The 55,822-nt window shown below is 70.5% G+C and carries 51 protein-coding genes and 1 tRNA gene (2 of these 52 cut by a window edge); 29 read left to right on the top strand and 23 right to left on the bottom strand.

Annotation, left to right across the window (positions count from 1 at the left end; all coding sequences use genetic code 11):
• Together NOSIN_RS12730 and NOSIN_RS12725 are read left to right on the top strand one after the other, a co-directional pair.
• Positions 1 to 174: the final stretch of a peroxiredoxin gene (locus NOSIN_RS12730; protein WP_077690945.1), read on the top strand. 285 nt of this gene lie to the left of the window's left edge; the window shows 174 of its 459 coding nt (coding positions 286–459); its start codon lies off the left edge, out of view; its stop codon occupies positions 172 to 174.
• 50 nt (positions 175 to 224) lie between these two features.
• Positions 225 to 298: transfer RNA gene (locus tag NOSIN_RS12725), tRNA-Val, on the top strand.
• 379 nt (positions 299 to 677) lie between these two features.
• On the opposite strand, the gene NOSIN_RS12720 is transcribed toward NOSIN_RS12725, so the two are convergent.
• Genes NOSIN_RS12720 through NOSIN_RS12710 form a run of 3 tightly spaced genes read right to left on the bottom strand, consistent with a single transcriptional unit; the run spans position 678 to position 1,917 of the window.
• On the bottom strand, positions 678 to 1,280 hold the full coding sequence (locus NOSIN_RS12720) for an ATP-binding protein (RefSeq protein WP_170293718.1): 603 nt from the start codon (positions 1,278 to 1,280) through the stop codon (positions 678 to 680).
• Positions 1,281 to 1,321: 41 nt separating this feature from the next.
• Positions 1,322 to 1,597 carry a hypothetical protein gene (locus NOSIN_RS12715; RefSeq protein ID WP_077690943.1) on the bottom strand — a complete coding sequence of 92 codons (276 nt, stop codon included), beginning with the start codon at positions 1,595 to 1,597 and terminating at the stop codon, positions 1,322 to 1,324.
• A complete protein-coding gene (locus NOSIN_RS12710; RefSeq protein WP_077690942.1) occupies positions 1,594 to 1,917 on the bottom strand; it encodes a hypothetical protein in 324 nt (107 codons plus the stop codon). Before NOSIN_RS12710 ends, NOSIN_RS12715 begins: the two co-directional genes overlap by 4 nt.
• 220 nt (positions 1,918 to 2,137) lie before the next feature.
• Here NOSIN_RS12710 and NOSIN_RS12705 point away from each other — a divergent pair, with 220 nt between their 5' ends.
• Positions 2,138 to 3,304, top strand: a complete 1,167-nt coding sequence (locus tag NOSIN_RS12705) for a helix-turn-helix domain-containing protein (RefSeq protein ID WP_077690941.1) — start codon at positions 2,138 to 2,140, stop codon at positions 3,302 to 3,304.
• Positions 3,305 to 3,324: 20 nt separating this feature from the next.
• Positions 3,325 to 4,062 (top strand): 5-formyltetrahydrofolate cyclo-ligase, encoded by a 738-nt coding sequence (locus NOSIN_RS12700; RefSeq protein WP_077690940.1) that lies wholly within the window; start codon positions 3,325 to 3,327, stop codon positions 4,060 to 4,062.
• Positions 4,063 to 4,100: 38 nt separating this feature from the next.
• On the opposite strand, the gene NOSIN_RS26770 is transcribed toward NOSIN_RS12700, so the two are convergent.
• The gene (locus tag NOSIN_RS26770) at positions 4,101 to 6,530 is read right to left on the bottom strand and encodes a hypothetical protein (protein ID WP_143832930.1); all 2,430 of its coding nucleotides are present in this window, start codon (positions 6,528 to 6,530) and stop codon (positions 4,101 to 4,103) included.
• Positions 6,531 to 6,916: 386 nt separating this feature from the next.
• Here NOSIN_RS26770 and NOSIN_RS28195 point away from each other — a divergent pair, with 386 nt between their 5' ends.
• On the top strand, positions 6,917 to 7,090 hold the full coding sequence (locus NOSIN_RS28195) for a P-loop NTPase fold protein (RefSeq protein ID WP_143832929.1): 174 nt from the start codon (positions 6,917 to 6,919) through the stop codon (positions 7,088 to 7,090).
• A gap of 474 nt (positions 7,091 to 7,564) precedes the next feature.
• On the opposite strand, the gene NOSIN_RS12695 is transcribed toward NOSIN_RS28195, so the two are convergent.
• Positions 7,565 to 7,843 (bottom strand): hypothetical protein, encoded by a 279-nt coding sequence (locus tag NOSIN_RS12695; RefSeq protein WP_077690939.1) that lies wholly within the window; start codon positions 7,841 to 7,843, stop codon positions 7,565 to 7,567.
• A gap of 182 nt (positions 7,844 to 8,025) precedes the next feature.
• Entirely contained in the window at positions 8,026 to 8,622 is a 597-nt protein-coding gene (locus NOSIN_RS12690; protein ID WP_077690938.1) for a helix-turn-helix domain-containing protein, read from the bottom strand.
• Between the two features lie 86 nt (positions 8,623 to 8,708).
• Between NOSIN_RS12690 and NOSIN_RS12685 the strand changes: the two genes are divergently transcribed.
• From NOSIN_RS12685 to NOSIN_RS12665, 5 genes are all read left to right on the top strand, one after another.
• Complete coding sequence (locus NOSIN_RS12685; protein ID WP_077690937.1) at positions 8,709 to 9,335, top strand: class I SAM-dependent methyltransferase; 627 nt, start codon at positions 8,709 to 8,711, stop codon at positions 9,333 to 9,335.
• Positions 9,336 to 9,373: 38 nt separating this feature from the next.
• Positions 9,374 to 9,880 carry a DinB family protein gene (locus NOSIN_RS12680; RefSeq protein ID WP_077690936.1) on the top strand — a complete coding sequence of 169 codons (507 nt, stop codon included), beginning with the start codon at positions 9,374 to 9,376 and terminating at the stop codon, positions 9,878 to 9,880.
• 634 nt (positions 9,881 to 10,514) lie between these two features.
• Positions 10,515 to 12,092 carry a pectate lyase family protein gene (locus tag NOSIN_RS12675; RefSeq protein ID WP_077690935.1) on the top strand — a complete coding sequence of 526 codons (1,578 nt, stop codon included), beginning with the start codon at positions 10,515 to 10,517 and terminating at the stop codon, positions 12,090 to 12,092.
• A gap of 360 nt (positions 12,093 to 12,452) precedes the next feature.
• A complete protein-coding gene (locus tag NOSIN_RS12670; protein ID WP_077690934.1) occupies positions 12,453 to 14,087 on the top strand; it encodes a right-handed parallel beta-helix repeat-containing protein in 1,635 nt (544 codons plus the stop codon).
• 184 nt (positions 14,088 to 14,271) lie between these two features.
• Complete coding sequence (locus tag NOSIN_RS12665; protein ID WP_330359718.1) at positions 14,272 to 14,874, top strand: GNAT family N-acetyltransferase; 603 nt, start codon at positions 14,272 to 14,274, stop codon at positions 14,872 to 14,874.
• A 153-nt stretch (positions 14,875 to 15,027) separates the two neighbouring features.
• Here the strand turns inward: NOSIN_RS12665 and NOSIN_RS12660 are convergent, their stop codons facing one another.
• On the bottom strand, positions 15,028 to 17,124 hold the full coding sequence (locus NOSIN_RS12660) for an acyltransferase family protein (RefSeq protein ID WP_077690932.1): 2,097 nt from the start codon (positions 17,122 to 17,124) through the stop codon (positions 15,028 to 15,030).
• Positions 17,125 to 17,167: 43 nt separating this feature from the next.
• Here NOSIN_RS12660 and NOSIN_RS12655 point away from each other — a divergent pair, with 43 nt between their 5' ends.
• Positions 17,168 to 17,491: a hypothetical protein gene (locus NOSIN_RS12655; RefSeq protein WP_227015319.1), complete on the top strand. Its 324-nt coding sequence runs from the start codon at positions 17,168 to 17,170 to the stop codon at positions 17,489 to 17,491.
• 72 nt (positions 17,492 to 17,563) lie between these two features.
• On the opposite strand, the gene NOSIN_RS12650 is transcribed toward NOSIN_RS12655, so the two are convergent.
• Positions 17,564 to 21,508 carry an MMPL family transporter gene (locus NOSIN_RS12650; RefSeq protein ID WP_236743360.1) on the bottom strand — a complete coding sequence of 1,315 codons (3,945 nt, stop codon included), beginning with the start codon at positions 21,506 to 21,508 and terminating at the stop codon, positions 17,564 to 17,566.
• Positions 21,509 to 21,542: 34 nt separating this feature from the next.
• Positions 21,543 to 22,253: a response regulator transcription factor gene (locus NOSIN_RS12645; protein ID WP_077690931.1), complete on the bottom strand. Its 711-nt coding sequence runs from the start codon at positions 22,251 to 22,253 to the stop codon at positions 21,543 to 21,545.
• A 237-nt stretch (positions 22,254 to 22,490) separates the two neighbouring features.
• Here NOSIN_RS12645 and NOSIN_RS12640 point away from each other — a divergent pair, with 237 nt between their 5' ends.
• Entirely contained in the window at positions 22,491 to 23,582 is a 1,092-nt protein-coding gene (locus NOSIN_RS12640; RefSeq protein WP_077690930.1) for a TetR/AcrR family transcriptional regulator, read from the top strand.
• 37 nt (positions 23,583 to 23,619) lie between these two features.
• On the opposite strand, the gene NOSIN_RS12635 is transcribed toward NOSIN_RS12640, so the two are convergent.
• Complete coding sequence (locus tag NOSIN_RS12635; RefSeq protein ID WP_143832927.1) at positions 23,620 to 24,384, bottom strand: hypothetical protein; 765 nt, start codon at positions 24,382 to 24,384, stop codon at positions 23,620 to 23,622.
• Positions 24,385 to 24,647: 263 nt separating this feature from the next.
• Here NOSIN_RS12635 and clpX point away from each other — a divergent pair, with 263 nt between their 5' ends.
• On the top strand, positions 24,648 to 25,943 hold the full coding sequence (gene clpX, locus NOSIN_RS12630; protein ID WP_077690929.1) for an ATP-dependent Clp protease ATP-binding subunit ClpX: 1,296 nt from the start codon (positions 24,648 to 24,650) through the stop codon (positions 25,941 to 25,943).
• A gap of 94 nt (positions 25,944 to 26,037) precedes the next feature.
• Complete coding sequence (locus NOSIN_RS12625; RefSeq protein WP_077690928.1) at positions 26,038 to 27,246, top strand: PP2C family protein-serine/threonine phosphatase; 1,209 nt, start codon at positions 26,038 to 26,040, stop codon at positions 27,244 to 27,246.
• A 58-nt stretch (positions 27,247 to 27,304) separates the two neighbouring features.
• On the opposite strand, the gene NOSIN_RS12620 is transcribed toward NOSIN_RS12625, so the two are convergent.
• Entirely contained in the window at positions 27,305 to 28,111 is an 807-nt protein-coding gene (locus NOSIN_RS12620) for a cyclase family protein (RefSeq protein WP_077690927.1), read from the bottom strand.
• Positions 28,112 to 28,289: 178 nt separating this feature from the next.
• Between NOSIN_RS12620 and NOSIN_RS12615 the strand changes: the two genes are divergently transcribed.
• Positions 28,290 to 29,969, top strand: coding sequence for a glycoside hydrolase family 13 protein (locus NOSIN_RS12615; protein ID WP_077690926.1), 1,680 nt, complete (start codon positions 28,290 to 28,292; stop codon positions 29,967 to 29,969).
• Positions 29,970 to 30,079: 110 nt separating this feature from the next.
• Here the strand turns inward: NOSIN_RS12615 and NOSIN_RS12610 are convergent, their stop codons facing one another.
• Positions 30,080 to 30,301, bottom strand: a complete 222-nt coding sequence (locus NOSIN_RS12610) for a hypothetical protein (RefSeq protein WP_077690925.1) — start codon at positions 30,299 to 30,301, stop codon at positions 30,080 to 30,082.
• Positions 30,302 to 30,594: 293 nt separating this feature from the next.
• On the opposite strand from NOSIN_RS12610, the gene NOSIN_RS12605 reads away from it, so the two are divergent.
• The 4 genes from NOSIN_RS12605 (at position 30,595) to NOSIN_RS12590 (ending at position 34,557) form a co-directional block, all read left to right on the top strand.
• Positions 30,595 to 31,626, top strand: a complete 1,032-nt coding sequence (locus NOSIN_RS12605) for an iron-siderophore ABC transporter substrate-binding protein (RefSeq protein WP_077690924.1) — start codon at positions 30,595 to 30,597, stop codon at positions 31,624 to 31,626.
• Between the two features lie 8 nt (positions 31,627 to 31,634).
• Positions 31,635 to 32,660: a FecCD family ABC transporter permease gene (locus NOSIN_RS12600; protein WP_077690923.1), complete on the top strand. Its 1,026-nt coding sequence runs from the start codon at positions 31,635 to 31,637 to the stop codon at positions 32,658 to 32,660.
• An 86-nt stretch (positions 32,661 to 32,746) separates the two neighbouring features.
• Positions 32,747 to 33,763, top strand: a complete 1,017-nt coding sequence (locus NOSIN_RS12595; protein WP_309232777.1) for a FecCD family ABC transporter permease — start codon at positions 32,747 to 32,749, stop codon at positions 33,761 to 33,763.
• Positions 33,760 to 34,557 (top strand): ABC transporter ATP-binding protein, encoded by a 798-nt coding sequence (locus NOSIN_RS12590; RefSeq protein WP_077690921.1) that lies wholly within the window; start codon positions 33,760 to 33,762, stop codon positions 34,555 to 34,557. Before NOSIN_RS12595 ends, NOSIN_RS12590 begins: the two co-directional genes overlap by 4 nt.
• 102 nt (positions 34,558 to 34,659) lie before the next feature.
• Here the strand turns inward: NOSIN_RS12590 and NOSIN_RS12585 are convergent, their stop codons facing one another.
• Together NOSIN_RS12585 and NOSIN_RS12580 are read right to left on the bottom strand one after the other, a co-directional pair.
• Entirely contained in the window at positions 34,660 to 35,160 is a 501-nt protein-coding gene (locus NOSIN_RS12585) for a GbsR/MarR family transcriptional regulator (RefSeq protein ID WP_077690920.1), read from the bottom strand.
• A 55-nt stretch (positions 35,161 to 35,215) separates the two neighbouring features.
• Positions 35,216 to 35,806 carry a TetR/AcrR family transcriptional regulator gene (locus NOSIN_RS12580; RefSeq protein ID WP_077690919.1) on the bottom strand — a complete coding sequence of 197 codons (591 nt, stop codon included), beginning with the start codon at positions 35,804 to 35,806 and terminating at the stop codon, positions 35,216 to 35,218.
• Between the two features lie 80 nt (positions 35,807 to 35,886).
• Here NOSIN_RS12580 and NOSIN_RS12575 point away from each other — a divergent pair, with 80 nt between their 5' ends.
• The 3 genes from NOSIN_RS12575 (at position 35,887) to NOSIN_RS12565 (ending at position 37,850) form a co-directional block, all read left to right on the top strand.
• Positions 35,887 to 36,303 carry a VOC family protein gene (locus NOSIN_RS12575; RefSeq protein WP_077690918.1) on the top strand — a complete coding sequence of 139 codons (417 nt, stop codon included), beginning with the start codon at positions 35,887 to 35,889 and terminating at the stop codon, positions 36,301 to 36,303.
• A gap of 72 nt (positions 36,304 to 36,375) precedes the next feature.
• Entirely contained in the window at positions 36,376 to 37,131 is a 756-nt protein-coding gene (locus NOSIN_RS28190; RefSeq protein ID WP_077693562.1) for an HD domain-containing protein, read from the top strand.
• A gap of 104 nt (positions 37,132 to 37,235) precedes the next feature.
• Entirely contained in the window at positions 37,236 to 37,850 is a 615-nt protein-coding gene (locus tag NOSIN_RS12565) for a TetR/AcrR family transcriptional regulator (protein ID WP_077693561.1), read from the top strand.
• 198 nt (positions 37,851 to 38,048) lie between these two features.
• Here NOSIN_RS12565 and NOSIN_RS12560 read toward each other — a convergent pair whose 3' ends face one another.
• From NOSIN_RS12560 to NOSIN_RS12545, 4 genes are read right to left on the bottom strand one after another with little or no spacing between them, the layout of a single operon-like run.
• Positions 38,049 to 39,260: an acyl-CoA dehydrogenase family protein gene (locus NOSIN_RS12560; protein ID WP_077690917.1), complete on the bottom strand. Its 1,212-nt coding sequence runs from the start codon at positions 39,258 to 39,260 to the stop codon at positions 38,049 to 38,051.
• Positions 39,261 to 40,289, bottom strand: coding sequence for a phosphotransferase family protein (locus NOSIN_RS12555; RefSeq protein ID WP_077690916.1), 1,029 nt, complete (start codon positions 40,287 to 40,289; stop codon positions 39,261 to 39,263).
• Positions 40,286 to 41,062, bottom strand: coding sequence for an SDR family oxidoreductase (locus NOSIN_RS12550; RefSeq protein ID WP_077690915.1), 777 nt, complete (start codon positions 41,060 to 41,062; stop codon positions 40,286 to 40,288). The genes NOSIN_RS12555 and NOSIN_RS12550 overlap by 4 nt, the downstream gene beginning before the upstream one ends.
• A 1-nt stretch (position 41,063) precedes the next feature.
• Positions 41,064 to 41,819: an SDR family oxidoreductase gene (locus NOSIN_RS12545; protein WP_077690914.1), complete on the bottom strand. Its 756-nt coding sequence runs from the start codon at positions 41,817 to 41,819 to the stop codon at positions 41,064 to 41,066.
• 149 nt (positions 41,820 to 41,968) lie between these two features.
• On the opposite strand from NOSIN_RS12545, the gene NOSIN_RS12540 reads away from it, so the two are divergent.
• Positions 41,969 to 42,262: a GNAT family N-acetyltransferase gene (locus tag NOSIN_RS12540; protein ID WP_077693560.1), complete on the top strand. Its 294-nt coding sequence runs from the start codon at positions 41,969 to 41,971 to the stop codon at positions 42,260 to 42,262.
• 48 nt (positions 42,263 to 42,310) lie between these two features.
• Positions 42,311 to 43,207 (top strand): LLM class flavin-dependent oxidoreductase, encoded by an 897-nt coding sequence (locus NOSIN_RS12535; RefSeq protein WP_077690913.1) that lies wholly within the window; start codon positions 42,311 to 42,313, stop codon positions 43,205 to 43,207.
• A 62-nt stretch (positions 43,208 to 43,269) separates the two neighbouring features.
• On the opposite strand, the gene NOSIN_RS12530 is transcribed toward NOSIN_RS12535, so the two are convergent.
• Positions 43,270 to 44,226 (bottom strand): quinone oxidoreductase family protein, encoded by a 957-nt coding sequence (locus NOSIN_RS12530; protein ID WP_077690912.1) that lies wholly within the window; start codon positions 44,224 to 44,226, stop codon positions 43,270 to 43,272.
• Positions 44,227 to 44,443: 217 nt separating this feature from the next.
• Between NOSIN_RS12530 and NOSIN_RS12525 the strand changes: the two genes are divergently transcribed.
• The gene (locus tag NOSIN_RS12525; protein ID WP_077690911.1) at positions 44,444 to 45,949 is read left to right on the top strand and encodes a carboxylesterase/lipase family protein; all 1,506 of its coding nucleotides are present in this window, start codon (positions 44,444 to 44,446) and stop codon (positions 45,947 to 45,949) included.
• Between the two features lie 46 nt (positions 45,950 to 45,995).
• Here NOSIN_RS12525 and NOSIN_RS12520 read toward each other — a convergent pair whose 3' ends face one another.
• On the bottom strand, positions 45,996 to 46,370 hold the full coding sequence (locus NOSIN_RS12520) for a cupin domain-containing protein (RefSeq protein ID WP_077690910.1): 375 nt from the start codon (positions 46,368 to 46,370) through the stop codon (positions 45,996 to 45,998).
• A 72-nt stretch (positions 46,371 to 46,442) separates the two neighbouring features.
• Between NOSIN_RS12520 and NOSIN_RS12515 the strand changes: the two genes are divergently transcribed.
• The 3 genes from NOSIN_RS12515 to NOSIN_RS12505 all read left to right on the top strand — a co-directional run bounded on the left by NOSIN_RS12515 (position 46,443) and on the right by NOSIN_RS12505 (position 50,449).
• Positions 46,443 to 46,910, top strand: coding sequence for a MarR family winged helix-turn-helix transcriptional regulator (locus tag NOSIN_RS12515; RefSeq protein WP_077693559.1), 468 nt, complete (start codon positions 46,443 to 46,445; stop codon positions 46,908 to 46,910).
• A gap of 199 nt (positions 46,911 to 47,109) precedes the next feature.
• Complete coding sequence (locus NOSIN_RS12510) at positions 47,110 to 48,393, top strand: ATP-grasp domain-containing protein (RefSeq protein ID WP_077690909.1); 1,284 nt, start codon at positions 47,110 to 47,112, stop codon at positions 48,391 to 48,393.
• A 22-nt stretch (positions 48,394 to 48,415) separates the two neighbouring features.
• Entirely contained in the window at positions 48,416 to 50,449 is a 2,034-nt protein-coding gene (locus NOSIN_RS12505; protein WP_077690908.1) for a CocE/NonD family hydrolase, read from the top strand.
• Positions 50,450 to 50,662: 213 nt separating this feature from the next.
• Here NOSIN_RS12505 and NOSIN_RS12500 read toward each other — a convergent pair whose 3' ends face one another.
• Entirely contained in the window at positions 50,663 to 53,056 is a 2,394-nt protein-coding gene (locus NOSIN_RS12500; protein ID WP_077690907.1) for a Tex family protein, read from the bottom strand.
• Between the two features lie 365 nt (positions 53,057 to 53,421).
• The gene (locus tag NOSIN_RS12495) at positions 53,422 to 53,772 is read right to left on the bottom strand and encodes a hypothetical protein (RefSeq protein ID WP_077690906.1); all 351 of its coding nucleotides are present in this window, start codon (positions 53,770 to 53,772) and stop codon (positions 53,422 to 53,424) included.
• A 229-nt stretch (positions 53,773 to 54,001) separates the two neighbouring features.
• Here NOSIN_RS12495 and NOSIN_RS12490 point away from each other — a divergent pair, with 229 nt between their 5' ends.
• Positions 54,002 to 55,303, top strand: a complete 1,302-nt coding sequence (locus NOSIN_RS12490; RefSeq protein ID WP_077690905.1) for an MFS transporter — start codon at positions 54,002 to 54,004, stop codon at positions 55,301 to 55,303.
• 146 nt (positions 55,304 to 55,449) lie between these two features.
• On the opposite strand, the gene NOSIN_RS12485 is transcribed toward NOSIN_RS12490, so the two are convergent.
• Positions 55,450 to 55,822 carry the end of an MFS transporter gene (locus NOSIN_RS12485; protein WP_236743359.1) on the bottom strand. It continues 833 nt past the right edge of the window, so 373 of the gene's 1,206 nt are visible here — the last part of the coding sequence; its start codon lies beyond the right edge, outside the window — the gene reads right to left on this strand; the stop codon is at positions 55,450 to 55,452.

Below are 55,822 nucleotides of genomic sequence, written 5' to 3'. Positions count from 1 at the left end.
CCGCACGGCCGCGTGGCCGACGCCTACGGGGTGTTCGACCACGAACGGGGCACGGCACGGCGGGGCACCTTCCTGGTCGACGCCGGGGGCGTCGTGCGCTGGTCGGTCCTCACCGCGGCCTCCCAGCCGCGCGACGTGGGCGAGTACCTCGACAGGCTGCGCGGGCTCGACTGAAACCCGGGCGCGAGGATCCTCGCAAAGCGGTATGATCTCGTGCGAAGCACGGGCGCGTAGCTCAGTTGGTTAGAGCAATTGCCTTACAAGCAATAGGCCAGGGGTTCGAGTCCCTTCGCGCCCACCCTGGACGGCTTACTAGAACCCTTACCCAATGCAAGGGAGTCGAGAAGCTCGTCCACCGAGGACAGCACCTGGAAGCCCTCTCCGCTGCCGGAGGGGGCTTCGTTGCTGTTCAGGGGTGTTCTCCGGTGCCCTCGCCTGTGCCGACGCGTGTACGGCCATCCTGGAGGGCGTGCAGCCCGTCGAAGGACGACCCCAGCTCGTCCTCGGCACCTTCAGTTATGGCAGATCCCGCCTTGCAGCGAAACCGTGTGCTCGCTCGGACCTTCAGCCGAAGGGCTGACTCGAACACACGGCCTCGTACCGCTGTGGCGCCGGGTCGTACGGGAGAGACGGCCACACGAAACTTCTTGCGCATCGTTGGTCGTGGTGCGCCTGGGCTAAAGCCGTGCCAGCCCTTCGAGTACTAGCACCATGCCCTCCGGCGAGAGTGGCGGCGTGTAGGTGCTTCGCCCTCCTCCTGGCGGCTGTTTGCGCTGGCGCTGCGGCAGCATGGCTCGTGGTTGTGGCGGCTTCAACGCCACCCGTTCCTCCGTCACCGCGGTGGTCGCCGGTGCGGCAGGGCTGGTGGCAATCGTGCACCACACGACCTTGCCGCCGCCGGGTTGCGGGGTGAACCCCCATTGCGTGGCGAGCGTGGCGATCAGCAGCAGGCCGCGGCCGTGCTCCTCGAGTTGGGCCAGGGTGGCCTCCGGGCGGGTGGCCTCGGCCGCGGAAGCGTTGCTCCTGAACCTTGGGAGGCCGGGCAGCCGATCCTCGACCAGGATGTCCACCCCTTTCTCGTGCAGCCGCATCGTCAGGTCGATGCGGTGGCCACTGGTGACCTCCCACGGGTAAGGACCGTCTTTCAGCCCGGCAGCGATGGCGGCGTCGACGGCGTTGGTGACCAGCTCGCTCACGACCAGTTCGACCGTGTCGGCGATCTGCTCACAGCCCCACCCGCACGCCGTGAACACCGCCATATGCCGGGCGAAGCGCACCACATTGCTCCCCGCTACGAGCGGAAGATGTTGCCATTGATCAGTCATGCCGCACTGCCAGGGCGAGGGGTTTCGTACGCGGCCACGAGCCGTGCCGCGTCATCGATACGTCCGAGCACCAGGAGGATGCAGCGCTTCGTCTCGCCGTCACCATCCACATGTTCGATACGGAAGCGCGTGCCCTGGACAGAGACGCTGACCCTGTCGGTGTGGAGGAAAACCAGTAGCGCGCCATCGTGATCGGTGCGGGCGGAAATGCCGTCCTGCCGCAGCAGCGTGTCCAGCCGCTCGAGCGCTCGCGAAGTCGTGAACTGGTTCATCGCTGCTGCCCCTGAACCACCCAGATGCGGGCACCGGTCTCGTGCTCGATGTGCTTGCGCATGGCCTCCTGGAGCCCCGGCAGCCGGGCGAAGTGCCACAGCGACGGCACGATGACGTCCTTGACGCCGTGCCGCTTCAAGGCGTCGAGCATGGTGTAGAACGCCGACTCCGAGCGGGTCATCCCCTCGGTGAACACCTCACCCAACGAGAAGCCTTCGCGAGCGGCGTGCTGCGCCAGTTCCTGCTTGACGTGCTGGACCTCTTCATCCAACGCATTGCCACAGACAATGCGCATATAGCCGTAAATCGCTGGCTGCATTCGTTTTCACCTCCAGATCATGGAGGCCGGGCCAGTGGCGGCCCCGATTTGGCGCCACCAGCCCGACCAGTAGCCAGCCAACCGGCCTGACCTGCAAAAACCCACAGCACAAGTGAGGCGGTGCTGACGCATAAATGGCGCAGGGGTGGCCTTGGAATGGGCAAATGCGCCCCGACGTGGCTAGGGTGAGGTCGCCCCTTATACCCCCGGAGGAACAGCTATGGCGGCCAAACGGATACGGCTGGCCCAGCAGCGGAAATCTGCGGGACTGAGCCAGGAGAAGTTAGCGGGGCTCCTCGGTGTCGAACGTTCCACGGTGGTGCGCTGGGAGACCGCCGAAACCGAGCCGCAGCCGTGGGTCCGCCCGAAGCTCGCCCGCGCGTTGCAGGTGACATCGGAGGAGCTCCAAGCCCTGCTCGATGACGTCACGATCATCCAAACCCAGCCGAGTGAGCGGATGAACTACCTCCTCGAGCACCCGTCGCAAGTTGACCTCGTGGCCGTCGCCTCCCTGCACGAGCGCATCCGCCAGTTGGATGAGCAGTACGACAAGGCGCCCTCGACGGCGCTGCTCGGCTCCGCCGGCCAAGTCCACGGCCAGGTGAAGTTCCTTCGCCAAAACGCCACCAACCCGCGGGCACGCAAGGCGCTGCTCGAAGTCGAGGCCGAGTCCGCCACCTTCATGAGTCAACTGGTGTGGGACGTCAGCCAACGGCGCGATCACGTTGCCCCGCGGGCCTACCTGGACGAAGCCATTGACGCCGCCCGCCAAGCCCGCGAGCCCACTACCGAGGCGTACGCCGCGCTGCGCAAGAGCTTCCTCGCCCTGTACGGCGAGAAGAACGCCCAGGAGGGGGCTGCGCTCGCTAGGGGAGCCGCCGAGATCGCGAAGCCGGTCAGCCCGGCGCTGACGGGCTTGTCCCTGCTCCACGTTGCCGAGGGGCACGCCATGATGGGCAGCCTCAAGGCCTGCGAGGACGCCTTGGCCAAGGCCGAAGCCCAGTTCGATCGCACGCACCCCGACGACGTCGCCGCCGAGCACTACACCGTCAACGAGTACAACCGCTTGGCTGGCTCCTGCTACCTTTTCCTCGGCCTGCCCGAACGCGCCGAGCCCATCCTGCGCATGACTACTCGCTCCCTGGCTGAGAAGAAGAAAAGCCAGGCCATCGCCTACGCCAACCTCGCCCTGGCCCTCATCCGGCAACAGAAGCTCGACGAGGCCGGGGCGATCATGCACCGCACAATTGACGCAGTTGAGCTGACACGTGGCGGTGGCGGGCTTAACCTGGCATTCACCGCAGGGCAGGAGCTCCGGCAGTGGCGACACGAGCCGTGGGCGCAGGACATCCAAGACCGCCTCCTCGCCCTGATGGCAGCTATCTAGCGGGGAACGGCAGGGCGCGCGTGAGTGACATCGACCAGGCCAAGGAAGCTGTCCGTGACCGCGTCTGGCGGCTGCTCGAACGCGAGGGCGCCGTCCCTGAAGGTTCCTACGGCAAGATCCCCGGCTTCTATGGCAATGAGGCGACCGCTGAGCGCCTGGCCGAGCTAGACGTCTGGAAGCGCGCGAGCACCGTCAAGGCCAACCCCGACTGGGCGCAGCTCCCCATCCGCACCCGCGCCCTCCAGGACGGCAAGCTCCTCTACATGGCCGTCCCGCGCATGGCCAGCCTCAAACCCTTCTACCTGCTCGACCCCGCCTTGCTGAGCCTGCTGCCGGAGGAGGCCGCGGAGAAGAAGGGCGCCGAGCAGATCGCCCGCCGCGTCGGCGTGGATGGCATGCGCCCGGTAGACGTCGTCATCTGTGGCAGCGTGGCCGTCAACCGTTCCGGAGCGCGGATCGGCAAGGGGGCCGGCTACTCCGACCTAGAAGTCGCGCTCCTCATAGAGGCCGGGTTGGTGACCGAGGAGACCACCATCGTGGCGCCCGTGCACCAGCTCCAGGTCATAGACGAGGAGATCCCCGAAACGGAACACGACTTCAGCGTCGACCTGATCGTCACGCCGAACGAAGTCATCCAGTGCGAGCGACGCCAGCACCCGAACGGCATCGTGTGGGAGGACTTGACGGCGGAGAAGGTGGAGGCGATTCCGGTGTTGGGGAAGCTGGCCAGAGCGCAACTTCCTAGAAACTTGATCTGAGAGGTTTCACCTGCCGGGCGCTAAAACAGACTCTTGGCTTACCCTATAGGGAATTCATCAAGCTCGACTATTTTTGTATTGGGGATTTGTGCGATCCTGCCCCTAAGGCGGTCTGGTATCTCACATGTGCTTACGAACAGAATCTCATCTGGGAGCTTCTTGATGCTCTTTGTTAGTAGCTCAAACCTTGCGACGTCTTTTTTTGTCATGGTTTGTGTCTTGCATTCGCCCACTATAATCTTTCCGTCTGCAATGCAAGCAATATCAAGCTCTTTTTTCTCTCCGGGCGAAGGAAAGCCTATTAGCTCGATCTCGGGTGAGTAGTGAAAAGTCTGAGACTTCTGTTTGAAATCGTATAGAACGCGCGCAGGAAGATCAGAGTTATGCTGGTAGAACTGGTAAACGGTTTCAGCGAGCTTATAGTACCAGCGGGGCTCGACAGGGTGCTTCCAGTGCTGGCTAGTGAACTTCTGCTGGAAGGAGCAGCGGCTACATGTGAACTCTGCCGTTAGCGCATCTAGGCTATACCAAGAACTTAGACTACAGCGCTCACATCCAAAGATGTAGCCGCGTTCGATAATGCCCTTGCCCATGAAGTCATCGATGAGATTCGCGGCCTGCCTTTCATTTCCCAGGCTGGCCGTGAGGGCGCCAAGGCTCAGGTATGCTCGTTGGTCGTTATCAAGATAGATCACCCCTTCGGATTTTTCATTCTTCTTGGCGAGGAACTTATCGAGAATGCTGATGCCGGAAGAAGATGTTACGAACTTGCCAAGCGCGTTCAGATCACCGAATCGGCGAACAGTGTCCTGAAAGTATTTTCCCTTATCTGAAAGTTGAATTGAGGTACAGATCCCCTCAAAGTACTCTTGCAGAAGTTCCATTGTGTTAGGAATGTAGATTCTTGGCCGCACAGTGTTGACGTCCACATCACCTCCAAAATGCATAGGGCTCGGACAGTTATAAACGATTCCGTCGGTTGCTACTCGGGCTTCTGTTGTTAGCAAAGTTCCGCCTTTAAGAATCTTTGGCCCGAGCTTCGGAAGTGATGGAGGTCCGTAGTCTTCAATCTGAAGCGATGTCAACCAGTAGTGGTCAGGAAGTTTGATCTCGCTGAAGTTTTTTGGTTTGGGGGTGGGGAACGGACTAACGGTCTTGTTGTCAACAAAAACCACGGAGTAGTTGTTGTAATAATTGTTCTCTTCAAAGGTGCGTGCCACGCATTCAGTTGACGAGTGTTCGTTGGTGACGCAGTCGGTGATCGACATGAACCGCTCAACGTCTGTGTAAATGCACCGAGCCATCTGGCTGCGGTACGAAATCAGTTGATGTCGGTTGAGGCTCATGCTGCGGAGCTGAATCCGGTTATCCTCATGCCCGTAACGGACGCGCTCAAAGCATAGGTTAACCAGGGTGCGTGTTATCTCCTGCTTGTCGTTCAATGAGGAGAGTTCTTCGCCTTGTTGCTGAGCCTTTTTTCTTTTGTTGAGCGCACTGTAGCAGTCACGTAGATCTGCGAGCGGCAGCCACAAAACCCCATCATGCAAACGCGACAATGAGTAGTATAGGCAGAAATCGTCCACTGTATCTCCGAGGATGACAACGAAAGGTTCCTCGTGCGGATTATGGCAGTCGTTTCTATAGTACTGAGCCAGGTGGAGCATTGAGATGCCGAAAGGAGTAATTGCCATATAGTCATCGGGCAAATTCCATTGGCTCGACTTTTTTATATGCGAGTATAGACGATCTCCGAAGGTGTTCCTCAGGAGATTGCGGGTATCGTATGCCTCCGGTACCTCCTCGATGCTTACTCCTTGTTGGGTTACCCTTTTCTGGTACTCGAAACTCCCTAGGCCAGTTTGCGAATGGAGGAGAAGATTTAGCGTGCAGTCCTCCAGTTCCTTGGGTATGACTATGTGTTCAACCTTTCTTTTGGCGTAGGGAAGAATCTCTGTAATGCGAGTGAAGGGGTAAGAGAATCCTGATAGGCGTGAAATTTGCTTGCTGACGATTTGGTTTTTATGGTGAAAGGGTGAGAGTCTGCATAGTAGATCTTCTTGGAGCTTGTCGCTGATTTTACGGTTTTCTAGTGGTTTCGTTTCTACGTTCCGAGTAAGCCATTCATCGAAGTCCTGCTGGTAACCTCCCTCTTGGAACTGTTTTTTGAGGCTATCCTTGATATCCTGATGCTTCTTTGGATCGGCCTCTTTGAGGTCGGCTACTGTTATTCCGTAGCCGACTACATGGTCTGGACTGTAAGCTTCGAGAAGTTCCCAAAACTTCTCTTCGATCGTTTCACCATCTGTCGGAATGATTAGGAAATTCTTGCCTCCCCATACTCCAGAGGCTTGCATGATCGAGCCGCTGACAGCGGCTCTCCAGTACTCGCTTTGCTTATTAATCAGGATGGCGCAACGAGGTGGTCGAACTATGGCATTTATGTTCTTGTAGGTTGGCTGTGGTGTCAACGGGTTCCTCCTTCTCGCCCTTGTTTTTCTATTCTAGCAGGAAATGATGATTTTTAGGTCCTAGTGCTAGACTATTAAGAGCGACCTTTCGGGGGAGTCCGGCACTTGGGGCCGGTCAGCTCGTGGCCCTAGTCCTGGAGGTCGTGGTTGGTCACGGTCACGGTGGTTGTTGCCTGCCCTTGCCCTGCTTGTGTCGCTTAGCGAAAGTTATCCCTGCATGTCACACTTGAGCCTGACATAGAGGGGCTTGGCGAGGCTTCTTGGGTGGGCAGAGGCGTCTCCAGGTCGGGTAACTTGCACTACAACGTCTCAAGAGCGATGGCGTGAGCTGGCAAGTATTGTCAGAATGGATCGAAGATGAGAAAATAAATGCATAGGAATGCAAAATGAGTAGCGCGGAGAAGCCGCCAATTGACAACCCGATCAAGTCCTCCTCTGAGGGCGCGCTTGGGCGCACCGGGGTTGCGCAGGACTTTGCTAAGAGCCTCCGTCAACTCGATCTCTCTGAGGGCGCTGTCGTAGGCGTTATGGGTCCGTGGGGTTCAGGGAAGAGCTGTTGAAGCTTCGATCATTCTCAACATAACTGTATATGATCCAGTCTGTCGGCTATCAAGAGGGCTTTGGCCACAAGCTCGTGAGTGAACAGTTCGCCAAGCAAATCGAAGGCGAGTTCATTGAGCGAGTCTCAGACGCTCACTCGCCCGTCCCCACTGAGGAGTGGGATCTTCTGCGCGTTCAGTGGACACTTCGTGATCGACAAGGAGACGAGTTTTCGCCAGTGGTGTTCACCGATCCGGACGAGATTCGTTCACTGTTTAGGTCGGCAAAGAGCGTGGCACAGTCACAGCCATTGGGCTCGCGCAACCTCCACTAAGAGGAACATTTGATGTGGGATCCCCTAGTTCAAGCGTTCGGGGAAGAAGAAGCGCTCCGGACTGCTCGCGACACCTTGCAATCCGTTGACGGTGACATTCCACTTACTCAACTCATTGATAAGTACCTCGGCGGTTGGCGTCCGAAGCGCGACTAAAGTTCTAGTACTTGACAAAATGGATTCTGGTAATCCTAGGATTTTTTAAGGATTTCTGGCTGGAAATGAAGTGTTCGCCGAGCTTGTAGACGTTCGTGCCTGCCTGGTAGGCGGTGATCAGCTCGTTGACCTCATGCAGCATGAGGCGCTTCGCGGTGCCCGGCTTCTTCGCTGGCTTCCTGCGCTCGGGGAGCGGTGCCGTCGGTGCGGGAAGCTCGCGGAGGAGGGCTTCGAACTTGGCGGCGAGCTGGGCCGGGTTGTAGTTGGTTTGCCCAGGGCCCACTCGACTCCGAGACGACCTTGCTCGGCGGCCTTCGGCCGCCTCGCCCGGTCGTCTCGTCGCTTCCTCTGGGGGACGGCCCCCGGACCCTCGATGCGAGGCTGTGCCCCGCGGGTTGTGGTCGGCTCGCCCAGGTCCACGCACCTCGGGGCGGCCCCCGCCGTTCCGGGGGCGGCCGTGACGGGTCAGCCAGGCGAGGATCCGGACCCCGGACCGGTGCGCACGTGCGCACGCACTCCCTGTAGGCCGAACAGGATGAGGAGCTCGACAGCGCCGCCGTCGGCGCTGCCCAGCCAGTGCGGCAGGGACGTGTCGAACTCGGCCGCCTCCCCGGGCGGCAGCGTCAGGTCGCGTTCTCCGAGCACCAGCCGCAGGCGACCGTTGAGCACGTACAGCCATTCGAAGCCCTCGTGCGTCTTCGGGGACGGTTCGAGCGGTTCCGGTCGAGCCGGAATGATCATCTTGAACGCCTGCGTACCGCCCGGCCGCCTGGACAGCGGAACGAACACCATCCCGAACCGCCGGATCGGTTTCAGGTGGATCCGGGGGTCGCCCGTGCGCGGGGCGCCGACGAGGTCGTCCAACGGGACGTCGTAGGTACGGGACAGCGGCAGCAGCAACTCCAGGGTCGCTCGGCGCTGACCGCTCTCCAGCCGTGACAGGGTGCTCTCCGACACCCCGGTCGTCGCCGCCAGGTCCGCGAGGGTGATGCCGCGGGCGCGGCGCAGGGCGCGCAGGCGCGGGCCCACCACGTCGAGTACGTCCTCCGTTTCGCGATCCACGCGACCAGCTTGCCATAACCGCAAGATTTCGTGCCAGGGGCAGCGCAGACGACGAGACTGGGCGCATCCCGACACGAGGAGTTCCGATGAGCACCACCGATGCGGCCACGTTCTGGGGCGACTTCCACGCGGCCCGGCCGGCGACCGCCGACCCGCGGCCGAACCTCCGACTCACCGAGACGGTCACGGGACTGCCGCCCGGCCGTGCGCTGGACCTCGGCTGCGGCACCGGCGGCGACGCGCTGTGGCTCGCCCGCCGAGGGTGGCGTGTCACCGCTGTCGACGTCTCGGCCGTGGCGGTCGAGCGAGTCGCCGGACTCGCCCTCTCCCACGGCCTGGACGACCTGGTCGTCGCCGAGCGGCACGATCTGCAGGTGTCCTTCCCGCGGGGCCGGTTCGACCTGGTCTGCGCCCACTACCTCCACACCCCCGTGGACCTGGACCGGGCGAGCGTCCTGCGCACGGCCGCGCAGGCGGTGCGCCCGGACGGGCGGTTGCTGGTGGTCGACCACGGCTCGACCGCGCCGTGGTCGTGGAACCAGGATCCCGACGTCCGCTACCCGACTCCGCGCGAGGTCGCCGCGGGGATCGGCCTGGATCCGGCGGAGTGGACGGTCGAGCGGGCCGAGGAGCTCCGCCGTGTCGCGACCGGTCCGGACGGGCACACCGCCGAGGTCACCGACCACGTCCTGCTCGTCCACCGCACCGCCTGACCCGGAGCAGGATCCGTGTCCCACGAAGGAGGCCGACCATGCCCACCGCCCCGCGCCGCGACCGCCGCGGCGACACACCGCCGCCCCGGACCGGAGGCAGCGAAGCCGACGTTCTGCGTGGCTTCCTCGACTACCTCCGGACATCGATCGCCGCGAAGGTCGAGGACGCGCCCGAACCACAGGTCCGCACAGCCGGAGTTCCGTCGGGCACGAACCTGCTCGGCCTGCTCGAACACCTGACCTTCGTTGAGCGGTCGGTGTTCCTCGGGGACGTCGTCACCGACTGGTCGGCGACCTTCCGGGCCGCGCCCGCGGACAGTGTGGCCGACGTCGTCGCCCGCTACCGGAGGGCGGTCGCCTGCGCGAACGACGTTCTCGACGGGTGCACCGACCCGGACGCACCGGTTCCCCGGCCCCGGGCGCTGCCGGGGCGCCCCGCTCCCAGCACCCGTTGGGCGATCGTCCACATGATCGAAGAGACCGGCCGCCACGCGGGCCACGCCGACATCCTCCGCGAACTGATCGACGGCGCCACCGGACGCTGACTCCACCCCTGTTCCGGGACGGGAGCACAGGACTTCGGTACCGGGTCCCAGAGGTCGGCTTTCGACCAGCGGCAGACGGCTCCCCGAGCGTTCGAACTCGAACCGCTGTCGCTCGCGTCCGCCTCGGGGGAGAGGCGTCCGTCCCGCTGGAACCGCCGCGGGGCGGCGGCCGTGGCAAGGCCCACGACCGCGCGTCGGCCATCGCCGCTCCGTTGTTCCACGGGATCCCGTCCGGTCTCTCCGACCGGGCGGGACCCCGTCGTTTCCGTGCTCGTCGGAGGGTCCGGGCGCCGGCCCGGGAAGGACCGCTGCCCCCGGTGCGCGCCACCCGCCGAGAGCGCCTTCCCCGACCGCCCGACCGCCTTCCGCCGTGACGTTCCCGGCCGCCTCCGGGCGCCTGCGCCGGCCCGCCGCGTCGCCGAGGAGGCGGCCCAACCGGTTGCACCCTTGGAGGCACCCGGTTCCGAAGTCGAAGCCGGATGCCGACGAAGCCGCAGGCCACAGGCACAGGAGACAATCAGGGCGCTCAACCCTCCTGCAAACGGTTGCATTAACCCCCCTTGACACGGAAAGCGCTTTCTCTACTCTCGGAAAGAGCACGTCAATGCTCATGCTCTACTACGAAGGGTAAGCAGTGAGACGATCAATCACGCGTCGGCTCGTGTCGACGCTGGCCGTCGCGGCCGCCGCGGCCACGGTGACGGCCGGTCTGACCCTGCCGATGTCCACGGCATCGGCGCAGACCGGTGAGGCCACGGGTTACGCGACCCAGAACGGCGGGACCACCGGCGGCGCGGGCGGACAGACGGTACGGGCCACGACCGGAACCGAGATCCACCAGGCCCTGTGCAACCGGGCCAGCACCAGCACCCCGGTCATCATCGAGGTGGAAGGAACCATCGACCACGGCAACACCTCCAAGGTGTCGGGCGACAGCTGCGACACCGCCGACGACGTGATCGAGCTCAAGAGGATCAGCAACGTCACGATCGTCGGCACCGGCGGCGGAGCCGTGTTCGACCAGCTGGGCATCCACATCCGGGAGTCCAGCAACATCGTCATCCAGAACGTGACCGTCCGGAACGTCAAGAAGTCCGGCTCGCCCACGTCCAACGGCGGTGACGCCATCGGGATGGAGAGCGGTGTCCGCAACGTCTGGGTCGACCACGTCACCCTGGAGGCGTCGGGCGGGGAGTCGGAGGGCTACGACGGCCTCTTCGACATGAAGAACAACACCCAGTACGTCACCCTCTCCCACAGCATCCTGCGCAACTCCGGCCGTGGCGGCCTGGTCGGGTCCAGCGAGAGCGACCGCTCGAACGGCTACGTCACGTACCACCACAACCAGTTCGAAAACCTCGACTCGCGTGCGCCCCTGCTGCGCGGCGGCGTCGGGCACATGTACAACAACCACTACGCGGGGATCGAGAAGTCCGGCATCAACTCCCGTGCCGGGGCCCGCGCGAAGGTGGAGAACAACTACTTCCAGGACTCCAAGGACGTCCTCGGCACCTTCTACACCGACGAGAGGGGCACCTGGGAGGTCGGCGGCAACATCTTCGACAACGTGACCTGGTCCAGCGAGGACGAGGAGAACTACCCCGCCGGACCCGACCCGCGGTCCACCACGTCGGTGAGCATTCCGTACTCCTACGAGCTCGACGACGCCGGTTGCGTGCCGGGGGTGCTGGACCAGATCGCGGGCGCGGGCAAGGGAAACCGGGTCTCGGACGGCAACTGCGAGGCAGAGGAGCCGACCGATCCGGAGCCGACCGACCCCGACCCGACCGACCCGGACCCGACCGACCCGGACCCGACTGACCCGGACCCGACCGATCCTCCCGACGGAACCAACCTCAGCCTCGGGGCCGGCGCCGACGGCTCCGGCAAGGCCAGCGGGACCAGCTACGGGAACGTCGTCGACGGCGACATGGGCACCTACTGGTCGCCGGACGGCTCGACCGGCCGCGTCTCGGTCAAGTGGGACTCCAACGCCACGGTGTCCGCGATCAACATCCGCGAGGCGGCCGGAGCCGAGGGCAACATCGGCTCCTGGCGGGTCGTCGACCACGACACCGGCGCCGTCCTGGCCACCGGCAGCGGGGCGGGTGCCATCACCTTCGACCCGACGACGCTTCGGAAGATCGACTTCGTGATCACCGGTTCGAACGGCACGCCGCGCGTCGCCGAGTTCGAGACCTACGCGCCGTAGGACGGCGGAGGCCGACACCTTGCAGCCTCCGGACGACGAGTCCCCACGGCCTCTCCGAGACGGTTCGCCCCGGGTCGGGGAACGACGGTCCGCCGGGCGACCGCGGCGAGCTGCTCGCCCACCCCCGCCGAGCTCCTCAGCCCCGAGCGAGGACTCGTCCGACAGGGGACCCGCCACCGGCGGCGGTGAGGTCGACCTGTAACCGGTCCGGCCGACAGCAGCCGGAGCCGACCGGACGCCGACCGGTCCGCCCGAACGAACCGGGCGGGCCGGCCGTTCCGGGGCGGCGCCGTCGCCGGGCCGCGGGCGAACACCTCGGCCGCGGCTCACTTCTCCGGTCATATCGAGGAAGGTTCCATCATGCGGTTCAGCAGTCCTCGAACCCGCGGAAGACCGCTGGGAGCGCTGCGCCTAGCCTTGGCGGCGGCGGTGCTCGTCCCGTTCGCGGCGGTCGCGCCGGCGCAGCCCGCCGCCGCCCAGGCCCGTACGCTCACCGTCGCGACAGACGGCAGCGACTCCGGCCCCGGCACCGTCGCGGCCCCCCTGCGCACCATCCAACGCGCCGTCGACCTGGCCGGGCCCGGCACCGTGATCCGGATACGCGGCGGCACCTACGACCCGGACGTCAACATCCGGATCGAGAAGAGCGGCACCCCCTCGCAGCCGATCACCATGCGCGCCTACGACGGCGAGCACGTTGCCATCGACGGCGAGAACATGCCCAACACCCCCGCCCCGTCGGGCGAGTCCTATCCGCGCGTCGAGCGCGGCGCGATCCACGTCAGCGGTGACTGGTGGCGCTTCGAGGGACTGGAGATCGTCAACGGCCCCTACGGGATCTTCGCCATCGAGTCCAGCAACAACGTCTACAAGGACCTGGTCACCCGCGACAACTACGAGACCGGGCTGCACCTCGTGCTCGATTCCAGCGACAACCGGGTCATCAACCTCGACAGCCACGGCAACCGCGACCCGCGCAAGAACGGCGAGAGCGCCGACGGCCTGGCCATCAAGCAGGGAGCCGGCTCGGGCAACGTCGTGACCGGCGCGAGGCTGTGGAACAACGCCGACGACGGTTTCGACTCCTGGGACTTCCTCACCCCGATCCGCGTCGAGGACTCCGTCGCCTGGGGCAACGGCTTCGACCGCTGGGGTTTCCCCGGCTGGGAGGGCGACGGCAACGGCTTCAAGCTCGGACGCGGCACGGCGGACCACGTCGTGAACAACAGCATCGCCTTCGACAACGCCGTGGGCGGGTTCATCGACAACGGCAATCCCGGCTCGCTGCGTCTGGAGAACAACACCGCCTGGGCCAACGGCGGCAGCGGGTTCGTCTTCGACCGGTCGGCCTCGACGCTGAACCGGAACCTGTCGGTCGCCGACGGGGCAGGCGTCGACCTCGGCTCCTCGGGCGGCAGCGGCAACTCGTGGGACCTCAGGGACGGCTGGAGCAACGCCGACCTGGTCAGCACCTCGGCCTCGGACATCAAGGGCCCGCGCGCCGCGGACGGTTCGATCCCGGCCACGGACTTCCTGCGCCCCCGTGGCCACGCCGGCCTCGGCGCCGACCTCGGCGAAGACGACGGCGGGGGCGGACCGGCTCCCGTACGCCACGAGGCGGAGCACGCGCCGGCCACCTGCGACGGCGCCATCGACGCCGACCACCCCGGGTACTCCGGCAGCGGATTCTGCAACACCGACAACGCCACCGGCGTGGCGGCGCGGTTCACGGTGGACGCCGACAGCCCGGTAACGGCTGCTCTGGTGATCGGGTACGCCAACGGCGGTTCGGGCGGCCGGCCGGCGGAGGCGGTGGTGAACGGCTCCACCACGGGGCCGATCCCGTTCGCGGCCACGGGCGCGTGGGAGGTCTGGGCGACAACGACGATCACGGTGCGGCTGGACCCCGGCGGCAACACCGTCCGGCTCGTGGCCACCGGCTCCGACGGCCTGCCCAACATCGACTACCTGGAGCTCTCACCCGGCGAGGCCTGACCGGCCGGGGTCGGGTCGGGGACTCCGGGAAGAGCCCTGGCGGGCCGGGCCGCCCCGTGCTGTCCCGGGCCCCGCCGGGCCCACGCCATCGTCGAAGGGCCGCTCCTCCCCGCACGCCTTCGCCTTTCGGGCGGTCCCCGTCCCCCGGCGCTGGTGACCGCTTCGCGCCGCCCGCACGTTGCCCGTGCGGCGTGGCGGCGTCGATACTGGGTCCGTGATCCCCTCGACGCCTCCGCCATGGCCGGTGACACCGCCGGCGCACGGCCGTGTCGTGCTCCGTCGGCCGAGTGGGGCGGACGTCCCGATGGTCCGCGAGCTGTCGACCGACCCGTACGTCCCGACGATCGGATCCCTGACCCCGAACGCCTCTCCCGCCGAGGCGCTGGCCTGGGTCCACCGGCAGCACGACCGGTACACGGCGGGGGCGGGCTTCTCGTTCACGGTCGCCGACGCCCGCACGGACGCCGCGCTCGGCGCCTGCGGCCTGTGGCTGCACAGCCTCGCCGTGGGCCGGGCCACGGTCGGGTACTCGGTGGCCCCCTCCGCCCGGGGTCGCGGGGTCGCGGCCGACGCCCTGTCCGCGCTGACGGCCTTCGGCTGGGAGGTGCCGGGGCTGTTCCGGATCGAGGCCTACATCGAGCCGTGGAACGCCGCGTCCGCGCGGACGGCCGAGCGGGTCGGCTACGTCCGTGAGGGGCTGCTGCGCAGCCACCAGCCGATCGGCGGCCGGCGGCGCGACATGCTGCTCTACGCGACCGTGCGCACGGTGCACGGCGACCCGCCGTGACGACGCGTGCGTGGGAACACGGAGGAGGGGCGCCGGCCCGGCGAAAGGCCACCGGGGCGACCACGTGCGCCGGGGCCGCTCACGCTGAGGTCCGACGGCGGGGGCCGGGACCGGTCTCCTCGACGGGTGCGTCCCGGGCCTCCATCGCGGGACTCACCAGCCCTCGGCCCGCGCCCACCGCCGTTCCAGCTCCGGCGCCAGGGTGCGCATGAACGTCGCGCCGACGTGGCCGCTGTCCCAGTACACGAGGACGTTGCCGATCACGGGGCGGCACACGCCGGACCCGCAGAACCGGTCGGTCAGGTCCAGCACCGTCACGTTCGCGGGCAGGTCGAGCCCCTCCAGCGGTGAGACCGGCGCCATCGACTCCTCCGGTGCCGAGACGCACTCGTCCGGACCCGCCTCGGCCAGACAGGTCGGCACGTCGAAACGGAACCTCGGGGTGTCGCGCACGGCGACCACGCCGATCCCCATGTCCTCCAACTCGCGCCACCGGTCCACGTAGCCGTCCACGACCTGCTCCTCGCCGTAGCCGGCCGAGGCGTCCAGACTGGTCGTGGTGCCCGTGGTGAAGACCGTGTCGGGCCGCAGCCGTCCGAGCTCGGCCATCACCCCGCGGTTCCACTCCGTGCACGACGTGTACGGCTCACCCTTGTAGGTCTGCGGGGCGTCGGTGAACAGGCAGGCGCCCTTGACGATGTTGAGCAGCCGCCAGCCGCGTGCCAGGGCGATGTCCTCCAGGGCGGGGAACCAGTGCGCCGCGTGCGAGCCGCCCACCAGCGCCACCGTGCGCACCGGGTCGTCGGAGCCGTAGACGCACGTGATCACCTCGGCGTCGAAGGTCGTCTGGTTGCAGCCGTCGTCGTAGGTCACGGGGGCCTCGTCGACCGCCAGGGCCAGTGGCGGGTAGACCGGCATGTCCGGTATCCCGGCCCCGCCGGCCGCGGCCGCCCCCGGGTAGCTGCGGCCGTCGGCGAGCAGCCCCTCCCACCGGGCGCGTTCGGCGGACTGGTGTCCGGCCCAGGTCCCGGCCGTGAGCAGTACCGGTAGCAGGCAGGCCAGGGCCGCCGCCGTTCCGCGCAGCACCGCCCGGCGCCCGCCTCCGCGTCCCAGCACGGCCAGCCTGTCGGCCACCGGGGTGGTCGCCGCCGCCAGCAGCACCGACACCGCCAGGACGGCCGCACCGCCCACCGGGGTCGCCAGGCCGCGTCCGGTGACGGACAGGTAGAACACCAGCAGCGGCCAGTGCCACAGGTACAGCGCGTAGGAGATGGAGCCCAGGTAGCGCAGCGGCCGCAGGGTGAGCAGCCGGTCGGCTCCGAGTGCCGAACCGGAGGTGCCGGCCACGACGACGGCCGCGGCGGCCAGGGTGGGCCACAGCGCCGCGTACCCGGGGAAGACGGACGACACCCGCAGCAGCGCGCCGCACAGCACCAGAGACGCCAGACCGATCCAGCCCAGTGCCACCCGCGGTGCCCTCGGCAACTTCGCTCCCGGCAGCAGCAGGGCCAGGAGCCCGCCGAGCGCGAACTCCCACAGCCGGGTGCCGGTGTCGAAGTAGGCCCACGGCTGGTCGGCCCGGGTCATCAGCACCGAGTAGGCCAGGGAGAGCGCGAGGACCGCGGACAGGGCGACGAGGAGCGGGGTGCGCGGGTCGCGCCCACCGCGCCGGGCCGTCCACACGGCGACCGCGATCAGCACGGGCCACACCAGGTAGAACTGCCCCTGCACCGACAGCGACCAGAAGTGCTGGAAGGGGTCGAGGCCGCCCTCGCGCGCCAGGTAGTCCACGGAGTCCAGTGCCAGGTGCCAGTTCGTGTGGTACAGCAGGGCCGCCACCGCGTCCCCCGGCGCGTCGCTCCACCGCGTCTCGGGCAGGAGCAGCCACGTCGCGGCCAACGTCGCCAGGACGACGACGGCGGCGGTCGGCACCAGGCGTGCGGCCAGCCGGGCCAGGAAGGCGCCGTAGCGGATCGTCCCGCCGGTGGCCGCGCGCACCAGGGAGGTGGTGATGAGGAAGCCCGTCAGCATCAGGAAGACGTCGACACCGCCGGAGACCCGGCCCAGCCAGACGTGGTAGGCGGCCACCAGGAGCACGGCCACGGCCCTCAGGCCGTCGATCTCGGGTCGGTGCCCGCCGGCGCCGACGACGGCGCGCTGTGCGCGCCCGGTCCCGGTGGGGGAGGTGGGGAGGGACACGGACGGGCACTCGCTTTCACGCGGTCGGGGTCGTGCGGGGAGGGCGGTCATTGTGCCCTCCCCGGATGACCGCGGAGGGGACGGCGGCTGAACTGTGCGCCACCGCTTTCCGTGCCGTTCCACGGATCGCCGACACGCGTCCCTCCCGTACGCCGCACCAGTTCTCCGCGCACCATGCCCAGAAGGGAAGGACCACTGTCTGCTGCTACCGCCGCTGCTGCTGCCCGTCGGAGGGGACGAGCTGTTCCTGGACCACACGCGGCGCTTCGCCGCGGCCGCTGCGGGGACCGCAGCCGACGTCGACCTGTACGGGGGCACGCCGCACGCCTTCCACGCCACCGTGCTCGTCGAGGACCCGCCGCCGACCGGCCGCACCTTCCTCGCCCGTCTGGGTGAGCGGACGGACCGCCTCGGCTGACCAGGGGTCCCGCCCGTGACACGGACGCGCCCCCGCCCGGGATCCGGGCGGGGGCGACGGGAACGCGCAGGGTCAGCGCCGGGTTCCGGTCCCGGCGGTCTCCGGGGCCGGGTCGAAGGCGCGGGCGAGCTTCTCGCCCTCGATGTCGACCGGGGGCAGCAGCCGGCCCAGCCACCGGGGCAGCCACCAGGCGGCGCGGCCGAACAGCGACATCAGTGCCGGAACCAGCGTCATCCGCACCAGGAAGGCGTCCACCAGGACGCCCACGGCCAGCGCGAAGGCGATCGGCTTGATCATCTCGTCGTGGCCGAAGACGAACGACCCGAACACCGAGACCATGATCACCGCGGCCACCGTGACCACGCGCGCCCCCTGCCGGAAGCCCGTGACCACCGCCTCGCGGGCCTCGGCCCCGTGGGTGAACTCCTCGCGCATCCGCGAGACCAGGAAGACCTCGTAGTCGATGGCCAGGCCGAAGAGCACCCCCAGCAGCAGGATGGGCAGGAAGGCCAGCAGCGTCGGGGAGCTCTCCACGTTGAGCAGTTCCGCGCCGTGCCCCTGCTGGAAGACGGCCACGGTCAGGCCCAGCGCCGCGCCCGCGCTGAGGACGAACCCCAGGGCGGCCTTCAGCGGTACCAGCACCGAGCGGAACACCAGCATCATCAGGATCAGAGCCAGTCCCACGACGATGCCCAGGAACAGAGGCAGCGCCTCGTTGAGCCGTTCGGAGATGTCGATCCCCGCCGCGGTCGCCCCGGTGACCGAGACGGCCGCTCCGGTGTCGGCCTCCATCGCGCCGCGCTCGTCACGGATGTCGTGCAGCAGGTCCTCGGTGGCCGTGCTCGACGGCCCCTCCTCGGGCACCACCGTGATGATCGCCGTGTCCCCGGAGCCGTTGTAGGCGGGAGGGTAGACGTCCTCAACGCCGTCGAGCCCCTCCGCGCGCTCGGCGATCTCCTCGGCCGCGGCCTCACGGTCGGAGGCATCGCGCAGGTCGGCCACCAGCAGCAGCGGTGAGGCGTACCCGGGCCCGAACTCCTCGCTGACGATCTCGTAGGCCCGGCGCTGGGTGGTGTCCTCCGCGGCCGTGGAGTCGTTGGGCAGACCCAGGCGCAGGTCCGCCGCCGGAAGCGCGGCCGCACCCAGGGCCAGCACCACCGCGACCACGGGCAGCACCGGGTGGCGCACCAGCAACCGGGCCCACCTGCCGCTGAGCGTCTCCCCCGCGGTCAGCGAGGCCTCCGACCGGCGTCCCAGGACCGGCAGCCGCAGCGCGCCGATCCTGGTACCCAGGAATCCGAGGAGCGCGGGGAGCAGGGTGACCGCCCCCAGCACGGCGGTGAACACCGTCACCGAGGCGACCACGCCCATGACGCCGAGGAAGGGCACGCCCACCACGTTCAGGCCCACCAGGGCGATCATCACCGTGATCCCGGCGAACACCACGGCGCTGCCCGCGGTGCCGATCGCCCGCGCGGCCGACTCGTGCGGGTCCATGCCCTCGGCGAGCTGCTGGCGGTGGCGGGACAGGACGAACAGCGAGTAGTCGATGCCCACGGCGATGCCGATCATCACCGCCAGGATGGGCGCCGTGCTGGTCAGCTCCAGCACGGAGGCCAGGGAGAAGACGGAGGCCATGCCCAGGCCCACGCCGGCCAGGGCGATGAGGATCGGCATGCCGGCCAGGACCAGGGCCCCGAAGTTCAGGATCAGCACGATCAGGGCCACGACCACGCCCAGGGCCTCCCCGGCGCCCATGACCGGGGCTCCCATGGACAGCGACTGACCGCTGTGCTCCACCGTCAGCCCGGCGTCGCGTGCGGCGCCTCCGCTGTCCAGGACCGCCTCGACCGTGTCCTGGTCGACGTCGCCGTCGGGCTCCTTCAACTGCACCTGGAGCAGCAGCGCCCGCTGGCTGTCGGAGAACAGCGGGATCCGGCCGAGGGCCTCCTCCTCGTCGAAGGCTGGACTCTCCTCGGCGACCCTGCTCGCGGCCTCCTCTTCGGCCCGGGCGATGACGTCCTCCCGGCCGGGGGTCCCCTCGGGCACCTGCGCCCCGGCCTCCTGGCGGGCCAGGTCGCGCGCCTCCCGCTCGGCCTCGGCCAGGGCGTCGCCGTAGGCCTCGCGCGCGTCGGAGAGCAGGCCGAACGGGTTGGTGACGCCCTCCACGCCCTCGATGCCCCGGAGCTCCTCGGCGGTGGCGCCGACGGCCTCCCGGTACTCCTCCGAGTCCGTCAGGTCCTCGCCCTCCGGCGCCCGCACGACGACGGTGACCGTACCGCCGCCGCGCTCGGGGAAGCGTTCGGCGAGCATGTCCGCGGCTTCCTGGGACTCCGTGCCCGGGATCTCGAAGGTGTCGCTCATCGGTGTGCGGAAGGTCAGCGCCGCCGTGGCGGCGACCGCGATGAGCGCCAGCCACGCTCCGAGCACCCACCACCGCCTCCGGTAGGAGAAGGATCCGATTCGGTACAGCAGTGTCGCCATGCTCCGCCTCTCTCGTGTCGTGTTCCGGCCTCCGGCTCGGCGGACCGCGGGCCACGGATCCAGGCCACCGTGTCCGGATGAGGAGGACCTGCGAGGAGGATGAGAATCGGCTGAGAACCCGTCCGGCGGGGTGAGGTGTGCGTCACCGCCACCCTCCGGGTCCGCGCCGCGCGGGGGGAAGACGAGGGTCACGGTCGTGCCCTCCTCGACCGTGGAGCGCAGCCGGGCGTCGCCCCCGTGGGAGGCCATGACCGCCCTGACGATGGACAGCCCCAGCCCGCTGCCCTCGCGCTCGTGCGCGGACGGATCGCGGTAGAAGCGCTCGAACGCGAGGGCCGAGGACTCGGGGCCGATGCCCGGGCCGGAGTCGGAGACCTCCAGCACGGCCCGCCCGCCGACCCGTTCGAGGCGCACCACCGCGTCACTGTCGGAGGGCGTGTGGGTGAGCACGTTGGCCAGGACGTTGGCGAGGGCCTGGTGCAGGGAGTCCCGGTCCCCGGTGACCAGGCACTCGTCCCGCACGTCGGTGCGGACGAGGCGTTCGGGGGCCGCGGCGTGCGCGTCGGACACGCAGTCGCGCACCAGTTCCGCCAGCGACACCGCCGACGGCCGCGCGGAGGGCGCGGACCCGGCCCGCTCGTCGAGCCGCGACAGGTACAGGAGGTTCTCCACCAGGCGCGACATGCGCTCGGCCTCCGCCTGGGCCCGGGGCACCACGTCCGGGCGGTCGCGCATGGTGACCACGCCCTCGGCGAGCATCTGGAGGTAGCCGCGCACCACCGTGAGGGGTGTGCGCAGTTCGTGGGAGGCGTCCGCGGCGAAGCGGCGCATGCGCTCCTCCGACTCCGTCCTCGACCGGATCGCCGCTTGCAGGTGCGCGAGCATGCGGTTGATCGACACGGTCAGGCGCCCGGTCTCGGTGCGGATCCGGCTGGGGTCCACCGGGACCCGGCGGTCCGTGTCGCCGTCGGCGATCGCCTCGGCCGTGTCCACGACGTCGTCCAGCGGGCGCAGCCCCCAGCGCAGCACGGAGGAGGCGATGGATCCGAACACGGCCAGCAGCAGCACGGAGGTCACCGCGCCGGTCAGCACCAGGCGCCTGACGGCCGCCTCCACCGGCTCCAGGGACAGGGCCACCACCAGGCGCGCCTCGTGGCGGGGCAGCTCCATGTACATGACCCGGTAGGAGGAGCCCTCGTGCCCGACGGTCCGCGGGGCGCCCTCGTCCACCCGCCCGGTGACCGCGTCCAGCAGGGACGAGTCGAAGGTGGGGTCCCGGTGGACGACCGCGTCGGACTCGATCTCGACGAGGAGTTCCCGGGGCGCGCTCACGTCGCCGATCAGCGCCTCGGGGTCGTTGGCCAGGATCTCGTCCTGACGGGCGCGGACGAACTCGGCGATGATCTCCAGCTGCCCGTCCAGCCGGTCGGTCAGGTAGGCGCGCAGGGTGAGCACGCCGACGGAGACCACGATGGCCAGCGCCAGGGTGGTGACCGCCATGAGCAGGGCGATCAGCCTGGCGCGCAGGGTCACGGGGCCTCCACGGGGCCGGCCCGGCGCGGCGTGCTCACGCCTGCTCCCCGCGGTCGCGCATCGTGTAGCCGAAGCCCCGGTGCGTGTGGATGACGTTGGGCCCCAGCGCGTTGAGCTTGCGCCGCAGGTAGCCGATGTAGGTGTCGACGATGTTGGAGCTGCCGCCGTAGTCCGCGCTCCACACGTGGTCGATGATCTGCTCCCTGGAGAGCACCCGGCCCGCGTTGTCCATGAGGTGGAGGAGCAGTTCGTACTCGGTGCGGGAGAGGCGGACCGGCTCACCGGCGCGGCGGGCCTCGAACAGGTCCTGGTCCAGTTCGACGTCGTCCACGCGAAGGACGCGGCGCGCGGGAGGCCCGTGTTCCTCGGTGCTGGGCCGCAGACGGCGCAGGACGGCGCGGACACGGGCGACCAGCTCGTCCATCTCGAACGGTTTGGTGATGTAGTCGTCGCCCCCGTAGGTGAGCCCGGCGATGCGGTCGCCCGGGGCGTCGCGCGCGGTCAGGAAGACGATGCCGGTGTCGGGCCTGGCCGCGCGGACCTCCTGGCACAGCGTGTAGCCGTCCCCGTCGGGCAGCATGACGTCGACCACCAGCAGGTCGGGGTCGTGTTCGGCCAGCGCGCGGCGCGCCCGCCCCAGGGACGTGGCCGTCACCACGTGGAAGCCGTGGAAGCCCAGGACCGTGGCGACGAGGTCGACGATGTTGGGCGCGTCGTCCACCACGAGGATGGTGTTCTTGCTCATCGGCCCCCATCGAACCAGGGCAACATGAGAGATCCCTGAGAAACACACCGTTCGAGCCGCGGACCTTCCCGGGGCGCGGTCGGCCGGCGCGGGGTCCGAGCGTGTGACCGCTGCCCTGGAGTGCGCCCGTGCTGGTCGGCGCGTTCCCGGATGATGCCGGTATCGGGATTCTCCGTGTATCCGGGTGGCCGGGGCATCTCGCCGTAGGATGGGCGGACGCCGAAGCGAGGGAGGACGATGGCCCGGCTCACGAGGGCGCAGCGGCAGGCCCGCAACCGGACGCGCGTACTGGCCGCGGCCGGGGAGGAGTTCGCCGAACACGGCTTCCGCGACGCCAAGATCGACCGCATCGCCGAGCGCGTCGAACTCACCCGGGGCGCGGTCTACTCCAACTTCCCCGGCAAGCGGGCCCTGTACTTCTCGGTCCTGGCCGAGGCGGCCGAACGCACGGCCGAGACCGCCCGTCCCGACCCCGGGCACACCGCCCGCACCGCGCTGGGCGCCCTCGCCCGCGCCTGGGTCTCCCGGCTCCCCGTCACCGACGCGGCCCTGCGGATCGGCGCCGGGCTCACCCCCGAGATCCTGGCCGACGAGTCCACCCGTCAGGCCTTCTCCCAGCTCATGCGGTTGGACGCCGTCCTGCTCGCGCTGTCCCTGGAGGCACTGGAGGAACCTCCCGGGACCGGTGGCCGCCGGGTACGGGTGGCCGAGGCCGTGCTCACCACCCTGTACGGAACCAGTCAGATGGTCGGTGTCGCGCCGGGGTTCGTCGACCCCTTCACCGTGGTCCGCGCCTGCGAGCGGCTGGCCGACCTGGACGTGGCCGACGCCTGGCCGCCGCCGCACGTCGCGCACACCGCCCCGGCCCTGCCCGCCGACGAGGACTGGTCACCGCCGGAGGCCTTCGACGCGATCCGGCGCCGGGCCGTGTCCCTCGCCGAGGACGGGACCGTCGTGGTGCTGGGCACACACCGCCTGGAGGCCGTGGAGGAGGCGGTGCGCTCCGCTCCCGCCGGGACGGCCGTGACCGCCGTGGTGGTCACCGACGACCCGGCCGTGCGGATTCCGCTGGCCCGGACGGCGGTGGCCGACCTGTGCGGCTGTCTGCGCCAGGCCTTCCCGGAGAGGGCCTGGCCGGAGCTGCGCCTGGTGTACGACGCGTCCGGTGAGATCGCCGCCGCGGTGGGCGTGCGGCGGGTCGGCGACACCACCGAGTCCGCCGTCCGCGTCCGTGCCGGGCGGATCGTGGCCCGTTCCGACGCCCGCGGCGCCGGCCACGCCGCCGCCTCCTTCGCGCCGGCCCCCGGCGCGGAGGCGGGCTGCCGGTAGACGGGCGCGGGCGCCGGAAGGCGCCGTTCCCCGCCCGTCACCGGGAGGAGCCCCCCTCCGGGGGCCGACCGCCCGGAGCGCGCGGCGACCGCGTCCCCCGCGGGCCCGTGCCCGAGACGCGGGCCCGCGCCGCCTCGGCGGAGCCGAACCCCGCCAGCGCCCAGGCCGCGACCTCGCCGCGGGGCACACCCGCGTCCCACCACTCGCACATGAGCGACAGGGCGTCGCGGCCCTCACCGGCCAGCGACGCGCCCTCCCCCGGGGAGAACCCGACCGCCCGGTACACCCGGGCCTGCGCGGGGTCCACCCCGGCACGGGCCCACGGCACGGCGTCGGCGCCGTGCCACCCCGTGTCCAGGTAGGCGCGCGCGGTGGCCGCGGTCACCCCCGCCGACAGCAGGGCGGTCATGGTCTCGGCCTGTTCCTCGCTCAGGTCCAGGCCGGGGACCCGCCGGACGGGCAGCAGGGCCCGCAGCCGCCGCCGGGGCCGGGGGCGCTCGCCGGCCAGGTGCCGTTCGGCCGCCTCGGCGGGGGAGTAGCCCAGTTCGTGCCAGCGCACGGCGTCCCGCGGGGTCATCCCCGCGCGGAGCATGGGCCGGACCGTGTACGGGGTCGTTCCGGCGGCGCGCCACTCCATGGCGGGGCCGGGCCGGTACACGCCGCTGCCCCGCCAGCGCTCGGCGTCGCCCAGCGCGAATCCGGCGTCGATCCAGCGGCGGGCGTCCGCGACGGTGAAACCGCGTGCGGTCCACAGGCGTAGGTCCTCGGGTTCGGGCTCGTGGTCGTCGAACGCGACGGTCATGGTCTCCTCCGGGCGTCGTCCCTGGTGGGGGAGTGGTCCCTCCCCTGGTTGTCAACCTAGGTTGACGCCACGGAAAAGTCAATCGAGGTTGACTGCCGGCGGTGCGGGCGGATCCGGCCCGGCCGGCGAGGGGGCGACGGCGCTGCTTTGCGGCCCGCCCCGGCAGGGGATACCTTGAGATTTCGGATGTTGAGATCATCTGGCCTCGGGGGGCGACCCCGCCGATCCACCCGGGCGAGGCCCGCGTGAGGAGAACGTTTCTAGTGACACGCACCGGTGCCAGCGGGCCCCTGCTCAAGTGCTCGTTCTGCGGCAAGGACCAGAGCGAGGTCCGCAGACTCATCGCCGGCCCGGGCCACATCTGTATCTGCGACGAGTGCGTCGGCCTGTGCAACGAGATCATGGAGGAGGACGAGCACGTCCTCCCGTCCGGGGACGAAGGGGACGCGCTTCCCAAGCCGCGGGAGATCTATGAGTTCCTGGATTCGTATGTGATCGGTCAGGATCAGGCGAAGAAGGCGTTGTCGGTGGCGGTGTACAACCACTACAAGCGTGTGCGTTCTGAGGGTGACCGGTCCGGGGACGAGGGTGTGGAGATCGCCAAGTCCAACATCTTGTTGTTGGGTCCCACGGGTTCGGGGAAGACGTTGTTGGCGCAGACGTTGGCTCGGATTCTGAATGTGCCGTTCGCGATCGCCGATGCCACGGCGCTGACCGAGGCGGGGTATGTGGGGGAGGATGTGGAGAACATCCTGCTCAAGTTGATCCAGGCGGCGGACTATGACGTGAAGAAGGCCGAGACGGGGATCATCTACATCGATGAGGTCGACAAGGTCGCGCGTAAGAGTGAGAATCCCTCGATCACGCGTGATGTGTCGGGTGAGGGTGTGCAGCAGGCGTTGTTGAAGATCCTGGAGGGGACGACGGCGAGTGTGCCGCCTCAGGGTGGGCGCAAGCATCCGCATCAGGAGTTCATTCAGATCGATACGACGAATGTGTTGTTCATCTGTGGTGGTGCGTTCGCGGGGTTGGAGAAGTTGATCGAGTCGCGGACGGGTCAGCAGGGGATGGGGTTCAACGCGGTGTTGCGGCCTCAGGGTGAGGCTGGTGGGTCGGCGTTGTTCGGTGAGGTGATGCCGGAGGATCTGTTGAAGTTCGGGATGATTCCGGAGTTCGTGGGTCGGTTGCCGGTGATCACGAGTGTGCATGATCTGGATCGTGAGGCGTTGATCCGGATTTTGACGGAGCCGCGGAACGCGTTGGTGAAGCAGTATCAGCGGTTGTTCGAGTTGGATGGTGTGGAGTTGGAGTTCACGCCGGATGCTTTGGACGCGATTGCTGAGCAGGGGATTATTCGGGGGACGGGTGCGCGTGGGTTGCGGGCGATCATCGAGGAGGTGTTGTTGTCGGTGATGTATGAGGTGCCTTCTCGTGAGGATGTGGGGCGGGTGATCATCACGCGGGAGTCGGTGCAGGAGCATGTGAATCCCACGATCGTGCCGAGGGCCAAGACACGCCGCACCCGCCGCGACCAGGAGCGCCGCGACCGGTCGGCCTGACCCGCGCGGGAGTCGGGCCGGCGCGCCGGACACGCGCGCCCGGCACCTTCGCCGCCCGTGCTCACGGTGTGAGACTGCTGGGGGAGGCGGGCACATGGACGGTATGATCCCGGTCAGCGAGAACGAGGTGCTGTTCGAGGACCTGGTCAGGTCCGTGCACGACTGCGCCCCGATCGAGGTCCTGGAACTGGCGAACCGCTACGGCGAGCGGATCGGGCTCAGCGGCATCACCCTGTACCTGACCGATCTGCAACAGCGCCTCCTCATCCCCCTGACCGGGGGTCCGGCCCTGGGCGTCGACGCCACCATGGCCGGGGAGGCCTACCGGTCCGAGACGCTGCGGTTGGGCGAGGACGACGGGGAGCTGAGCCTGTGGCTGCCCCTGCGCGACGGCGCCGACCGCATGGGCGTACTGAACGTCAGGACGCCGCTGCTGGACGAGCCCACCCTGCGCCGCTGCCAGGCGCTCGCCTCGCTGCTGGCCCTGACCGTCACCTCCAAGCGCGCTTACAGCGACACCTACGTCCTTCGCACCCGCACCCGGCCGGTGGAGCTGCGCACCGAGATGCTGCGGGCCTTCCTGCCCCCGCGCACCCTCGGCACCTCGCGCGGGGTGTCCACCGCCGTGCTCGAACCCGCCTACGAACTGGGCGGCGACGCCTTCGACCACTCGATCACCCAGGACGTCCTGCACGCCACCATCCTCGACGCGATGGGCCACGACCTGGCCTCCGGACTGACCGCCTCGGTGGCCATGGCCGGGGCCCGCGGCGCCCGGCGCAACGGCGCCGACCTCGCCGAACTGACCGCCAGCGTCGAGAAGGCGCTCACCGACTGGCTGCCCGAGCGGTTCTGCACGGCGGTCTTCACCACCCTGAACCTGTCCACCGGCGAGTTCGCCTGGGTCAACTGCGCCCACCCCGCGCCCCTGCTCCTGCGGCACGGCCGCCTGCTGGAGGACGCACTGGAGCGGGCCCCGGAGGTTCCGCTCGGCCTCGGCGAGGTCCTGGCCGCCGAGCCGCGCACCGTGCACCGGATCCAGCTCGAACCCGGCGACCGGGTCCTGCTCCACACCGACGGGGTGACCGAGGCGCACGACAGCGAGGGGCGGATGTTCGGCCCCGAGCGGTTCGCCGACTTCGTCATCCGGGCCACCGCCGCCGACGAGCCGGCCCCCGAGACGCTGCGGCGCCTGATCCACGCCATCCACGACCACCAGCACGGCAGCTTCACCGACGACGCCACCATGATGCTGCTGGAGTGGCACCCCGACGACGGTGTGCCCCGCCCCCGGACCGGCTGAGCACGCCTCTCGCCCGCGCCGGAGCCAGGTGGCGCACCGGAGCCGGACCGGTACCGGGTCAGTACATGGCCAGCACCCTGCTCGGCCCGCCGGAGGCGTCCAGGCCCGGCATGACCCCGATGCTGAGCAGCGCCCCGCTCGGCGGCAGCCGTTCCAGACCGGTCAGGGCCTCCAGCCCCCACCGGTCGGCGCGTCCCACCGCCTCGTGCGCGGGAAAGTCGGTGGAGACACCCGGATCGGTGCTCAGGGTGTCCACGCCCACCCCGGCGACACCGCGCTGGGAGACCAGGAACTCACAGGCCTCGGGACCGAACCCGGGAAAGTGCCAGGAGCCGTCCTCGGCCACACCGCGCACCGCCTCGTCGCCCCGGGCCCAGCGGGCGCTCCACCCCGAGTGCATCAGCACGGCCGCCCCCTCGGGCACCCGTCCGTGTACCCGCTCGAAGGCCAGGACGTCCTCCACCTCCACCGTGGTGTCGGGGTCCTCGGCGGCGCGGGCGCGGATGTCGATCACCGCGGCCGGGGCGACCAGTTCGTGCGGCTGGATGTCCGGGACCAGACGCCCGCCGCCGATCACGTGCCCCGGCGCGTCCAGGTGCGTGCCCGAGTGCTCGGTGAGGGTCCACCGCTGCAGGTAGAAGCCGAACTCCCCCTTAGGCACGGGATCGCCGAGGCTCTCCCGCCGGGGCTTCTCCTCGTCCCAGGAGGGCATCGACGGCGAGAGCACGTGGCTGAGGTCGACCACCCTTCGAAAGCCCGTCGGCCACGGGCGGGGCTCGGTCGGCGCGCCGGGTGGTCCGGCGGGGGGCGACGTGGTGCGGCCGCTCCGCGAGCGGACGGTCTCGCCGGTTCCGTGCAGGCACATGGGGACCCCTTCATCTCGTGTGTCCCCTTTCGTATGCCCCGCCGCGGCGGCCCGGCAACCCGGGCCCCGACCGCCGGTGTCGGCCGACACCGTGCCGGGTACGTGCCGCTACGGGGTCCGCCGACGGCTCCGGTTCCCGGCGGGCCCGCCCCTCGCCGATCCCTACCGGAGGACGTCCATGGCTCCGAAGCGCGGTACCGACTGGTGGAAGTCCAGCGTCGTCTACCAGGTCTATCCGAGCAGCTTCAACGACAGCGACGGCGACGGCGTGGGCGACCTGCCCGGTGTCATCGAACGGCTCGACTACCTGGAACTGCTCGGCGTGGACGTGGTGTGGCTGTCACCGGTCTATCCCTCCCCCTGGGACGACAACGGCTACGACATCAGCGACTACCTGGACATCCACCCCATGTTCGGCACCCTGGCCGACTGGGACCGGCTGCGCGACGGGCTGCACGAGCGCGGCATGCGTTTGATGATGGACCTGGTGGTCAACCACACCAGCGACGAGCATCCCTGGTTCATCGAGTCCCGCGCCTCGAAGGACTCCGACAAGAGGGACTTCTACTTCTGGCGGCCCGGCCGCGGCGGCGGCCCGCCCAACAACTGGGGCTCGGTCTTCTCCGGTCCCGCCTGGACCTACGACGAGGCCACGGGCGAGTACTACCTGCACCTGTTCACCCGCCGCCAGCCCGACCTGAACTGGGAGAACCCCCGGGTGCGGGCGGCCGTGCACGACGTGGCGCGCTGGTGGCTGGACCGGGGCGCCGACGGCTTCCGCATGGACGTGATCAACTTCGTCTCCAAGACCCCGGAACTGCCCAGCGGCCCGTTGGCGGCCACGAGCGGTCACGGTGTCTTCACCGACTACGCCGTCAACGGCCCGCGCCTGCACGAGTTCCTGCACGAGCTGCACCAGGAGGTGTTCGCGGGCCGCGACGTGCTCACCGTCGGCGAGATGCCCAGGGTGGGAGTGGAGCAGGCCCTGCTGCACACCATGGTCGAGCGGCGCGAGCTGAGCATGGTCTTCCAGTTCGAGCACGTGAACCTCGACCACGGGCCCGGCGGCAAGTTCGACCCCCGCCCCCTGGACCTGGTCCGCCTCAAGGAGTCCCTCAACCGCTGGCAGGCGGGGCTGGGGGAGTCGGGGTGGAACAGCCTGTACTGGAACAACCACGACCAGCCCCGGGCGGTGTCGCGCTTCGGCGACGAGGCCCACCGCGTGGAGTCGGCCAAGGCGCTGGCCACCACCCTGCACATGATGAAGGGCACCCCGTACGTCTACCAGGGCGAGGAACTGGGCATGACCAACGCCCACATGGCCGACATCGCCGACTACCGGGACGTGGAGACGCTCAACCACCACCGCGCCATGGTGGAGACGGGAAGAGTGAACGAGGGGACCGCCATGGCGGCCGTCGCCCGTATGAGCCGGGACAACGCGCGCACACCCGTGCAGTGGGACGCCTCGCCGGGCGCCGGGTTCACCACGGGCACCCCGTGGATCGGGATCAACCCCAACCACACGCAGATCAACGCGGAGGCCGCCGTCGCCGACCCGGACTCGGTGTTCCACTACTACCGGCGCCTCATCGCGCTGCGCAAGGAGCACCCGGTCATCGTGCACGGCAGGTTCGAGCCCCTGCTGGAGGAGGACCCGGCAGTGTACGCCTACACGCGCACACTCGACGGCCGGGTGCTGCTGGTGACGGCGAACTGGAGCTCGGACACGGTGCCGTTGGAACTGGACCCCTCGGTCGCCAGGCGCGACCCGGTGCGCCTCATCGGCAACTACCCCGACGAGGGGGCCTTCGCGCCGCTGCGGCCCTGGGAGGCCCGCGTCCACCTGGGGAGCTGACACCGGGCACCTGTCGACGGGGACCCGGAAGGCGCACGGAGCGCCCTCGGGGCCCCCGACCGGGCGTGCGCACTGGCTGTCCGCGGGACCGCGGACAGCCGGACGGCGCACTACTTCTTCCTGTGCTCCTCCATCTGGAGGGCGAGGCCGATCGCGAAGAACGTCGGGGGCCACTCCCCGATGAAGATCCCCCACCGGTCGGCGCGGTCCAGGCCGGCGTTCTCCTGCTTCTTGGAGACGGTCCAGCTCAGGAAGGAGAGGCCGATGGAGGCGAATCCGGCTGCGTAGGCCATCTCGGACTTGACGCCCATCTCGGAAAGCTTGGAGATCATGCTGCTCCTCAGTGGTGGTGGAACGGAACGTTCCTCCGGCCACTGCCCAGGCCGGGCTCCGGAAAGCTCCACGGCAGGTCAAGGTTGTGCCAGGTGCCGTGCAGGGACACGGGCGGCACCCCCTCTTCGAATTCAGAACTTTTGAAATCCACCTGAGGTGAGGTTAGACTAACCTTGGTTCTGTCGGGATTCTCCCGTTCTGTCCTCCGTGTTCCCCCTCGGGATCCCCCTGCGCGGAAACGGTGCGCCGGCCGCGGCGCGCCTCTCCCCGCAACGAAGAAAGCAGCGTGAGCATGACCTCCATCCCTCGCCGCCTCAGCGGCATCGGACTCACCATGGTCCTCGCCCTCAGCCTCGCCGCGTGCGGCGGCACCCCCGAGGAGGACGCCGGCGGGAGCGGCGGCGACGCCGGCGGCGAGTTCCCGGTCAGCATCGAGAGCGCCCTCGGAACCGCCGAGATCCCCGAGCGGCCCGAACGCGTGGTCACCCTCGGCCAGGGCTCCGCCGAGACCTCCATCGCCCTGGGCGTCGTGCCGGTGGGCATGGAGAGCTACGAGTGGGGCAGTGACGAGACCGGCTACCTGCCGTGGATCCACGAGGCCGTCACCGAGGCGGGTGAGGAGCTGCCCACCCAGTTCGCCGGAGCCCAGGACATCGACTTCGAGGCCGTCATCAAGCTGGAGCCCGACGTCATCCTCGCCCCCTGGTCCGGTGTCACCCAGGAGCAGTACGACATCCTGAGCGACATCGCCCCCACGGTCGCCTACCCCGACCTGCCCTGGAGCACCGACTGGGACCAGCAGATCGAGATCATCGGGGAGGCGCTGGGCCAGCCCGAGGAGGCACGGGGCCTCATCGAGGACATCGAGTCCCGGTTCGAGGAGGCCAAGGCGGCCAACGAGCAGTTCGCCGACCTGACCTTCTCCTACGTCTACACCGACGGCCCCGGGACCCTCGGGGTGTTCCTGCCCGACGAGCAGCGCGTCGCCATGGTCCGCGGACTGGGCCTGACCGTCGACCCGGTCGTGGAGACCCTCCCCGAGACGGAGGGCACCGACTCGGCCGTCATCGGCCTGGAGAACGCCGACAAGCTCTCCGACAGCGACCTGGTCTTCACCTTCTACACCGACGCCGAGACCCGCGCCGAGATCGAGGCCCAGGAGCTGTACGCGTCCATCCCCGCCATCGAGAGCGGCGCGGTGGTCGCGGCCGAGGACACCTCCTTCGTCACCGCCTCCTCGATCATCAACCCGCTGACCGTGCCCTGGGTCATCGAGCGCTACGTGCCCATGATCGAAGAGGCCGCCGCGAACGTGGAGGACTGACCGCCCCCATGGTCAGGGTGAAGACACAGACGGAACCGCACCGGACGGGTCCCGCCCGCGCCGTGCTCGTGCTCGGCGCGGGCGCCGCGGCCCTGGCCGGAGCGGTCCTCCTCAGCCTCGTCATGGGCAGCAGGCCCACCCCGCTCCCGGAGGTGTGGGCGGTGTTCACCGGCGGAGCGGACCCCTTCGTCGCCACCGTGGTGGAGAGCCGCTACCCGCGCACCCTCCTGGGCGTGGTCGCCGGGGCCGCCCTGGCCCTGGCGGGCACCCTCATGCAGGGCATCACCCGCAACCCCCTCGCCGACCCCGGCCTGCTGGGCGTCAACGCCGGTGCCGCCGCCGCGGTGGTCACCGCCACCGCCCTGTTCGGCTCCACCTCGGTCGCGGGCACCGTCTGGTGGGCGATGCCGGGGGCCCTGGCCGCCGGACTGGCCGCCTACACGGTGGGCAGCCGGGGCGGCGACGGCGGCATGGTCCGCCTGGTCCTGGCGGGAGCGGTGGTCTCCGCCGTGCTCACCGCCTACGTCCAGGCCGTGGCGCTGAGCCTGCCCGAGACCTTCGAGAGCTACCGCTACTGGGTGGTCGGCTCCCTGGGCGGACGCGGCTACGACGTCGTCTGGTCCGTGCTGCCCGTCATCGGGGTCGGCACCGCGCTGGCACTCCTGGTCTGCGGCGGCCTCAACGCCCTGGCCCTGGGCGAGGAGGCCGCGATCGCCACCGGGGCCAACACCCTGTGGACCCGTTCCGCCGGGCTGATCGCGGGCACCATGCTCGCCGCCGGCGCCACCGCGGCCGCCGGACCCATCGCCTTCGTCGGCCTGGCCGTACCCCACGTGGTACGCGCCCTGATCGGCGTCGACTTCCGTCTGCAGGTGCCCTTCGCCCTGCTCGTGGGCCCCACCCTGCTGCTGGCGGCCGACGTCGTCGGCCGCACGATCGTGCGGCCCACCGAGCTCATGGTCGGCGTGGTCACCGCCTTCGTCGGCGCTCCCGTACTGCTGTACGCGGTCCGCAGGATGCGGAGTACCTCATGACGCGAACCACCCCCTCCTCCCCGAAGGCGGCACCGCGGACCCGGGCCGGGGAGCCGCCCGGGCGGGCGGCCGCCTCCTCCCCGCCCGTGCTGAGGCTGGGACCGGTCGCACTGCCCGTCCACCCGCGCTCGCTGCTGTGGGCGGCCGTGCTCCTGCTGTTCCTGGCCGCCGCCGCGGCCGCCACCCTCTCCACGGGCGATCTCGGCGTCCCCCTCACCCGCCTGCCGGCCGTCGTGGCCGGCGCGGGCGAGGCCACCGAGACCTTCGTCCTCGAACGGCTGCGCGGCCCCCGCCTGACGGTGGCCGTGGGCACCGGCGCCGCCCTGGGCCTGGCGGGCGCGCTCTTCCAGTCCGTCACCCGCAACCCCCTGGGCAGCCCCGACGTCATCGGCCTGGGCGCCGGCGCCGGGGCGGGCGCGGCCTTCGCGGCCCTCGTCCTGCCCGGTGTCGTTCCCGTGCCGCTGGGCGCCCTGGCCGGTGCCGCACTGGCCATGGTCGTCGTGGCCACGGCGACCGGGACCGGCCTGCGCCACCCCGGCCGCCTGATCGTCGCCGGTATCGGCGTGGCCGCCATGGCGCAGGCCTTCACCCACTTCGTGGTGTCGGTCATGGCCCGCGACCAGGCCAGCATCCTGTCCGCCTACGTCAACGGCAGCCTGGGCGCCCGTTCCTGGGAACACGCCCTCACCATCTGGGCGGTCCTGATCCTGGTCCTGCCCCTCGTGGCGGCGCTGGCCGGACCGGTCACCGTCAACGAGATGGGCGACGAGCTCGCCGACGCCCTGGGCGCGAGGGCGGCCCCCACCCGCACCGCCGCCGTCGCCGTGTCGGTGGTGCTCTCCGCCGCCGCGGTGAGCGTGGCCGGCCCGATCGCGTTCGTGTCCCTGACCGCGCCGCAGATCGCCCGCAGGCTCTCCACCGCGCCGGGCCCCAACCTCGCCCTGTCGGCGCTGGTGGGAGCGCTGTTGCTGGTGGCCGCCGACCTGGTCGTGCAGCAGTCCCCGGTCGGCGACGGACTGCCGGTCGGAATCTTCACCATGGCGTTCGGCGGCGTGTATCTGGGTTACCTGTTGGTTCGTGAATGGCGAAGGGGTGTGCTGTGAGTCCGGTGCTGTCCGCGGAGGACCTGACCCTGGGGTACGGGGCCGAGCCGGTCGTACGCGACCTGTGCCTGGAGGTGGGCGACGGAGACTTCACCGTCATCGTCGGCCCCAACGGATGCGGCAAGTCCACACTGCTCAAGGCCCTGGGCCGGGTGAACAAGCCCATGTCGGGCAGGGTGCTCCTGCGCGGACGGGACGTGCGCGGCCAGCGCGCCAAGGCGGTGGCCCGGCAACTGGCGCTGCTGCCGCAGAGCCCGGTCGCCCCCGAGGGCATCACCGTGCGGGCGCTGGCCGCGCGCGGACGCTTCCCCCACCACACGCTGGTGCGGCAGTGGAGTCCGCAGGACGAGACGGCGATCCGGAGCGCGCTGGAGCTCACAGGACTGGCCGGCCTGGCCGACACCCAGGTGGGCTCCCTCTCGGGCGGGCAGCGCCAGCGCGCTTGGGTGGCGATGGTCCTGGCCCAGGACACCGGCATCCTCCTGCTGGACGAGCCCACCACCTACCTGGACATCGCCCACCAGTACGACCTGCTGGAGCTGTTCGCCGACCTGCACCGGCAGGGGCGCACGGTGGTCGCGGTCCTGCACGACCTGGCCCAGGCCGCCCGGTTCGCGACCCGCCTGGTGCTGATGGACCGGGGCCGGGTGGTCGCCGACGGCCCTCCGGAGCAGGTGGTGACCGCGCGCATGGTGGAGGAGGTGTTCGGGCTGGCCTGCGACGTGGTGCCCGACCCGCGCACCCGCACGCCCCTGGTCATCCCGCACGAACGCGCCCCGTCGCGGCCGCGGTGACCCGGCCGGCGTTCGACGGCCGACCGCATCACCGCCCGCACCACCGGGCACGGAGCCCGTACCGCGCCCCGACCCGCTCCCGGGCGGGGCGCGGTACGTCCGTCAGTCCCGCCGGGCCTTGTACTCCTCCCAGTGGGAGAGCAGGGTGTCGTGGTAGTCGTCCAGCCAGGCCATGTAGTCGTGCATGTTGCGCAGCCGGTTGCGTGCGTGGGTGCTCAGCCCGGGCAGGCGCTCCAACGCCGACGCGGCGAGCTCGCGCTGCCGCTTGAGGTAGGAGCGCTCGTTGCGCAGGAAACCGCCCCAGACGTCCTCGTCCATGGTGACCAGGCGCGAGCGGCCCCCGGGGGACTCGACGAGGTCCACGAACCCCATCTCGCGCAGGCGTCGCACCGACTGCGACACCGATCCCCGGCTGACCCGGGCGCCGTCGGCGATCTCCTCGGCGCCCACCGCCTCGCGGTCGGCGATGAGCAGGTAGCCCACGATGCGCCCCTCGGCCCGGGGCCGGCCCTGCGACTGCCAGTACTCGGAGAACCGTTGGACGAAGTCGTCGCGCTCCAGGTCCTGGTCCCGTCCCCGGTCCGTCTGCGTGCTCTCCGACATGAGGGCCACGATAACGCGTGGAGGCACCGCCCCGGCGGGCCCGGCGGGCCCCGGCTCAGCGCTGGGACTCCAGCATGCGCGACAGCGCCGCCCAGACGTCCTCCAGGTCCGCGGGGCCGTCGGCCTCGGCCAGCCACAGGGCGGCCTCGTTCATCGCCCCCGACAGCAGGTGGGCCAGGGGAGCGATCGGCTGGGGCCGCAGGACGCCCGCCCGGACCAGGTCGGTGAGCGCCTCGGTCAGATGACGGGCCGACGCGGCCTCGTCCAGGGCCCGCCAGGTACTCCAGCCCAGAACGGCGGGTCCGTCCATGAGCATGATCCGCCGCACGTCCGGCGCGGTGCTGGCGGTGAGGAAGGCCCGGCAGCCGGTGGTCAGGCGCTCCCACGGGTCCTGGTGCGCGTCCGCGGCCCGTGCCACGGCGTCGGCGACCTCGGCCTGCACCTCCTCAAGAACCGCGCGGAACAGGTCCGGCTTGCCCTCGAAGTGGTGGTAGAGGGCGCCCTTGGTGACCGCGGAGTCCGCCACGATCCGTGCCAGCCCCACCCCGCCGTACCCGTGTTCGGCGAACAGCCTGCGGGCCTCACGCAGCAGGACCCTCCTGGTGCGCTCCCGCTGTCGGGCACGGGTTCCCGGTTCCGGGGCCATGCAGGACCTCCCCTATTGACATACCGATGGTATGCCAATAGCGTACCTCCACATACCGACGGTACGCGAAAGGCGGAACCATGCGGCTCAACAGCTTCTATCCGGTCCTCGGCACACCCAGCCTCGCCGAGTCCCGGGACTTCTACGTCGGACTGTTCGGCTTCGAGGAGACCTTCGCCGCCGACTGGTACGTGAGTCTGCGCAGGCCCGGACCGCCCGAGTACGAACTGGCCCTGCTCGACCCCGCCCACCCCACCGTCCCCGAGGGCTACGGCAGGCCCGCCCGGGGCCTGCTGCTCAACTTCGAGGTGGAGGACGTGGACGCCGAGTGGGACCGCCTGGTGGTGCACGGCGGGCTGCGCCCCGAACTGGAGATCCGCACCGAGGAGTTCGGGCAGCGGCACTTCATCGTCGCCGACCCCGGCGGCGTCCTGGTCGACGTCATCACGCCCGTCGCGCCCTCGGCCGAGTACGGTGCGCACTTCGTGGAGGGCTGAGGCCGCCCCGGCGGGCCCGGCGGGGCCCCGCGCCCGATACGGTCGGCGTGACGGGGAGGGCGGACGGTGGAGATGACGCTGGAGCAGGCCTCGCGCCTGGCCGGGGAGGCCCACGCCGGACAGGTCGACCGGGCCGGGCGGCCCTACACCGAGCACGTGTTCGCGGTGCGCGACCTGCTCGCCGGGCACGGGGAGCACGCGCGGATGGCGGGGGTGCTGCACGACGTGCTGGAAGACACCCCTCTCACCGCCGGCGACCTGCGCGCGAAGGGCTGCCCGGAGGAGGTCGTGCGCGCGGTGGAGTCGGTGACCCGGCGGGCGGGGGAGCCCTACGAGGAGATGGTGCGCCGAGCCGCCGCCGACCCCCTGGGCAGGCTGGTCAAGCTCGCGGACAACGCCCACAACTCCGACGAGGGACGCCTGGCCGCACTGCCCGGGGAGCTGGCCGGGCGGCTGCGCGCCAAGTACGCGCGCGCCCGGCGGATCCTGGAGGAGGCCGCCGGGGAGGACGGATCTCCCGGGGACCCGCTTCCGCGCGCCACGCTCCTGGTCCTCCACACCGACCGGGTCGAGGAGTGCCGGGCCTTCTACACCCGGCTGGGCCTGCGGTTCGTCCGCGAGCGGCACGGCGACGGACCCGAGCACCACGCGGCCGAGCTGCCCGGCGGCATGGTCTTCGAGATCTACCCGGCCACCGCCGCCCGTGCCACGGGTGCGGTGCGCCTCGGGTTCGCCGTGGACGGGCGCCGGGCCCTGCCGCGCCTGGAGCCGGGACACCGAGTCCTCACCGACCCCGACGGACGCAAGGTCGATCTCAGGGTGGTCTGACCGCCGGAGGACGGGCAGGGGCGCCGTTCGCGAGTGCGCAAGGTACCAGCCGGTCGGTATGCTGTCCCGGCGGGTCAACGACGGGGTACGAGGTGGGACAGGACATGGCGCGAGTACAACAGGCGGTCGACACCGAGGCGGCGCGCGGAACCGTCCCCGAGCGCCTGCTCGGGGCGGCGACCAGGCTGTTCGCCGAGCGCGGCTACGAGGGCACCTCCGTGCAGGAGGTCGTCGCCGCCGCGGGGGTCACCAAGGGTGCCATGTACCACTACTTCGGCTCCAAGGACGACCTGCTCTACGAGATCTACGCGCGGGTGCTGCGCATGCAGACCGAGCACCTGGTGCGGATCGCCTCCCGGGACGCCTCGGTGGTCGACCGCGTGCGCGCCGCCGCGGCCGACGTCATCGTCACGAGCATCGCCAACATGGACGACAGCGTCATCTTCTTCCGCTCCATGCACCAGTTGAGCGAGGAGAAGCAGCGCGCCGTACGCGCCGAGCGGCGCCGCTACCACGAGACCTTCCGCGACATGGTCGTCCAGGGACAGGGGGAGGGGGTCTTCCGCGCAGACGTCCCCGCCGACCTGGTGGTCAACTACTTCTTCGGCTCGGTGCACCACCTGAGCACCTGGTACCGCGCGGGCGGCCCGCTCACCGGCGAGGACGTGGGCCGCCACTTCGCCGAACTGCTCGTGGCCGGACTGCGCCCCGGGGCCTGAGGAGGCATGGGAGGGGCCGGGGACACGGAGTCCCCGGCCCCTCCCGCGTACGCGGGACCCGTGTGAGCGGTGCCTGCCCGGCCCCTGGGGGCGGCTCCCGCCGACGGGGTTCCCGCCCACGGGGTGTCCGAACGAGGAGGGGCTCCGCGCCGCGGGCGCCTGCGCGCGGGCGGAGCGGAGCCCGGAAGAAGCGAGGACCTACCGGTACTTGCGCAGCTCGGCCCGGCCCAGCGAGCGCAGGTGCACCTCGTCGGGTCCGTCGGCCAGCCGCAGCGACCGCACGCCCGCCAGCCATCCGGCCAGCGGCAGGTCCTGGCTGACCCCGGCGGCGCCGTGCGCCTGGATGGCCTTGTCCAGGATCCACTCCACCGTGCGCGGGGTGGCGATCTTGATCGCCTGGATCTCGGTGTGCGCGCCCTTGTTGCCCACCGTGTCCATCAGGTAGGCGGTCTTGAGCACCAGCAGCCGCAGTTGCTCGATGGCCACGCGGGCCTCGGCGATCCACTCGCGCACCACGCCCTGCTCGGCCAGCGGCCGACCGAAGGCCACCCGGTCCAGCACCCGGCGGCAGGTCAGCTCCAGGGCCCGCTCGGCCATGCCGATACCGCGCATGCAGTGGTGGATGCGGCCCGGACCCAGCCTGGCCTGGGCGACGGCGAAGCCCTCGCCCTCGCCGCCGACGAGGTTCTCCGCGGGCACCCGCACGTCCTCGAACACCACCTCGGCGTGGCCGCCGTGGTCGCTGTCGTCGTAGCCGTACACCTGCATGCCGCGCCGTACCGTCAGTCCGGGGGTGTCGCGCGGCACCAGCACCATGCTCTGCTGCTTGTGCCGCTCGGCGTCGGGGTCGGTCTTGCCCATCACGATGAAGACGGCGCACTCGGGGTTGAGCGCTCCGGTGATGTACCACTTGCGCCCGTTGACCACGTACTCGTCGCCGTCACGAACGATGCTGGTGGTGATGTTGGTGGCGTCGGAGGAGGCCACCTCGGGCTCGGTCATGGCGAAGGCCGAGCGGATCTCGGCGTTCAGCAGCGGCTTCAGCCAGCGCTCGCGCTGCTCGGGGGTGCCGAACATCGTCAGCACCTCCATGTTCCCGGTGTCGGGCGCGGCGCAGTTGAGCGCGATCGGGGCCAGACGGGGGCTGCGCCCGGTGATCTCCGCCAGCGGCGCGTACCGCAGGTTGGGCAGGCCGCCGTGCTCGGGGTGGCCCGCCAGGAACAGGTTCCACAGGCCGCGCTCGCGGGCCTCGGCCTGAAGCTCGCGCACCACCGGCGCGGTCGACCAGTGGTCGTCGCGCCCGGCCAGCTGTTCCGCCAGTACCGCCTCGGCCGGGTAGACGTGCTCGTCCATGAAGGCCAGCAGCCGCTCGCGCAGCTCCTCGGTCTCCTTGTCGTGGGCGAAGTCCATTCAGTCCTCCTTGAGCATGGTGTGCGCGCGCTCCACCAGCGGGGCGACCATCTCGCCGACCCGGTCGAAGCCCGCCCCGACGGTCAGCCCCTGGCTGTGCCGGAAGTGGATGCCCTCGGCGATCACCGCGAGCTTGAAGCAGCCCAGGGCCACGTACCAGCCGAGGCGGGACACGTCACGGCCGGTCGCTGCGGCGTACATGCCCACCAGCTCCTCCGGGGAGGGATAGCCCTCGGCGGAGGTGGCGGGCGCCTCGCCCGAGCCCACGGGCTGGTTCTGGTAGACGAGCATCAGGCCCAGGTCCACGAGCGGGTCGCCGAGCGTGGCCATCTCCCAGTCCAGGACCGCGTTGATGCGTCCCTCCGGGGTGACCAGCGCGTTGTCCAGCCGGTAGTCGCCGTGCACGATCGCGGGCGCCGACTGCTCGGGCAGCGTGGCGGCGAGCTTCTCGTGCAGTGCGTCGATACCGGGGATGTCCCGGCTGCGGGAGGCGTTGAGCTGCTTGCCCCAGCGGCGTACCTGGCGCTCCAGGAAGCCCTCCGGGCGGCCGAACTCGCCCAGCCCGACCTCCTCGGGCACCACCGCGTGCAGGTCGCCCAGGGTGGTGATCAGCGACTCGGCCACCCCGCGGACGGCCTCGGGGCCCAGCGGGGCGATCTCGTCGCGGGTGCGGAAGGGCGTGCCCTCCACGTACTCCATGACGTAGAACGGCGCGCCCAGCACCTCGGTGTCCTCGCACAGCACGTAGGTGCGGGGGACGGGCACGGCGGTGTCGCGCAGCGCGCTCATCACCCGGTACTCGCGGGGCATGTCGTGCGCGGTCGCCAGCACGTGGCCCAGCGGCGGACGGCGCACCACCCAGTTGCCGGTGCCGTCGGTGACCACGTAGGTCAGGTTGGACTTGCCGCCCGCGACCACGCGGCCCTTCAGCGGCCCCGAGACCAGGCCGGGCACGGCCTCGTCCAGGTACGCGCGCAGGCGCTCCAGGTCCAGGCCCGGGAGTTCCCCGTCGGAACGTGGCTCGCTCACGCGTCCCCCTCGAAGACCTTGGCCTGCAGGCGGCGCATACCCGCCAGCCAGCGGTCGGTGTCGGTGGCCCGGGCCGCGTAGTAGTCGGCGACCTGCGGGTGCGGCAGGATCAGGAAGCGCTCGTCGGCCAGGCCGACCATCACCGCGTCGGCGACCTCCTCGGGGGTGATCGCCTCCGGCGCCAGGATGGCCTGCCCGGTGTCGCCGCTGCTCTCCAGCAGGTTGGTGCGCACGCCCAGCGGACAGATGCACTGCACGGTGATCCCGCGGTCCCCGTAGGTGGCCGCCATCCACTCGCTGAAGGACAGCGCCGCGTGCTTGGTCACCGAGTACGGCGCGCTGCCCAGCATCGTGAGCAGGCCCGCCGCCGACGCGGTGGTCAGGAAGCGGCCGTGGCCGCGCTCCAGCCAGCCCGGCACCAGCTCACGCGCGGCGCGCACGTGCGCCATCACGTTGACCTGCCAGGCCAGGTCCCAGTCGGCCTCCGGCGCCTCGGGGCCGCCGCCCACGCCCACGCCCGCGTTGGCCACGTACAGGTCGATGCCGCCCAGGTGGGCCCCGGCCTCGGCCACGAGCGCGGTGACGCCCTCCTCGCCGGCGGCGTCGCCGGGAACGGCCACCCCGCCGATCTCGGCGGCCACGGCCTCGGCGGCTCCCGCGTCGAGGTCGTTGACCACGACGCGCGCCCCGGCTCCGGCCAGCCTGCGCGCGAGCGCGGCGCCGATTCCGTTGCCCGCGCCGGTGACGACGGCTCCGGTGTCGGTCAGGTCCATGTCACACGCCTCCGGTCAGGGTGATGCCGCCGTCCAGGACGAGCGTGCGGCCGGTGACCCACGCGGCGTCGTCGGAGAGCAGGAAGGAGACCGCCCCCGCGACGTCCTCGGGCACGCCCAGTCGGCCCAGGGGGTACTGGGCGGCGACCTTCTCCTCGCGGCCCTCGTAGAGCGCCGCGGCGAACCTGGTCTTGACCACGGCCGGGGCGACGCCGTTCACGCGGATCCCCGGCCCCAGCTCGACGGCCAGCTCCTCGGTGATGTGGATGAGCATCGCCTTGGTGGCGCCGTAGAAGCCGATGCCGGGGGAGGGCTTGGTCCCGGCCACGGAGGAGACGTTGACGACCGCGCCGCCGTGCTCGGCCATCCAGGCGTGGTAGGCCTTCTGCGTCCACGAGATCGCGGACAGGGCGTTGACCTCGAAGATCTTGCGGGCCGCGTCCAGGTCCAGGTCGACCATCCGTCCGTAGACCGGGTTGATGCCGGTGTTGTTGACGAACATGTCGACGCTGCCGAAGGCCTCCAGGGTGGCGGCGATCGCAGCGTCCTGGTGCTCGGGGTCGTCGGCCCGTCCGGGGACGCCGATGGCGTGCTCGGGGCCGCCCAGGGCCTTCACGGCCTCCTCCAGGGGCTCGGGCTTGCGCGCGGTGACGCACACGCGCGCGCCCTCGTCGACGAGCCTCTGGGCGATGGCCAGGCCGATGCCCCGGCTCGCACCGGTGACGATGGCGGTCCGGCCGCCGAACCGGGAAGTCATTCTGTTCTCCTTAAACCGACTGGTCGGTATGCATGGCGACCCTATGTCCCGGAAGGTGCGTGCCGCAAGGGGGACGGGGCGCGCCGAGGCGCGACAATGGTGGTGCGGGCCAACGCCGTCCTACCACGGACCGACGAGTGAGGGTGGACATGACAGCCGAAGTGGTCGACGCACGGGACCGGAGACGCTACGAGATCAGGGACGAGGGGGAGGTGGCCGGATTCGCCGACTACATCGTCACCGGGGAGCTCATCACCTTCACCCACACCGAGATCGACCCGGCCCACGAGGGGCGGGGCCTGGGCGGGACGCTGGTCCGCGGGGCCCTGGACGACGCCCGGTCACGGGGCCTGGCGGTGCTCCCGCTGTGCCCCTTCGTCAAGGGCTGGATCCAGCGCCACCCCGACTACTCCGACCTGGTCTACCGCGCCCCCGAGGAGTAGGCCGGCCGGCGGACCGGGACCGAGCGGGACCGGGAGAGGAGAGAGCGGTTGGGTACCGACTACGGGCGCCGGGTGGGCTTCGGGGTCTTCGCCTCACCGGAGGCCGACTCCCTGCGGGACCTGTGGGCGCTGCTGCCCGTGGCCGAGCACGGCGGCCTGGAGTTCGTCGGCGTCCAGGACCATCCCTACCAGCGCCGGCACCTGGACACCTGGAGCCTGATGGCCACGGCCCTGGCCCGCACCGAGCGGCTGCGGTTCTTCCCCGACGTGGCCAACCTGCCCCTGCGCTCACCGGCGATCATCGCCAAGTCCGCGGCCAGCCTGGACGTACTGTCCGGCGGGCGCTTCGAACTGGGCCTGGGCGCCGGGGCCTTCTGGGAGGCCGTGGTCGCCATGGGCGGTGAGCGGCGCGGCCCGCGCGAGGCCGCCGACGCCCTCGTCGAGGCGGTGGAGGTGATCCGGCTGCTGTGGTCGGACCAGCGCTCCGTGCGCTTCGAGGGCGGGCACTACCGCTTGGCGGGGGTCAGGCCGGGACCGGCCCCCGCGCACGACATCGGGATCTGGCTCGGCGTGTACGGTCCCCGGCTGCTGCGCGCCCTGGGACGGATCGCCGACGGCTGGGTCCCCTCCAGCGGCTACACCGAACCCGCCGGGCTCCACGACATGCACGCCCGGATCGACGCGGGTGCGGCCGAGGCCGGCCGCGACCCCGCGTCGATCCGCCGCGTGTACAACGTGATGGGCGCCATCACCGACGGCGCCTCCACCGGCTTCCTGCGGGGGCCCGCCGAGCAGTGGGTGGAGCAGTTGACCGAACTGGTGCTGGAGTACGGGATGGACACCTTCGTGTTCGGCCCCGCCGAGAACCCGGTCCGGCAGGTGGAGCGGTTCGCCGCCGAGGTGGTGCCCGCGGTCCGCGAGGCGGTACACCGCGAACGGGGCTGAACCCACCGAACCGGACATATACGGATCTACGCCGTCAAGGTGGCGCTTGTTCAACTAGCGGATCAAGCGGTGGGATCGAGGGTCAGCTTGCCGATGGTCCCGCGCGAACGCAGCGCCTCGTGTGCCCGGGCGGCCTCCGAGAGGGGGTAGGACCCGCCCAGGACCGTCCGGAGGTGCCCCTCGGCCACCAGGGTGAACAGCTCGGCCATCGCCCGGCCCATCACGTTGCCCGGCAGCATCCACACGTGCGGCAGCCACATGCCGCCCACCGTGGTGGAGAAGCGCATGAGGTTGGGAAGCTGCACCGGACTGGGCGCCTCGCGCGAGGCCATCCCGTAGAAGGCCAGACGGCCGAAGGGGGCCAGGGCCCGAACGCTCTGGTCGGTGACCCGGCCGCCGACCATGTCCAGGACGGCGTCCACGCGCTGGCCGCCGTTGGCCTCGACCAGGGCCTCGGTCATGTCGGGTGCGGAGGAGTCCACGACGGCGTCCGCGCCCAGCTCCAGGGCCAGCGCGCGCTTCTCCTCACTGCTGGCCACGGCGATGACCCTTCCGGCGCCGAACCGCTTGGCCAGTTGGACGGCGAGGGTGCCCACACCGCCGCCCGCCGCGTGCACCACGACCGACTCGCCCGGATCCATCCGCACGGACTTGCGCAGCAGCACCCAGGCGGTGGCCCCCTGCACCACCAGGGCGAGGGCGTCCTCGTCCGAGACCCCGTCTGGGATGTCGAAGCACATGTCGGGGGTGGCGGTGGCCTTCTCGGCGTAGCCGCCGCTGGTGGCCAGGGCGACGACGCGGCGGCCGTCGGAGGTGCGCCCGGCGATCTCCATGCCGGGGACCAGGGGCAGGGAGGCGGGGGACAGGTAGCTGTTCTCGGCCTGGTGCGTGTCGGCGAAGTTGATGCCGGCGCGGGTGACGTCGACGAGGACCTCGCCGGGTCCCGGCTCGGGGTCGGGCAGCTCGGTGGGGGTGAGGACCTCTGGTCCACCGAACTCGGTGATCTGGATGGCGCGCATGGCGACCCTTCGTTCGTACGTTCAAACCGACCGGATGGTATGTTACCGGTCGGAAACCAGTGGAGCGGGTAGCCGCTCCGCGGGGGCGTCGGGACGTACTCCGCCGCGCCGGGGAGCGGTCGGCGGTTTCCGGCGCGGGAGAGGGATCCCGGGGTCTTGCGCCTGTTTACCTAACGTTGTTAGGTGGGGGTGTCGTGAACCGATCGGGAGGACGCACGTGGACGCCGAGCGCACAGTGAAGACAACGGCCGGACGGGTCCGGGGCATCGCCTCGCCACGCTCGGAGAGCGGCGAGACCACCGTCTACCGGGGCATTCCCTACGCCGCCGCCCCCTTCGGCGAGCACCGCTTCGCCGCCCCCGCGCCCGCCTCCGACTGGGACGGCGTCCGCGACTGCACCTCCTTCGGCCCCCCGCCCCCGCAGGGCGCCCAGCTCCTCGGCGCGGCGCCCTGGGGCCCGGAGACGTCCCTGGACTGCCTGTCCCTCAACGTGTGGACCGCCGCACGCGAGGGCGACCGGGCACCCGTGCTCGTGTGGATCCACGGCGGCGCCTACATCGTCGGGGCCGCCTCCGAGCTCACCTACGACGGCACCAGGCTCGCCGAGAGCGGCCTCGTCGTGGTCGGGATCAACTACCGGCTGGGCTTCGAGGGATTCGGCCACGTGCCCGGCCGCCCCGACAACCGCGGCCTGCTCGACCAGGCAGCCGCCCTGCGGTGGGTGCGGGAGAACGTCGCGGCCTTCGGCGGGGACCCCGACAACGTGACGGTGGCGGGGGAGTCCGCCGGTGCCGGGTCGGTGGTGTCCCTGATGGCCTCCCCGAACGCCCGGGGGCTCTTCCGGAGGGCGATCGCGCACAGTGTTCCCGGCGACATGCTCACCGTGGACACCGCGCGGTTCGTCTCCGGGCGGATCGCCGAGGCCGCCGGGGTCCCGCTGGAGGCCGGGGCGCTGGCCGCACTGCCGCCGGAGAAGCTGCTGGAGGCCACCGACCTCGTGCTGGCCCACTCCCCGTCGAAGAAGTCCGGGGGAGTGCGCACCCAGCCCTTCACCTGCTTCGCGCCCGTGGTCGGCGGACCCGAGCTGCCCGAGGCCCCGCTGGAGGCGGTGGCGCGCGGCGCCGCCTCCGAGGTGGACCTGCTCACCGGCCACAACGCCCACGAGTACCGGCTGTTCACCGAGCTGGGGCAGAGCGTGGAGATCGACGGCGAGTCCGACCTGGCGGTGACCGCCTCCCGGCTCGGGCTGGGCGGGGACGCGGTGGCCGCCTACCGCGAGGTGCACCCGGGGGCCACCCTGCGCGAGCTGTACGCCGCGATCCAGGGCGACGCCCTGTTCGCCGAGTACACCGCGCGCTTCGCCGAGGCCCACGCCGCGGCCGGGGGGCGGGCCCACTTCTTCCGGCTGGCCGCGGAGAGCCCCGCCGTGCAGGGGCGGCTGGGTTCGTGCCACGCCTTCGACCTGCCGTTCGCGTTCGGCAACCTGGACACCGACTTCGGGAGGTTCCTGCTCGACGGGGAGCCGGGCGAGGCGCACCGGGCGCTGTCGGACCGCATGGTCGCGGCCTGGCGTGACTTCGCCGCCACCGGCGACCCGGGATGGCCCGCCGTGAGCGCCGACGCCACCGCGGTCAAGGTGTGGAACACCGAGGACCTGCTGCACGACAGCGACCCCTCGCCCGTGCGCGCCCTGTGGTCCGGTGTGGCCATCGTCCCCAGGTAGGCGCGCGGCCCTCCGGCCGGCCGGTCCGCGGCCGGGGAGCCGGGCCTCACTCGGCCCAGGGGAGGGGGACCGAGCCCTCCCGCTCCGCGACGGAGGCCCGGCCGCCGGGGACCATGCACACCAGCGCCTCGCCGGGGCCGTCCCCGGTGCGCACCTGGCGGACGGCCCCGGCGGGGATCACGGCGGCCTGTCCGGGGGCCATGCCGGAGTCCTCGCCGTCGACGCTGACCCGGAACCGTCCGGAGACGGGCATCCACACCTGGTCCCGGTCGACCACGTGCTCGGGGGAGGCCGAGCCGGGTTCCATCCGCACCCGCCAGGTGCTCAGCTCGTGGCTGCCCCGGCTGGGGCCGGCCAGCGCGGACATGGTCCCGGCGGGCGTCGTGGTGGTGCGGGCCCCGGTCTCGTCGATGATCCTCATGCGACCTCCTGAGTAAACTGGCTTTACTCGGTGAGTAAAGCTTCTTTACTCACATGTGTCAAGATGGGTGCCATGAACGACCCGTTGGAGCGCACCGAACTCACCTTCCTCCTGGGCATGGCCTTCCAACTGGTGCTGGGCGAGTTCGTGCGCGGAGTGGACGCCGAGGGATACCGGGAACTCCGGCCGGTCCACGGATTCGCCTTCCAGGTACTCCGGCACGGTGGCGCGACCAGCACCGAGCTGGCCGACCGCCTGGGCGTCACCAAACAGGCCGCCGGGCAGATCGTCGCCTACCTGGAGGAGCGCGGATACGTGCGGCGCGTCGAGCACGCCGGGGGCGGACGGCGCCGCCTGGTCGTCCTCACGGACAAGGCGCACGAACACCTCTCCGTCGCGGGCCGCGTCCTGCACGAGTTGGAGGAGCGGATCGGCGAGCGCCTCGGCGCGGACGGGCTCACCCGCATGCGCGCCGAACTCGCCGAACTCGTCCGCGGACTGGCGGGAAACGAGCTGCCCCCGCTGCGCCCCGTCTGGTGAGGCGGTGCCGGGAAGCCGTCCCGCACCGAGCCGACGGCCCCGCCGGCCCGGCGGCGGTAAAGGTTCGGGAAAACCCCCCGGCCCGGCCGGATCCGGCGGAGAGGACGGGCATCCTCACAGGTAGGAGGGCCGGTGCCGGCTTCCGGGGTACGGGGCGGTCATCGGCGCGCACCGCCCCGCGCCCCGCTGGAGGTGCGCGATGGTCACGAACGTCTTCGTTCCGGGACTCGACGACCAGAACCGGGAGGTCCTGCTCTCACTGCCCGCCGACCGCGGCTACCGCTTCCTCCAACTGCTCGACCTCGACGAGATCGGCCAGGAACGGGAGGTGGACATGCCCGGACTGCTCGCCCTGGCGGCCGAGAGGCTGGACTCCTTCGAGGGCACGGTCGACGCGGTCATCGGGTTCTGGGACTTCCCGGTCAGTTCGCTGGTGCCGCTGCTCTGCCGGGAACGGGGGCTGCCGTGCGCGCCCCTGGAGGCCGTGGTCCGGTGCGAGCACAAGTACTGGAGCCGTCTGGAGCAGCGCGCCGTCATCCCCGAGGCGGTTCCCCGGTTCGCCGCGTTCGGCCTCGACGCCACGGACAAACCGGAGGGGCTGTCCTACCCGCTGTGGGTCAAGCCGGTGAAGTCCTTCTCCTCCGAACTGGCCTTCCGGGTCACCGACGACGCGGAGTTCCGCGAGGCGATGGACAGGATCAGGGCGGGCGCCGGACGCCTCGGCGCGCCCTTCCAGTGGGTGATGGACCGGGTGCGGCCGCCTCCGGAGGTCGCCGAGTGCGGGGGCACGGCCGCACTGGCCGAGGAGGAGGCCACGGGCGACCAGCTCACCGTCGAGGGCTACGTCCGGGGCGGCGTCCCCCACGTCTACGGGATCGTCGACTCCCACCGATATCCGGGCACGTCGAGCTTCCTGCGCTATGAGTACCCGTCGACGGTGTCCGCGTCGGTCGGCGAGCGCCTGACCGAACTCACCGAGCGCGTGGTCTCCCGGGTCGGCCTGGACGACGTCACCTTCAACATCGAGTACTTCCACGATCCGCGGAGCGGCGACATCCGCCTCCTGGAGATCAATCCGCGCCACTCCCAGTCGCACGCCAGGCTGTTCGAACTCGTGCGGGGGGTGTCCAACCACGAGGTCTGCCTGAGGGTCGCCCTGGGACAGGAGCCCGACCTGGAACGCGGCGGACGGTACCCGGTGGCCGCCAAGTGGTTCCTGCGCCGCTTCCGCGACGGCTTCGTCGCGGCGGTGCCCTCCGAGGAGGACGTGGCCCGAGCGGAGGAGACGGCGCCGGGCACGAAGGTGGAGGTCGTCGTGCGTCGGGGCCAGCGGCTCTCCGACCTCCCGTTCCAGGACAGCTACAGCTTCGAGCTGGCCCGCGTGTTCGTGGGCGCGGAGGACACCGCGCAGTGCGAGCGCAGGTACGGGGAGTGCGTGGGGAAACTGCCCTTCACGATCCGGGAGACCGACGAAGAGGCCTGAGCACGGAGAGGACCCGGTGACGATGAGAACCGTCAGCGAGCTGCCGAACGACGTCCGTGAGGATGAGTACGTCCAGATCCCGCTCGGCGACGGCGTCCGGCTCGCCGCGCGGATCTGGCGCCCGGTGGGGAGCGAGGAGGCCCCGGTACCGGCGGTCCTGGAGTTCATCCCGTACCGCAGGCGCGACCTGACGGCGCAGCGCGATTCGATACACCATCCCTACATGGCCGGACACGGGTACGCGTGCGCCCGCGTGGACCTGCGCGGCAGCGGCGACTCCGAGGGGGTGCTCACCGACGAGTACCTGGAACGCGAGCTCCTGGACGCCGAGGAGGTGCTCGCGTGGCTCGCCGACCAGCCCTGGTGCGACGGCCGCACCGGCATGATGGGCATCTCCTGGGGCGGGTTCAACGCCCTGCAGGTCGCCGCGCGGCGGCCCGGGAGCCTGCGCGCGATCATGACGGCCTGCTCCACCGACGACCGGTACTCCGACGACGTGCACTTCATGGGCGGGTGCCTGCTGGGGGACAACCTGTCCTGGGCCTCCACGATGTTCGCCTACAACTCCTGCCCGCCCGATCCGGCCCTGGTCGGTGGGCGGTGGCGGAGGATGTGGCACGAGCGGCTGGAGCACAGCGGCCTGTGGCTCGACACCTGGCTGCGGCACCAGCACCGGGACGGGTACTGGAGGCACGGTTCGGTGATCGAGGACCTGGGTGCGATCCAGGTGCCCGTCATGGCCGTCAGCGGTTGGGCCGACGGCTACTCCAACTCGGTCTTCCGGCTGCTGGCGGGGCTGGGGGTTCCCTGTCTCGGGCTGCTGGGGCCCTGGTCGCACAAGTACCCGCACCTGGGCCAGCCCGGCCCCGCCGTCGGCTTCCTCCAGGAGCTGGTGCGCTGGTGGGACCGCTGGCTCAAGGACATCGACAACGACGTGATGGAGGCACCCGCCCTGCGGGCCTGGATGCAGGAGAGCGTGGCTCCCTCCACCGCCTACGAGGACCGGCCGGGGCGCTGGGTCGGTGAGCGGGAGTGGCCGTCACCGAACGTGGTGTTCGAGTCGCGCTCGCTGGGGTCCGGGCGGGTGCTCGGAGAGGGGGAGCCGGAGAGGAGGGAGGACGCCCTGACCCTGTCCTCCCCGCTGTCCACCGGACAGCACGCGGGCAAGTGGTGCTCCTACAACGCTCCTCCGGACCTGCCCTACGACCAGCGCGAGGACGACGGCGGCTCCATCGTCTTCGACAGCGTGCCGCTCCCCGAGCGGGTGGAGATCCTCGGCTCCGCGGTGGTCGACCTCGAACTCGCCGTGGACCGGCCCGACGCGATGGTCGCGGTGCGGCTGTGCGACGTCACGCCCAAGGGACAGGCCACGCGTGTGACCTACGGGCTGTTGAACCTCACCCACGCCGGCGGCCACGAGAGGCCGGAGAAGCTGGTGCCCGGGCGCAGGTACCGTGTCTCGGTCCCCCTCAACGGTGTGGCGCAGGCGTTCCCGCCCGGACACCGGGTGAGGATCTCGGTCTCCACCTCCTACTGGCCGCTCGTGTGGCCCTCGCCCGAGCCGGTGACCCTCTCCGTGTTCCAGGGGGAGCACACCCGTGTACACCTTCCGGTGCGCCCCGTCGAAAGCGGGGACGACGGGCGCGGTGTGGCGCCCTTCGGTGAGCCCGAGGGCACCGCCCCCGTCACGACGAGCCGGATCGGGCAGGGCGAGGAGCGGTGGGACCTGGCCCAGAACCTCGTGAACTACGAGGCCTCGCTGAACGTGGTCAAGGACCTGGGGACGGTGTGCTTCGACGACATCGGGCTGGAGGTGACCCGGCGCGCCGACGAGTACTACGGCCGGGTCGGCGACGACTACGACTCGGTCCGGGGCGAGACGGCGTGGACGATGGGCTTCGCCCGCGGCGACTGGTCCGTGCGGACCGAGACCCGTACGACGCTCACGTCCACGGCGACCGACTTCCACCTGCACGCGACGCTCGACGCCTACGAGGGTACGAGGCGTGTGGCCACGAAGATCTACACCTCGGTGATCCCGAGGGACCGAGTCTGAGCCCGGCGGAGACCGGAGGAGCCCGGCGGAGGACCACCGGTACCCGGGACCGGGCATCTCGGAGGGAGCGGCGGCGCGAGCCGCCGGTGAGACGACGGGCGCACCGGGTCCCGGCTGCGGCGGGGCGGACGGTACCGCTCTCCCACACCGTCCGGCGGGGGAGCGGGGCCCCGGTCGCGACACGCGTCCGGGGCCCCGGGTAAGGCGCGGGGCCTACTTGCCCAGGCCCGCGCGGCGCAACGCCTCGGCCATGGCGCCCGACGGTGCCGCATCGCCTTGGCCGCCGCGTCCGCCGCCGCCCCTGCGGCCGTTGCCACTGCCACTGCCGTTGCCGCGACGGCGGTCGCCGCCACCGCCACCGCGGTTGCCGCGCTCCCCGCGACCGCCCCGGCCACCGCCGGAGGGAGCCTCGTCGTCCAGGCGCATGGTCAGCGAGATGCGCTTGCGCGGGATGTCGACGTCCTGGACCTTGACCCTGACGATGTCGCCCGGCTTGACCACCTCGCGCGGGTCCTCCACGAACTTGTGCGAGAGCGCCGAGACGTGGACCAGGCCGTCCTGGTGCACACCCACGTCCACGAACGCGCCGAAGGCCGCCACGTTGGTGACCACGCCCTCCAGGATCATGCCCTGGTCCAGGTCCTCCAGCTTCTCCACACCCTCCTTGAAGGTGGCGGTGGTGAAGGCCGGGCGCGGGTCTCGGCCGGGCTTGTCCAGCTCGGCGAGGATGTCGTTGACCGTCGGCAGGCCGAACGTGTCGTCCACGAAGTCCTCGGGGCGCACCCGCGAGAGCACGTCCTTGTCGCCGATGAGCGAGGGAAGGTCGGTCCCCACCCGGTCCAGGATGCGCCGCACCACGGGATAGGCCTCCGGGTGCACCGCCGAGGCGTCCAGCGGGTCGTCGCCGCCGGGCACGCGCAGGAAGCCCGCGCACTGCTCGAAGGCCTTGGGGCCCAGACGCGGCACCGAGCGCAGCTCCTTGCGGGTGCGGAACGGGCCGTTGGCGTCGCGGTGCGCGACGATGTTGCGCGCCAGGGTGGAGGTCACGCCCGAGACCCGGGTCAGCAGCGGCACCGACGCGGTGTTGACGTCCACTCCCACGCCGTTCACGCAGTCCTCGACGACGGCGTCCAGCGAGCGCGACAGCTTCGCCTCGGCCAGGTCGTGCTGGTACTGGCCCACGCCGATCGACTTGGGGTCGATCTTGACCAGCTCGGCCAGCGGGTCCTGAAGGCGGCGGGCGATGGAGGCGGCGCCGCGCAGCGACACGTCCAGGTCCGGCAGCTCCTCGGAGGCGTAGGCCGAGGCCGAGTACACCGACGCGCCCGCCTCCGACACCATCACCTTGGTGAGCTTGAGCTCGGGACGGCGTTGGATCAGGTCGGCGGCGAGCTTGTCCGTCTCGCGGGAGGCGGTGCCGTTGCCGATGGCGACCAGTTCCACGGAGTGGGCGGCGCACAGCCGGGCCAGGCTGTCGATGGAGCCGTCCCAGTCGCGCCGGGGCACGTGCGGGTAGATCGTGTCGGTGGCCACGACCTTGCCGGTGGCGTCGGTGACCGCGACCTTGACCCCGGTGCGCAGCCCCGGGTCCAGGCCGAGGGTGGCGCGGCTCCCGGCGGGCGCGGCCAGCAGCAGGTCGCGCAGGTTGGCGGCGAACACGTTCACGCCGTCGTCCTCGGCCCGCTGCCACAGCCGCATGCGCACGTCGATGTCCAGCCGCACCAGGATGCGGGTGCGCCAGGCCCAGCGCACGGTGTCCTGGATCCAGCGGTCGGCGGGCCGGCCGCGGTCCACGATCCCGAAGTGGTGGGCGATGGCGTTCTCGTAGGTGCTGCGGGGCGTGGTGCCGTCGGGGTTCTGGGCGGGGGGCTCCTCCGGCTCCAGGGTGAGGGTGAGGACCTCCTCCTTCTCGCCCCGGTACATGGCCAGGACGCGGTGGGAGGGGACGCGGGTGAGGGCCTCGGAGAAGTCGAAGTAGTCGGCGAACTTGGCGCCGGCCTCCTCCTTGCCCTCGCGGACGGCCGAGACCAGGCGGCCCTTCTCCCACAGGCGCTCGCGCAGGAGGCCGGTGAGGTCGGCGTCCTCGGCGAAGCGCTCCACCAGGATGGCGCGGGCCCCGTCCAGGGCGGCCTTGGTGTCGGCCACGTCCTTGGAGGGGTCGACGTAGGCGGCAGCGGTCTCCTGCGGGTCCAGGGCGGGGTCGGCCAGCAGCGCCTCGGCCAGCGGTTCGAGGCCGGCCTCGCGTGCGATCTGGGCCTTGGTGCGCCGCTTGGGCTTGTAGGGGAGGTAGATGTCCTCCAGGCGGGCCTTGGAGTCGGCCGCGTTGACGCGGGCTTCCAACTCCTCGTCCAGCTTGCCCTGGGAGCGGATCGACTCCAGGATCGCGGTGCGGCGTTCGGCCAGTTCCCGCAGGTAGCGCAGGCGCTCCTCCAGGGCGCGTAGCTGGATGTCGTCCAGCGCGCCGGTGGCCTCCTTGCGGTAGCGGGCGATGAAGGGCACGGTCGATCCGCTGTCGAGGAGCTCGATCGTCGCGGTGACCTGGTGTGCGCCCACGCCGAGTTCCTCGGCGATGCGCTGGTCGATCGTGGGTGTCGCAGGGGTCGTCACTGGTTCAACGTCCACTCTCTGGCTGTTCGGTGCGGGGACATTCTGGTGCCGGGGGAGGACATTGTCATCCCGGCGGGCCCCGTGTCCCAGGTTCCCGCACCGCGGTGTCGGCCGTGCACGGGCCCGCGGTGCCCGCGGATCCGGGGCCCGGACGGGTGGTTTGGCAAAGGCGGCGGGTGCGGCGCCGCCGTGCGGGGGGCGGGGTTTTGCGGTCGCCGGGGCGAAGGGCCGGGGCGGGCGCCGCCCCGGATCCCGTCCTCGGGCTTCCCATCCCGGGAAAGCGGAAGGGGCCGGTCGGCGGTAGCCCCTGTGGACGACCGCGTGGCGGCCCCTCGCCCGCGCGACGGAAGGTGACGGGTCCCGGGTCAGCCGTCGGTCTCGTTCAGGTAGTCGGGGGCGTAGTACTCGTCGATGGGAAGCGGGCCCCGGTAGCCCTGGCACATGCACTGGCGGTAGGTGGAGCTGGACTGCCCGGTCCAGCGGCCGGGGATGACCACCTGGGTCTGGCACCTCTTGGTCTGCTGGTCGTGGAAGACCAGGTGGTGGCCGCATCCGCAGAGCGGCTGGGGGCTCTGCCGGCCGCCCAGAGCCCTGGACTGTTCCTGTCTGCGCTGCTGTTCGAGGGCCTCCCGTGCCTGGCGCTTGGTCACCAGGCGGCCGAACAGGAACCCGCCGAGCGCGATCGTGGCTCCCAGGACCATGGAGACCGGATCCATCCGACGACACCTCATTCCTTGATCCGCGACCCGCCCCGGAGCCCGGGGCTTGCCCCCATTGTCGCCCATGGCGGGCTTTCGGGCCCGGGGCGGTCGAAGGCGGGCACTTCACCACGCCGGGTCGCGGACCTGCTCCTCCGGGTCATGAGAAGAAAGTTTTGCACGAATCCCTTTGCAAAGAAATCTTTGGAATACGGTGGTGCCATCTTCCCGACCCCAGGAGGCAGAGATGGCGAACGAACCCCCCGCCGCCACGCCACCGCGCAGCGAGCGCCTCGGCAGGACCTTCCACCGCTTCTGGGCGGCCGGAACCCTCACCAACCTCGGCGACGGCATGCTCGCCACCGCGCTGCCGCTGATCGCCGCCACCCTGACCCACGACCCGCTCGCCGTCTCCGGCCTGATGGTGGCCCGTTTCCTGCCCTGGCTGCTCGTCGCCCCCTTCACCGGCGTGCTGCTCGACCGGGTCGACCGCCTCCGTGCCATGGCGGTCTCCAGCACGGTCGCCGCGGTCGCCGTCGCCGCCCTGGCCGTGGTGATCGCCACCGGCCAGGTCACGATGTGGGCCATGTACGCGACGCTGTTCGTGGTGATCTGCTGTGAGACGGTCACCGATCCGGTCACCCGGATCACCGTCTCCCGCATCGTGCCGGGCCGCCTGCTGGACCGGGCCAACAGCAGGATGGAGGGCGGCCGCCTGGTCGCCCAGGACTGTGTGGCCACTCCCGTCGCCGGTGTGCTCTTCGCCGTCGCCGCGGTCCTGCCCGTGGCCGGGACGGCGGTGTCCTACGGCCTGTGCGCCGTGCTCGTGGTGACCGTCGCCCTCATGCTGCGACGCGTTCCCGGGGCCGCCGGGGCCACGGAGAGCGGTGAGGGAACGGAGTCAGGCCAGGGTGTACTGCGCTCGATGCGGGAGGGCTTCGCCTACGTCTTCGGTCGGCCGCTGACGCGGGGCCTGGCCTTCAACAACGCCGCGTGCATGATCGGCCTCCAGATGTCCACCTCCGTGCTCGTCCTCTACGCCCAGGACGTGCTGGGCGTTCCCGCGGCCCTGTACGGGCTCTTCCTGGCGTCGATCGCGATCGGGGGCGTCCTGGGGACGGTGCTGGTCTCACGGGCCGTCACGGGCCTCGGCCGCAGGGCGGTCATGATGGGCGGCTACCTGGGGATGGGGCTGTGCCTGCTGGCGGTCGGCCTGGTGTCCAACGCCTGGTTCGCCGCCCTCGCCTGGACGCTGCTGGGCCTGTGCATGACGATGAGCAACGTCGCCGGCTCCCTGTTCTTCCAGGCCGTGATCCCCTCCCGTGTGCGCGGCCGGGCGGCCGCCGCCTTCCGCATGGTCGGTTGGGGTCTGTCACCGGTCGGCGCGCTGCTGGGCGGCCTGCTGGGCCGGATCGACCTCGCCCTGCCCTTCCTGGCCGGCGGGCTGGTCATGGTGGTCACGCCCCTGGTCTTTCGCCGGGCCGTCGCCGAGTGCGCCCGGCTGTCCGACGAGGCCACCGTGGAGCTGGCCGCCGACCAGGACCGCTGACCCCCTCCCGCCGCGTTCTGGACGGTCAGCGGTCATCCGGTCTGACCCGGCGACAGAGCCTCGACCAGGTCCGGGACAGACAGCCTGTCCGGGGCCGGTAGTGCGATGGTCGGCTCAGAGGCCGAGTAACGCATACAACGGTTTCCTCACCGAGGCACGACAGGGCTTCCTCTGTCCCCGAGGGCGGTGATCCGCCGAGTGGACCCCGCCGCGAGGAAGGCCAGCAAAAGCGCAGCACAGACAACCAGTATTGCCTGCTGGATGCCGTAGAGCCCCCCGAGCAACCCCAGCAACGGCGGGCCGCCCAGGAAGGCCGCATAGCCCAACGAGCTGACTACGGATACCCTCGCCGCGGCTCTTGCGGGATCGTCTGCCGCGGCGGCGATGCCGACCGGGAATCCCATCGCGGCACCCAAGCCCCACAGAACCGCTCCCACGAGAGCCCATGCAACCGCGTCGCCGAAAGCCGTGACGAGTACACCGCCAAGGGCCATCGCGGCCGAGATGCGAAGGACGTTG

Source organism: Nocardiopsis sinuspersici, assembly GCF_001998325.1.
Taxonomy (GTDB): Bacteria; Actinomycetota; Actinomycetes; order Streptosporangiales; family Streptosporangiaceae; genus Nocardiopsis; species Nocardiopsis sinuspersici.
The sequence above is the reverse complement of the archived record's forward strand: the minus strand, read 5'-3'. Positions and strand labels throughout refer to the sequence as shown.

Excerpts from the sequence above, each read along its gene's own strand:
- NOSIN_RS12680 (WP_077690936.1), top strand. The coding sequence starts at position 9,374 with ATGCCCACCGCCCCGCGCCGCGACCGCCGCGGCGACACACCGCCGCCC.
- NOSIN_RS12645 (WP_077690931.1), bottom strand. The coding sequence starts at position 22,253 with ATGAGCAAGAACACCATCCTCGTGGTGGACGACGCGCCCAACATCGTC.
- NOSIN_RS12585 (WP_077690920.1), bottom strand. The coding sequence starts at position 35,160 with ATGTCGGAGAGCACGCAGACGGACCGGGGACGGGACCAGGACCTGGAG.
- NOSIN_RS12560 (WP_077690917.1), bottom strand. The coding sequence starts at position 39,260 with ATGGACTTCGCCCACGACAAGGAGACCGAGGAGCTGCGCGAGCGGCTG.
- NOSIN_RS12685 (WP_077690937.1), top strand. The coding sequence starts at position 8,709 with ATGAGCACCACCGATGCGGCCACGTTCTGGGGCGACTTCCACGCGGCC.
- NOSIN_RS12670 (WP_077690934.1), top strand. The coding sequence starts at position 12,453 with ATGCGGTTCAGCAGTCCTCGAACCCGCGGAAGACCGCTGGGAGCGCTG.
- NOSIN_RS12625 (WP_077690928.1), top strand. The coding sequence starts at position 26,038 with ATGGACGGTATGATCCCGGTCAGCGAGAACGAGGTGCTGTTCGAGGAC.
- NOSIN_RS12495 (WP_077690906.1), bottom strand. The coding sequence starts at position 53,772 with ATGGATCCGGTCTCCATGGTCCTGGGAGCCACGATCGCGCTCGGCGGG.
- NOSIN_RS12545 (WP_077690914.1), bottom strand. The coding sequence starts at position 41,819 with ATGACTTCCCGGTTCGGCGGCCGGACCGCCATCGTCACCGGTGCGAGC.
- NOSIN_RS12600 (WP_077690923.1), top strand. The coding sequence starts at position 31,635 with ATGGTCAGGGTGAAGACACAGACGGAACCGCACCGGACGGGTCCCGCC.
- NOSIN_RS12530 (WP_077690912.1), bottom strand. The coding sequence starts at position 44,226 with ATGCGCGCCATCCAGATCACCGAGTTCGGTGGACCAGAGGTCCTCACC.
- NOSIN_RS12515 (WP_077693559.1), top strand. The coding sequence starts at position 46,443 with ATGAACGACCCGTTGGAGCGCACCGAACTCACCTTCCTCCTGGGCATG.
- NOSIN_RS28190 (WP_077693562.1), top strand. The coding sequence starts at position 36,376 with ATGACGCTGGAGCAGGCCTCGCGCCTGGCCGGGGAGGCCCACGCCGGA.
- NOSIN_RS28195 (WP_143832929.1), top strand. The coding sequence starts at position 6,917 with ATGAGTAGCGCGGAGAAGCCGCCAATTGACAACCCGATCAAGTCCTCC.
- NOSIN_RS12510 (WP_077690909.1), top strand. The coding sequence starts at position 47,110 with ATGGTCACGAACGTCTTCGTTCCGGGACTCGACGACCAGAACCGGGAG.
- NOSIN_RS12635 (WP_143832927.1), bottom strand. The coding sequence starts at position 24,384 with ATGACCGTCGCGTTCGACGACCACGAGCCCGAACCCGAGGACCTACGC.
- NOSIN_RS12605 (WP_077690924.1), top strand. The coding sequence starts at position 30,595 with ATGACCTCCATCCCTCGCCGCCTCAGCGGCATCGGACTCACCATGGTC.
- NOSIN_RS12540 (WP_077693560.1), top strand. The coding sequence starts at position 41,969 with ATGACAGCCGAAGTGGTCGACGCACGGGACCGGAGACGCTACGAGATC.
- NOSIN_RS12610 (WP_077690925.1), bottom strand. The coding sequence starts at position 30,301 with ATGATCTCCAAGCTTTCCGAGATGGGCGTCAAGTCCGAGATGGCCTAC.
- NOSIN_RS12705 (WP_077690941.1), top strand. The coding sequence starts at position 2,138 with ATGGCGGCCAAACGGATACGGCTGGCCCAGCAGCGGAAATCTGCGGGA.
- NOSIN_RS12640 (WP_077690930.1), top strand. The coding sequence starts at position 22,491 with ATGGCCCGGCTCACGAGGGCGCAGCGGCAGGCCCGCAACCGGACGCGC.
- NOSIN_RS12660 (WP_077690932.1), bottom strand. The coding sequence starts at position 17,124 with ATGACCGCCCTCCCCGCACGACCCCGACCGCGTGAAAGCGAGTGCCCG.
- NOSIN_RS12615 (WP_077690926.1), top strand. The coding sequence starts at position 28,290 with ATGGCTCCGAAGCGCGGTACCGACTGGTGGAAGTCCAGCGTCGTCTAC.
- NOSIN_RS12490 (WP_077690905.1), top strand. The coding sequence starts at position 54,002 with ATGGCGAACGAACCCCCCGCCGCCACGCCACCGCGCAGCGAGCGCCTC.
- NOSIN_RS12520 (WP_077690910.1), bottom strand. The coding sequence starts at position 46,370 with ATGAGGATCATCGACGAGACCGGGGCCCGCACCACCACGACGCCCGCC.
- NOSIN_RS12580 (WP_077690919.1), bottom strand. The coding sequence starts at position 35,806 with ATGGCCCCGGAACCGGGAACCCGTGCCCGACAGCGGGAGCGCACCAGG.
- NOSIN_RS12565 (WP_077693561.1), top strand. The coding sequence starts at position 37,236 with ATGGCGCGAGTACAACAGGCGGTCGACACCGAGGCGGCGCGCGGAACC.
- NOSIN_RS12715 (WP_077690943.1), bottom strand. The coding sequence starts at position 1,597 with ATGAACCAGTTCACGACTTCGCGAGCGCTCGAGCGGCTGGACACGCTG.
- NOSIN_RS12505 (WP_077690908.1), top strand. The coding sequence starts at position 48,416 with ATGAGAACCGTCAGCGAGCTGCCGAACGACGTCCGTGAGGATGAGTAC.
- NOSIN_RS12575 (WP_077690918.1), top strand. The coding sequence starts at position 35,887 with ATGCGGCTCAACAGCTTCTATCCGGTCCTCGGCACACCCAGCCTCGCC.
- NOSIN_RS12710 (WP_077690942.1), bottom strand. The coding sequence starts at position 1,917 with ATGCAGCCAGCGATTTACGGCTATATGCGCATTGTCTGTGGCAATGCG.
- NOSIN_RS12620 (WP_077690927.1), bottom strand. The coding sequence starts at position 28,111 with ATGTGCCTGCACGGAACCGGCGAGACCGTCCGCTCGCGGAGCGGCCGC.
- NOSIN_RS12550 (WP_077690915.1), bottom strand. The coding sequence starts at position 41,062 with ATGGACCTGACCGACACCGGAGCCGTCGTCACCGGCGCGGGCAACGGA.